This is a genomic window from Arthrobacter sp. SAFR-044 (assembly GCF_051965175.1).
GTDB lineage: Bacteria > Actinomycetota > Actinomycetes > Actinomycetales > Micrococcaceae > Arthrobacter.
The window spans coordinates 1-57,671 of sequence record NZ_JBQCMK010000016.1; the positions used below are offsets into that span (position 1 = coordinate 1).

The 57,671-nt window shown below is 66.3% G+C and carries 44 protein-coding genes, 2 tRNA genes and 1 pseudogene (1 of these 47 running past the window's edge); 17 read left to right on the forward strand and 30 right to left on the reverse strand.

Annotated elements, in window-relative coordinates:
• Positions 1-289 precede the first annotated feature (289 nt).
• From ACTHQS_RS18915 to ACTHQS_RS18925, 3 genes are read right to left on the reverse strand one after another with little or no spacing between them, the layout of a single operon-like run.
• Positions 290-3,988 (reverse strand): 1,4-alpha-glucan branching enzyme, encoded by a 3,699-nt coding sequence (locus tag ACTHQS_RS18915; RefSeq protein WP_440171954.1) that lies wholly within the window; start codon positions 3,986-3,988, stop codon positions 290-292.
• Between the two features lies 1 nt (position 3,989).
• Entirely contained in the window at positions 3,990-5,783 is a 1,794-nt protein-coding gene (treS, locus tag ACTHQS_RS18920) for a maltose alpha-D-glucosyltransferase (protein ID WP_440171956.1), read from the reverse strand.
• Positions 5,780-7,822, reverse strand: coding sequence for an alpha-1,4-glucan--maltose-1-phosphate maltosyltransferase (locus ACTHQS_RS18925; RefSeq protein ID WP_440172084.1), 2,043 nt, complete (start codon positions 7,820-7,822; stop codon positions 5,780-5,782). The genes treS and ACTHQS_RS18925 overlap by 4 nt, the downstream gene beginning before the upstream one ends.
• Positions 7,823-8,013: 191 nt before the next feature.
• On the opposite strand from ACTHQS_RS18925, the gene glgP reads away from it, so the two are divergent.
• Complete coding sequence (glgP, locus tag ACTHQS_RS18930; protein WP_440171958.1) at positions 8,014-10,632, forward strand: alpha-glucan family phosphorylase; 2,619 nt, start codon at positions 8,014-8,016, stop codon at positions 10,630-10,632.
• A 58-nt stretch (positions 10,633-10,690) separates the two neighbouring features.
• Entirely contained in the window at positions 10,691-12,490 is a 1,800-nt protein-coding gene (locus tag ACTHQS_RS18935) for a thiamine pyrophosphate-requiring protein (RefSeq protein ID WP_440171960.1), read from the forward strand.
• Between the two features lie 47 nt (positions 12,491-12,537).
• Here ACTHQS_RS18935 and ACTHQS_RS18940 read toward each other — a convergent pair whose 3' ends face one another.
• From ACTHQS_RS18940 to ACTHQS_RS18975, 8 genes are all read right to left on the reverse strand, one after another.
• Positions 12,538-12,894: a barstar family protein gene (locus ACTHQS_RS18940; protein ID WP_440171962.1), complete on the reverse strand. Its 357-nt coding sequence runs from the start codon at positions 12,892-12,894 to the stop codon at positions 12,538-12,540.
• Between the two features lie 7 nt (positions 12,895-12,901).
• Positions 12,902-13,390, reverse strand: a complete 489-nt coding sequence (locus ACTHQS_RS18945; RefSeq protein ID WP_440171964.1) for a ribonuclease domain-containing protein — start codon at positions 13,388-13,390, stop codon at positions 12,902-12,904.
• 47 nt (positions 13,391-13,437) lie between these two features.
• Positions 13,438-15,537, reverse strand: coding sequence for a glycogen debranching protein GlgX (gene glgX, locus ACTHQS_RS18950; RefSeq protein WP_440171966.1), 2,100 nt, complete (start codon positions 15,535-15,537; stop codon positions 13,438-13,440).
• 88 nt (positions 15,538-15,625) lie between these two features.
• On the reverse strand, positions 15,626-16,615 hold the full coding sequence (rlmB, locus tag ACTHQS_RS18955) for a 23S rRNA (guanosine(2251)-2'-O)-methyltransferase RlmB (RefSeq protein ID WP_440171968.1): 990 nt from the start codon (positions 16,613-16,615) through the stop codon (positions 15,626-15,628).
• A 79-nt stretch (positions 16,616-16,694) separates the two neighbouring features.
• A complete protein-coding gene (gene cysS, locus ACTHQS_RS18960) occupies positions 16,695-18,161 on the reverse strand; it encodes a cysteine--tRNA ligase (protein ID WP_440171970.1) in 1,467 nt (488 codons plus the stop codon).
• Between the two features lie 26 nt (positions 18,162-18,187).
• Positions 18,188-18,688 carry a 2-C-methyl-D-erythritol 2,4-cyclodiphosphate synthase gene (gene ispF / locus ACTHQS_RS18965; RefSeq protein WP_440171972.1) on the reverse strand — a complete coding sequence of 167 codons (501 nt, stop codon included), beginning with the start codon at positions 18,686-18,688 and terminating at the stop codon, positions 18,188-18,190.
• Positions 18,689-18,696: 8 nt separating this feature from the next.
• Complete coding sequence (gene ispD / locus ACTHQS_RS18970; protein ID WP_440171974.1) at positions 18,697-19,479, reverse strand: 2-C-methyl-D-erythritol 4-phosphate cytidylyltransferase; 783 nt, start codon at positions 19,477-19,479, stop codon at positions 18,697-18,699.
• Positions 19,480-19,584: 105 nt separating this feature from the next.
• On the reverse strand, positions 19,585-20,067 hold the full coding sequence (locus tag ACTHQS_RS18975; RefSeq protein ID WP_011690592.1) for a CarD family transcriptional regulator: 483 nt from the start codon (positions 20,065-20,067) through the stop codon (positions 19,585-19,587).
• A gap of 271 nt (positions 20,068-20,338) precedes the next feature.
• Here ACTHQS_RS18975 and ACTHQS_RS18980 point away from each other — a divergent pair, with 271 nt between their 5' ends.
• On the forward strand, positions 20,339-20,956 hold the full coding sequence (locus ACTHQS_RS18980) for a hypothetical protein (RefSeq protein ID WP_440172086.1): 618 nt from the start codon (positions 20,339-20,341) through the stop codon (positions 20,954-20,956).
• Positions 20,957-21,040: 84 nt separating this feature from the next.
• On the opposite strand, the gene ACTHQS_RS18985 is transcribed toward ACTHQS_RS18980, so the two are convergent.
• Positions 21,041-21,721 (reverse strand): response regulator transcription factor, encoded by a 681-nt coding sequence (locus tag ACTHQS_RS18985; RefSeq protein WP_043452089.1) that lies wholly within the window; start codon positions 21,719-21,721, stop codon positions 21,041-21,043.
• Entirely contained in the window at positions 21,718-22,965 is a 1,248-nt protein-coding gene (locus tag ACTHQS_RS18990) for a sensor histidine kinase (RefSeq protein WP_440172088.1), read from the reverse strand. The genes ACTHQS_RS18985 and ACTHQS_RS18990 overlap by 4 nt, the downstream gene beginning before the upstream one ends.
• 205 nt (positions 22,966-23,170) lie before the next feature.
• On the opposite strand from ACTHQS_RS18990, the gene phoU reads away from it, so the two are divergent.
• Positions 23,171-23,833 carry a phosphate signaling complex protein PhoU gene (gene phoU, locus ACTHQS_RS18995; RefSeq protein WP_440171976.1) on the forward strand — a complete coding sequence of 221 codons (663 nt, stop codon included), beginning with the start codon at positions 23,171-23,173 and terminating at the stop codon, positions 23,831-23,833.
• Positions 23,834-23,906: 73 nt separating this feature from the next.
• Here the strand turns inward: phoU and ACTHQS_RS19000 are convergent, their stop codons facing one another.
• Positions 23,907-24,653 carry a phosphoglyceromutase gene (locus ACTHQS_RS19000; RefSeq protein WP_440171978.1) on the reverse strand — a complete coding sequence of 249 codons (747 nt, stop codon included), beginning with the start codon at positions 24,651-24,653 and terminating at the stop codon, positions 23,907-23,909.
• A 111-nt stretch (positions 24,654-24,764) separates the two neighbouring features.
• Between ACTHQS_RS19000 and ACTHQS_RS19005 the strand changes: the two genes are divergently transcribed.
• Positions 24,765-25,610 (forward strand): class I SAM-dependent methyltransferase, encoded by an 846-nt coding sequence (locus ACTHQS_RS19005; protein ID WP_440171979.1) that lies wholly within the window; start codon positions 24,765-24,767, stop codon positions 25,608-25,610.
• 16 nt (positions 25,611-25,626) lie between these two features.
• Here ACTHQS_RS19005 and ACTHQS_RS19010 read toward each other — a convergent pair whose 3' ends face one another.
• Together ACTHQS_RS19010 and ACTHQS_RS19015 are read right to left on the reverse strand one after the other, a co-directional pair.
• The gene (locus ACTHQS_RS19010) at positions 25,627-25,980 is read right to left on the reverse strand and encodes a DUF2516 family protein (protein ID WP_440171981.1); all 354 of its coding nucleotides are present in this window, start codon (positions 25,978-25,980) and stop codon (positions 25,627-25,629) included.
• Positions 25,981-25,989: 9 nt separating this feature from the next.
• Positions 25,990-27,180, reverse strand: a complete 1,191-nt coding sequence (locus ACTHQS_RS19015) for a trans-sulfuration enzyme family protein (protein ID WP_440171983.1) — start codon at positions 27,178-27,180, stop codon at positions 25,990-25,992.
• Positions 27,181-27,313: 133 nt separating this feature from the next.
• Here ACTHQS_RS19015 and tmk point away from each other — a divergent pair, with 133 nt between their 5' ends.
• The 4 genes from tmk (at position 27,314) to ACTHQS_RS19035 (ending at position 30,927) form a co-directional block, all read left to right on the forward strand.
• Positions 27,314-28,024, forward strand: coding sequence for a dTMP kinase (tmk, locus tag ACTHQS_RS19020; protein WP_440171985.1), 711 nt, complete (start codon positions 27,314-27,316; stop codon positions 28,022-28,024).
• Positions 28,021-29,184: a DNA polymerase III subunit delta' gene (locus tag ACTHQS_RS19025; protein ID WP_440171987.1), complete on the forward strand. Its 1,164-nt coding sequence runs from the start codon at positions 28,021-28,023 to the stop codon at positions 29,182-29,184. Before tmk ends, ACTHQS_RS19025 begins: the two co-directional genes overlap by 4 nt.
• On the forward strand, positions 29,181-30,749 hold the full coding sequence (locus ACTHQS_RS19030) for an alpha/beta hydrolase (protein WP_440171989.1): 1,569 nt from the start codon (positions 29,181-29,183) through the stop codon (positions 30,747-30,749). Before ACTHQS_RS19025 ends, ACTHQS_RS19030 begins: the two co-directional genes overlap by 4 nt.
• A 105-nt stretch (positions 30,750-30,854) precedes the next feature.
• Positions 30,855-30,927 (forward strand) — tRNA-Thr (locus ACTHQS_RS19035).
• Positions 30,928-31,024: 97 nt separating this feature from the next.
• Here the strand turns inward: ACTHQS_RS19035 and ACTHQS_RS19040 are convergent.
• From ACTHQS_RS19040 to ACTHQS_RS19055, 4 genes are all read right to left on the reverse strand, one after another.
• Entirely contained in the window at positions 31,025-31,804 is a 780-nt protein-coding gene (locus ACTHQS_RS19040; RefSeq protein ID WP_440171991.1) for a maleylpyruvate isomerase family mycothiol-dependent enzyme, read from the reverse strand.
• Positions 31,805-31,820: 16 nt separating this feature from the next.
• On the reverse strand, positions 31,821-32,228 hold the full coding sequence (locus ACTHQS_RS19045; RefSeq protein WP_440171993.1) for a hypothetical protein: 408 nt from the start codon (positions 32,226-32,228) through the stop codon (positions 31,821-31,823).
• Positions 32,229-32,307: 79 nt separating this feature from the next.
• Entirely contained in the window at positions 32,308-32,787 is a 480-nt protein-coding gene (locus ACTHQS_RS19050; protein ID WP_440171995.1) for an HAD domain-containing protein, read from the reverse strand.
• 205 nt (positions 32,788-32,992) lie between these two features.
• Positions 32,993-33,208 carry a hypothetical protein gene (locus ACTHQS_RS19055; RefSeq protein ID WP_440171997.1) on the reverse strand — a complete coding sequence of 72 codons (216 nt, stop codon included), beginning with the start codon at positions 33,206-33,208 and terminating at the stop codon, positions 32,993-32,995.
• Between the two features lie 354 nt (positions 33,209-33,562).
• Here ACTHQS_RS19055 and ACTHQS_RS19060 point away from each other — a divergent pair, with 354 nt between their 5' ends.
• Both ACTHQS_RS19060 and ACTHQS_RS19065 read left to right on the forward strand, forming a co-directional pair.
• The gene (locus ACTHQS_RS19060; RefSeq protein WP_440171998.1) at positions 33,563-34,501 is read left to right on the forward strand and encodes a polysaccharide deacetylase family protein; all 939 of its coding nucleotides are present in this window, start codon (positions 33,563-33,565) and stop codon (positions 34,499-34,501) included.
• Positions 34,502-34,654: 153 nt separating this feature from the next.
• Positions 34,655-35,299, forward strand: a complete 645-nt coding sequence (locus ACTHQS_RS19065; RefSeq protein WP_440172000.1) for a hypothetical protein — start codon at positions 34,655-34,657, stop codon at positions 35,297-35,299.
• Between the two features lie 32 nt (positions 35,300-35,331).
• On the opposite strand, the gene ACTHQS_RS19070 is transcribed toward ACTHQS_RS19065, so the two are convergent.
• Complete coding sequence (locus ACTHQS_RS19070; protein ID WP_440172002.1) at positions 35,332-36,573, reverse strand: NAD(P)/FAD-dependent oxidoreductase; 1,242 nt, start codon at positions 36,571-36,573, stop codon at positions 35,332-35,334.
• A gap of 130 nt (positions 36,574-36,703) precedes the next feature.
• Here ACTHQS_RS19070 and ACTHQS_RS19075 point away from each other — a divergent pair, with 130 nt between their 5' ends.
• Both ACTHQS_RS19075 and ACTHQS_RS19080 read left to right on the forward strand, forming a co-directional pair.
• Positions 36,704-37,708: a hypothetical protein gene (locus ACTHQS_RS19075; protein ID WP_440172004.1), complete on the forward strand. Its 1,005-nt coding sequence runs from the start codon at positions 36,704-36,706 to the stop codon at positions 37,706-37,708.
• Positions 37,709-37,781: 73 nt separating this feature from the next.
• Complete coding sequence (locus ACTHQS_RS19080) at positions 37,782-38,858, forward strand: hypothetical protein (protein ID WP_440172006.1); 1,077 nt, start codon at positions 37,782-37,784, stop codon at positions 38,856-38,858.
• A gap of 64 nt (positions 38,859-38,922) precedes the next feature.
• On the opposite strand, the gene ACTHQS_RS19085 is transcribed toward ACTHQS_RS19080, so the two are convergent.
• Positions 38,923-40,602 carry a GAF domain-containing sensor histidine kinase gene (locus ACTHQS_RS19085; RefSeq protein WP_440172008.1) on the reverse strand — a complete coding sequence of 560 codons (1,680 nt, stop codon included), beginning with the start codon at positions 40,600-40,602 and terminating at the stop codon, positions 38,923-38,925.
• Positions 40,603-41,301: 699 nt separating this feature from the next.
• On the opposite strand from ACTHQS_RS19085, the gene ACTHQS_RS19090 reads away from it, so the two are divergent.
• Positions 41,302-41,487, forward strand: a complete 186-nt coding sequence (locus ACTHQS_RS19090; RefSeq protein ID WP_440172010.1) for a hypothetical protein — start codon at positions 41,302-41,304, stop codon at positions 41,485-41,487.
• A 137-nt stretch (positions 41,488-41,624) separates the two neighbouring features.
• Here ACTHQS_RS19090 and ACTHQS_RS19095 read toward each other — a convergent pair whose 3' ends face one another.
• From ACTHQS_RS19095 to ACTHQS_RS19125, 7 genes are all read right to left on the reverse strand, one after another.
• Positions 41,625-42,470 (reverse strand): aldo/keto reductase, encoded by an 846-nt coding sequence (locus ACTHQS_RS19095; protein ID WP_440172012.1) that lies wholly within the window; start codon positions 42,468-42,470, stop codon positions 41,625-41,627.
• Positions 42,471-42,586: 116 nt separating this feature from the next.
• The gene (locus ACTHQS_RS19100; protein WP_440172014.1) at positions 42,587-43,030 is read right to left on the reverse strand and encodes a hypothetical protein; all 444 of its coding nucleotides are present in this window, start codon (positions 43,028-43,030) and stop codon (positions 42,587-42,589) included.
• A gap of 7 nt (positions 43,031-43,037) precedes the next feature.
• Positions 43,038-43,664 (reverse strand): bacterial proteasome activator family protein, encoded by a 627-nt coding sequence (locus tag ACTHQS_RS19105; protein ID WP_440172016.1) that lies wholly within the window; start codon positions 43,662-43,664, stop codon positions 43,038-43,040.
• 78 nt (positions 43,665-43,742) lie between these two features.
• Entirely contained in the window at positions 43,743-43,946 is a 204-nt protein-coding gene (locus ACTHQS_RS19110; protein ID WP_440172018.1) for a YbdD/YjiX family protein, read from the reverse strand.
• On the reverse strand, positions 43,946-46,243 hold the full coding sequence (locus tag ACTHQS_RS19115; RefSeq protein ID WP_440172020.1) for a carbon starvation CstA family protein: 2,298 nt from the start codon (positions 46,241-46,243) through the stop codon (positions 43,946-43,948). Before ACTHQS_RS19115 ends, ACTHQS_RS19110 begins: the two co-directional genes overlap by 1 nt.
• A gap of 188 nt (positions 46,244-46,431) precedes the next feature.
• Positions 46,432-47,037, reverse strand: coding sequence for a PadR family transcriptional regulator (locus tag ACTHQS_RS19120; protein ID WP_440172022.1), 606 nt, complete (start codon positions 47,035-47,037; stop codon positions 46,432-46,434).
• Positions 47,038-47,162: 125 nt separating this feature from the next.
• Entirely contained in the window at positions 47,163-48,146 is a 984-nt protein-coding gene (locus ACTHQS_RS19125; protein WP_440172024.1) for an NAD(P)H-quinone oxidoreductase, read from the reverse strand.
• Between the two features lie 108 nt (positions 48,147-48,254).
• On the opposite strand from ACTHQS_RS19125, the gene ACTHQS_RS19130 reads away from it, so the two are divergent.
• Together ACTHQS_RS19130 and ACTHQS_RS19135 are read left to right on the forward strand one after the other, a co-directional pair.
• Positions 48,255-48,342: transfer RNA gene (locus ACTHQS_RS19130), tRNA-Ser, on the forward strand.
• A gap of 420 nt (positions 48,343-48,762) precedes the next feature.
• Positions 48,763-53,302 (forward strand): annotated as a pseudogene (locus ACTHQS_RS19135) (ExeM/NucH family extracellular endonuclease).
• Positions 53,303-53,411: 109 nt separating this feature from the next.
• Here the strand turns inward: ACTHQS_RS19135 and ACTHQS_RS19140 are convergent.
• Positions 53,412-55,343, reverse strand: a complete 1,932-nt coding sequence (locus ACTHQS_RS19140) for an FAD/NAD(P)-binding protein (RefSeq protein ID WP_440172026.1) — start codon at positions 55,341-55,343, stop codon at positions 53,412-53,414.
• Positions 55,344-55,428: 85 nt separating this feature from the next.
• On the opposite strand from ACTHQS_RS19140, the gene ACTHQS_RS19145 reads away from it, so the two are divergent.
• Positions 55,429-57,671, forward strand: the 5' portion of a protein-coding gene (locus ACTHQS_RS19145; protein WP_440172028.1) for a prolyl oligopeptidase family serine peptidase. The gene runs 28 nt beyond the window's last position; only the first 2,243 of its 2,271 coding nucleotides appear in the window; the start codon lies at positions 55,429-55,431; the stop codon falls past the right edge of the window.

Below are 57,671 nucleotides of genomic sequence, written 5' to 3' on the forward strand. Positions count from 1 at the left end.
CTCAAACAACAGACACACCCGGCACCACCCAAACCCTCGTTCAGGATCGCTCCGGAGCAACTTTTCAAACTTACCCGCTGGCTTCGTGCGTGTCAAACCGGCATCCGCGACCATCCTCAGCGTAAGCTTGGGGGATCGGTTTTCCGTCTGACTCCGTGGAGCAGCGCGGAAATAAACTGTACCACCACTCTTCCGGGATCGCCAGTCCACCCCAAAGTAACCCGCCGCCGGCAGCCGAAAGGCCCGGAATCCCGCGGATTCCGCGCCTTCGTGGACACGGGCGGTGAGATCAGCCGGCCGTTGATGCTCCCGGCTTGAAGTAGGCCGCGCCGAGCGGAGGCAGCGTGACAGTCAGCGTCGCCGGCTGGCCGTCCTGTCCTTCGTCTGTTGCCTTCAATGCGCCGTCGTTCAGCACACCGGATCCCCCGTACGTGGTGTGGTCGGTGTTCAGGACCTCGGTCCAGGCCCCGGCCGTGGGGACTCCCAGGGTGTAGCCCACATGCGGGGCACCGGAGAAGTTGATGGCGCAGACAATCGGATTGCCGTCGGCGTCCCACCTGATGAAGGACAGGACGTTTCGGTCCGCGTCTCCTCCATTGATCCACTGGAAGCCGGCAGGGACGTTGTCCTGCGAATACAGGGCCGGAGTAGCTGCGTACAGCTCGTTGAGGTCCTTGGTCAGCAGCTGGAGTCCCTTGTGGGCAGGGATGTCCGCGAGCCACCAGTCCAGGCCGTGCTGTTCGGACCACTCGGCTTCCTGGCCAAACTCGGTGCCCATGAAGATGAGCTGCTTGCCCGGATGCGCCCACTGGTAGGCAAAGAAGGCGCGAAGGTTGGCCAGCTGCTGCCAGCGGTCACCGGGCATCTTGCGGAGCATCGAGCCCTTGCCGTGGACAACTTCATCGTGGCTGATGGGCAGCAGGAAGTTCTCCGTGAAGGCATAGACCAGGGAGAACGTCACCGTGCCGTGGTGCCACCTGCGGTTGTAGGGGTCCTCGGAGATGTACTTGAGGGAATCATGCATCCAGCCCATGTTCCACTTCAGGCCGAAGCCCAGGCCGCCGTGGCTCGTGGGAGCGGTAACGCCCGGGAACGCCGTGGATTCTTCCGCGATCATGACGGCACCGGGGTGGGTCTTGTAGACGGTGGCGTTCACTTCCTGCAGGAAGGAGATGGCTTCGAGGTTCTCCCTGCCGCCAAAGCGGTTGGGCCGCCACTGGCCTTCCTGGCGTGAGTAGTCGAGGTAGAGCATGGAGGCGACCGCGTCCACGCGCAGGCCATCGATGTGGAATTCCTCCAGCCAATACAGTGCGTTGGCCACAAGGAAGTTCCGGACCTCGGTGCGGCCGAAGTCGAAGATCAGGGTGCCCCAGTCGGGATGTTCCCCAAGGGCCGGGTCGGAGTGTTCGTAGAGGGGCTCGCCGTCGAACCTGGCCAGCGCCCAGGAATCCTTCGGGAAGTGCGCGGGTACCCAGTCCAGCAGGACCCCGATCCCGGCCTGGTGCAGGGAGTCCACCAAGTAGCGGAACTCGTCAGGGTGCCCGAAACGGGAGGTGGGTGCGAAGTAGGACGTGACCTGGTAGCCCCAGGAACCGCCGAACGGGTGCTCCGCTACGGGCATGAATTCCACGTGCGTGAACCCGAGCCATTTGACGTACTCCACCAGTTCCTGGGCGAGTTCGCGGTAGCCCAGGCCCAGGCGCCACGACCCGAGGTGCACTTCGTAGACGCTCATGGCCGAGTTGTGGGGGTCGCGCTTGGCACGCGTTTCCATCCATTCATCGTCCTTGAAGGCGTAGGACGGCTCCACCACCCTGGAGGCAGTCAGCGGGGGCACCTCGGTGCCGAATGCCAGCGGGTCGGCCTTTTCAACCCAGTAGCCGCCGCGGGTCAGGATCTCGAACTTGTAGCAGGCCCCTGCGGCCACGCCGGGAATGAAGACTTCCCAAACACCGGAGGATCCCAGTGAACGCATGGAGTTTTCCCGTCCGTCCCAGGCGTTGAAGTCGCCCTTGATGCGGACGGCTTGGGCGTTGGGGGCCCACACGGCGAAGGAGACACCGTTGACGTCCCCCAGCGTTGACTTGTAATGCCTGACGTGCGCGCCGAGCACCTGCCACAGTTTCTCGTGCCGGCCTTCACCGATGAGGTGGAGGTCCACTTCGCCCACTGTGGGCAGGTAGCGGTAGGGCTCGTCAATGGTCACCGGGTCCTTGCCGGGGTAGGTAACCGCGAGCCGGTAGTCGGGAACGTGTCCCTGCTCCAGCGGTTCCAGGACGGCAACCCATACGCCGTGGGCCTCGTGTTCCATGGGAACTTCACCGGCCTGCGTGACCACGGTGACTGCTTCGGCGAGGTGCTTCACGGTGCGGATGGTGACATGCCCGTAGTCGTCCAGGTGGGCGCCCAGGACGGAGTGGGGGGCGTGGTGTTCACCGTTGGCGATCCTGCCCAGGGTGCCTTCATCCACGTGCAGGGGCACCCCCGGGCGGTCAGTTCGTGCTGAGCCTGTCATTTCGTTACCTTCCGATGCTGCACCGGCGGAGTCGCCGGCACCGTTGCTGCCCAGGAGCCGCCTGGAGGCGTTTACTGGAATCGCCACCCAGTCGGGCCTGTTTCGCATTTCATAAACAACTTCGTACAGTGCCTTGTCCAGCCACAATGCCACAAACAGCGGTGAGGTTCGGTCCACCGTTCCGGGAATGACCCCGGCATACCCTGCCAGGAAGGCATCGGCACAGTCGTCAACCCAGCTGTCCGGGACCTGCGCACCCTCCTGCTCGCGCTGGGCTGCTCCAGCGGCGTAGTCGAAGGACCGCAGCATCCCGACGACGTCGCGCAGGGGCACGTCCGGGACGTTACGTTCGGCGATGGGCCTCAGGGGCTCGCCCTCGAAGTCCAGGATGGCCCAGCGCGACTCGTCGCCGGACTGGCCTGTGACCTGGAGGATCTGGCCCAGGTGGAGGTCGCCATGAATCCGCTGCAGCGGCCCGGCGGGGGCCTTGTCCAGGTTCGCGAGCAGGGCGTCCAGGGCGTCGTCGTAAGGTCCGACGGCGGCACGCGCTTCTGCCCAGGCGGTCCGGACACGTTGGGCAACAGCAGGTCCTGGTCCCTTGCCGGGTCCAGGGCCGGCCGACTGCCCCAGAGCCTCCGCCAGGCGCTTGTGCACCGTGGCGGTCGCGGCGCCAAGGGCCCTGGCCTCTGCTGTGAAGTCAGTGCCCGAGCGGGCGGCGTCCACCGCCAGCCGCCAGGCATCACGGCCACCGGCGAGGAATTCATGGGCCACCGCAAGCTCGCCCTGGACGTACCGGGTACCGTGGCCGGAGCCGGAGGAGGCATGGTTGCCGTGCCCCAGCCACTCACCCCTGACCCAGCCAAGGGTGGCAGGGACTTCCGAAGTTCCTGCCTTGGTTAGGGCAGCCCCCACTTCAATTTCCGGGTTGGTCCCGTCCGAAAGGACGCGGAAGAATTTCACCATGGCCGCCGACTCGCCGTCGTCCACAATGACGGAACTGTTGGACTGCTCACCGGAGAGCACCTTCACAACGCCCTTCGCGGTGGGCAGGCGGTACAGCCCCTCCACGCGGAAGCCCGTCGCGGTGCCGCTGTCCGCTTTCCCCTCCTGCCGGATGAGCTCCAGCCAGGCGCCCACGAAGTCGGGGTCGTGAACGGCGTCGTAAACCCAAGGGCGGGTGGGATCCATTCCGGCCGCCTCGCCCACCAGGGCACGCTCCATGCCCCCGGCCGGCGCCGGCCGGAAGCTCAAGGGAACCTGGACGACGGCGGTGCGCTGACCGCCGTCGGGCCGCTGGGTGGCGACGTTGAGGAGGAACACGGCCAGCGCCGCGTGTCCGCTGGGGTCCGCCAGCCCCAGGCTGCCGGCCTGGGAGATGGCGAAGTCGGGGGTTTTGACCGGGAACCAACGCTGCTGCGGCAGCCATTCCTTGAGCAGCGCGGTAAGGGCGGGAGTGAGGATTGGCTGGTTCATCTCAGTTCTCTATCGACAGGATTGGCATGGCCTGGGTGTAGGGCGACGATGGGTTGGACCCCGCCGAGCGCATCCGAAGCCAGAAGAAATCGTGGCTTCCGAGGGTCAGGGTGAGGGTCCCGTCGTCGCCGATGCCGGGGAAGACCTGTCCGCCAAACACGTCGCGGAGTCCCCTTCCGGCATATTCGGGGATCCGCAGGGTGGCTGCGACCGGGTGCTGGGAGAGGTTGAAGGCGCACAGGATGATTTCCCCGTTGGCGCCGGCCGGATTGCTGTCCGGCAGCTCACGCAGGTACGCCAGGACGGCGTCGTGGTCTGCTTCCACATGCTTGAAGCCGCCGAGCCCGAACGCCGGGTGGTTCTTGCGGACACTGAGGATCTGCCGGGTCCAGCGCAGCAGGGACCCGGAATGGGCAGCTTCAGCCTCCACGTTGGCCATGGCGTAGTTGTACACCAGGGACTGGATGGGCGGCAGGTACAGCTTGCCGGGATCGGCGTGGGAGAAACCTGCGTTCCGGTCCGGGTTCCACTGCATGGGGGTGCGGACGGCGTCGCGGTCCTCGAGCCAGATGTTGTCGCCCATGCCGATCTCATCCCCGTAATAGAGGAACGGGCTGCCCGGAAGCGAGAGCAGGAGCGCGTTGATCAGTTCGATTTCGGCCCGTGAGTTATCGAGCAGGGGTGCCAGCCGGCGGCGGATGCCGATGTTGGCGCGCATGCGCGGGTCCGGGGCGTACCAGCCCAGCATGGCCGCACGCTCATCGGCGGTGACCATTTCCAGGGTCAGCTCGTCGTGGTTGCGGAGGAACGTGCCCCACTGTGCGCCCTCGGGGATGTCCGGGGTGTCGCGCATGGTTTCGATGATGGGCGCAGCCTTTTGGTCGCGCAGCGCGTAGTACAGGCGGGGCATGATGGGGAAGTGGAACGCCATGTGGCACTCGGGTTCATCAACGGTGCCGAAGTATTCCACCACCTCGTTGGGCGGCTGGTTTGCTTCGGCGATGATCACGCGGCCGGGGTAGCTTTCATCCACCATTTCCCGCAGCCTGCGGAGGAACTCGTGGGTGGCCGGAAGGTTTTCGCAGTTGGTGCCCTCCTCCTCGTAGAGGTAGGGAATGGCATCCGCCCGGAAACCGTCAATCCCCTGGTCCAGCCAGAACCGGACCACGTCGAAGACGGCGTCGATCACCTTGGGGTTTTCGAAATTCAGGTCCGGCTGGTGGCTGAAGAACCGGTGCCAGAAGAACTGCCGGCGGATGGGATCGAAGGTCCAGTTCGATTCCTCGGTGTCAACGAAGATGATGCGGGCGTCCTGGTACTTTTCGTCGGTGTCACTCCAGACGTAGAAGTCACCGAAGGGCCCGTCAGGTTCCTTCCGCGATTCCTGGAACCACGGGTGCTGGTCAGAGGTGTGGTTCAGGGGGAGGTCGATGATCACCCGGACGCCGCGGGCATGGGCTTCTGCTACGAGCCGCTTGAAGTCGCTGATGGTGCCGAACTCGTCCAGGACCGAGTTGTAGTCGGAGATGTCGTAGCCGCCGTCCCGCAGCGGCGACTGGAAGAACGGTGGCAGCCAGAGGCAATCCACGCCCAGCCACTGCAGGTAGTCCAACCGGTCGATGAGTCCGGAGAAATCCCCGGACCCATCGCCGTTGGCATCCGCAAAAGCCCTGACAAGTACTTCGTAGAACACTGCCTTCCGGTACCACAAAGGGTCATGCTGAAGGCCAGGCGCATTTAGCTCGAACGTGCTCTTGGGAGTGAAGTGGCCGGAACTTTGCGGGTTAAAACTCACTGATGCATTCTCCTCACGCTCAGGATGTGCGCGGGCTCCACATGCGGATCAAGCCGCACGTAGTTGTATTCGCCCCACTCCCAGCTTTGGCCGGTGATGAGGTCGTCCACATAGAAGCCGCCGCCCGGCGTGATGTCCTGCGGGTCCAGCTCCAGGGCCGCCAGGTCCAGGGCCACGCTGCATTCCTTGGTGACGTGCGGGTCCACGTTGACCACCACAATGATGGTGTCCTTGGACCCGTCAGGGAGGGTCTTGTGCTTCGAGTAGACCACGGTGGAGGCGTCAGTGCTTTGGTGGACCGTCAGGTTCTGCAGGTCCAGCAGCGCAGGGTGGTCGCGCCGGATGTGGTTCAGCCGGGTGATGTACGGGGCCAGCGAACGCCCTGACTCGGCTGCGGCGTCCCAGTCACGGTGCTTGTACTCGAACTTCTCGTTGTCGATGTACTCCTCGGCGCCGGGCCGGGCCACGTGCTCGTACAGTTCGTAGCCGGCATAGACGCCCCACAGCGGGCTTCCGGTGGAGGCCAGGACGGCCCTGATCCGGAACGCCGCCGGTCCGCCGTACTGCAGGTACTCCGTGAGGATGTCCGGAGTATTCACGAAGAAGTTGGGGCGGAAGAACGCCGGGGATTCGTGGCTGACTTCCTCGAAATAGGTCTCGATTTCCTTCTTGGTGTTGCGCCACGTGAAGTAGGTGTAGGACTGCTGGAAGCCTGCCCGGCCCAGCGCGTGCATCATGGCGGGGCGGGTAAAGGCTTCGGCCAGGAAAACTACGCCAGGTGCTGCTTTTTCGACTTCCGCGATAAGCCATTCCCAGAACCACACTGGTTTGGTATGCGGGTTATCCACCCGGAAAATCTTTACGCCGTGGCTGACCCACAGCAGCACAATTCGCAGGATTTCCCGGGAAAGCCCTTCCGGGTCGTTATCGAAATTGAGCGGATAGATGTCCTGGTACTTCTTTGGCGGGTTTTCCGCGTACGCAATACTGCCGTCCACCCGCGTGGTGAACCATTCCGGATGGGACTGCACCCACGGGTGGTCCGGGGCCGCCTGGAGCGCGAGGTCCAGGGCTACTTCCAGGCCCAGTTCGTTGGCGCGGGCCACGAAGGCGTCGAAGTCCTCGAACGATCCGAGGTCGGGGTGGATGGCGTCGTGGCCGCCTTCCTTCGCTCCGATGGCCCAGGGTGAGCCGGGATCGTTGGGACCGGCCACCAGGGTGTTGTTGGGTCCCTTGCGGAACTGCACGCCGATGGGGTGGATGGGCGGCATGTAGAGGACATCGAAGCCCATTGCTGCCACGGCGTCCAACCGCTTTGCCGCGGTCCGGAAGTTGCCCGACGTCCACTCGCCGGTGTCGTGGTTCTTGACTGCACCCTCGGACCGCGGGAAGAACTCGTACCAGGCGCCCCGACCGGCCCGGTCGCGCTCCACCAGGAGGGGGTACTTCTCGGATACGGTGACAAGTTCCCGGATGGGCTGGTGTGCCACAACGCCGGCGACGTCGTGCCCGAATCCGGCGGCCAGCCGCTCCTCCGTGCTGAGGGATTGGTCAGCCAGTTTGTCGGCCGCGCCCCGGAGGACGCCTTTGTCCCAGTCGCTGCGGAAGTCCTCCCCGGATGCTTCGCGCAGCAGTTTGGCACCTTCGGCAAGCATGAGTTCGACGTCGACGCCGGCATCGATCTTTACCTCGGCATTGTGGTGCCAGGTGCCGTAGCGGTCGTGCCAGGCTTCGATGACAAAGGACCAGTTCCCCGTCTCCGACGGCGTGAGCACGCCTTCCCAGCGGTCCGTGCCCATGCCCCGTTCCCCGCGGGGCGGCGCAAGCCGCACGCGCTGGCGCTCGGCACCGGAGGGGTCGAGGAGCACGGCGCTGACGCCGAGCTGGTCATGCCCTTCCCGGAAGGCAGTGGCGCCCACCACGATGGCTTCACCGGGCAGGGCCTTGGCCGGAAACTTGCCGCCCTCGACGACGGGCTGCACGGCGGTAATCGGAAAACGCCCGAACCGCAGGTCCTCGGTGATACTGCGCTGGGGCATTTTGGTGGATGCGGCACTGGTTCCTGAGTTAGTCGTCACAGGCTCGACGTTAGCGAGAAATGACCCGGATTGCTAAGCCTGCTCACTAAAAACGCCGTGCCGCGGCCTAATTTCTTCATGCCCCTGTCATTTACCCAAAAGAAACCGAAAGCTGGTTCCGGCAGCGCATGTTGTCGGTTAGTGTGACGCAGGTGAAGGCAATCCGCAGGTTTACGGTCCGTACAGTCCTCCCCGAACCCATTCGGCCTTTGGCCAGGCTGGCCAGCAATTTGCGGTGGTCCTGGCACCGCCCCACCCGCGAGCTTTTCGCCGGGCTGAACCCGCGCCTGTGGGAGGAAAGCGGGCAGGACCCCATCGGGTTCCTGGGCATGGTCAGCCGGGAGGAATTCCAGCAGCTCGCCGCCGACCAGTCGGTAGTGGAACGGGTGCGCGCCGCGGAGCAGGACCTTGACCGGTACCTCCAGGAGCCGCGCTGGTACCAGGGCCTGGGCCCGGATGCGCCCGCCTCCATTGCGTACTTCTCGCCCGAGTTCGGCATTACCGAGGTCCTCCCCCAGTATTCCGGCGGCCTGGGCATCCTTGCCGGCGACCACCTGAAGGCTGCCTCGGACCTGGGCGTGCCCCTGATCGGCGTGGGCCTGCTGTACCAGGCGGGCTATTTCAAGCAATCACTGTCCCGTGACGCGTGGCAGCAGGAGACCTACCCAGTCCTGGACCCTGACGGCCTGCCGCTGACCCTGCTCCGGGAGCCGTCCCCCGACGGCAACGGCAAGGCCGTGCAAATCTCCCTCCCCCTGCCCAACGGCAGGCGGCTGCTGGCACACATCTGGCGTGCCGACGTCGGACGCGTCCCCCTGCTCCTTTTGGACTCCAACGTGCCGGGCAATGACGACGCCGCCCGCAGCATCACGGACCGGCTGTACGGCGGCGGCGGCGACCACCGGCTGCAGCAGGAACTCCTGCTCGGGATGGGCGGGGTCAAGGCCCTGCGCGCCTTCCAGAAGCTGACAGGCTGCGCCGCGCCCGAGGTCTTCCACACCAACGAAGGCCACGCGGGGTTCCTTGGGATCGAACGCATCCAGGAACTGATGTCCGGGGAACAGGCCCTGACCTTCGATGAAGCACTGGCCGCCGGGCGCGCCTCCACTGTGTTCACCACGCACACGCCGGTGCCGGCCGGCATCGACAGGTTCGAAATCAACCAGATCAGCCACTTCTTCCAGGCGGGACTGGCTCCCGAGGTGCCGGTGGACAGGATCCTGGAACTGGGCAGGGAAAATTACGCGGACGGAAACCCGGCCGTCTTCAACATGGCGGTCATGGGCCTGCGCCTCGCCCAGCGCGCCAACGGCGTGGCCAAACTCCACGGTGAAGTGTCACGCGGCATGTTCTCCGCCCTCTGGCCAGGCTTCGACCACTCCGAGGTGCCCATCACCTCCGTCACCAACGGCGTGCACGTGCCCACTTGGGTGGACAGCCGCATTTCCAAGCTGGCCCGCGACCAGTTCGGCAGCGAGGCCGAAGCGCTGGGCAAATGGGACCTGGCCTACAACGTCAGCGACGCCGATGTCTGGGCTCTGCGCCGCGAGATGCGCGCTGCCCTCGTGGAGGACGTCCGCCGCAGGCTGCGCGCAGCCTGGAAGAAGCGCGGCGCGGCTGACGCCGAGCTCGGCTGGACCGACAACGTCCTGGACCCGGATGTCCTCACCATCGGCTTTGCCCGCCGCGTGCCCACCTATAAGCGGCTCACGCTGATGCTGCGCGAACCGGCGCGGCTGAAGGCACTGCTCCTGCACAAGGAGCACCCCATCCAGCTGGTCATCGCCGGGAAGTCCCACCCCGCGGATGACGCCGGGAAGAAGATGATCCAGGACCTGGTGCGCTTCACCGACGATCCGGAAGTACGGCACCGGATCGCGTTCCTGCCGAACTATGACATCGCCATGGCCCGGACCCTGTTCCCGGGCTGCGACGTGTGGCTGAACAACCCGCTGCGTCCGCTTGAGGCCTGCGGCACGTCCGGCATGAAGGCGGCCCTGAACGGATCGCTGAACCTGTCCGTCCTGGACGGATGGTGGGATGAGATGTACGACGGCGAGAACGGCTGGGCGATTCCCACGGCCAACAACGACGCTTCCCCCGAGGAACGGGACGACATCGAGGCCGCAGCGCTGTACGAGCTCCTGGAAACGCAGGTGGCCCCGCGCTTCTACGGCAGCACGGTGTCCGAAGGTGCAGGCGCTGCCGGCCCCTCGACCACGCGGAGCGAGAAGGTGCCCACCCACTGGGTGTCGATGATCAAGCACACCCTCTCGCACCTCGGGCCGGCCGTCTCCGCGGAGCGGATGCTCCGCGACTACGTGAACATCCTGTACCGCCCGGCAGCGGAAGCGGGCCGCAGCGCCACCGCCAACTCCTACGCCCAGGCCCGCGCGCTGGCGTCCTGGACGGCCAGGGTGCGCGGCGCCTGGCCCCAGGTCCACGTGGAGCACGTGGATTCGGTGGGCGTATCCGAGGATCCGCAGATCGGCGACACGCTGCAGGTCAACGCCTACGTGGCGCTGAACGCGCTCACTCCGGAGGATGTCTGCGTTGAGGTGGCCTACGGCAGGGCCGAGGAGAACGACGCCCTGGCCGACATCACCATGATGGAGCTCCAGGTAAAGGAGGACCTGGGTAACGGGCGCCACCTGTTCAGCGGTTCCCTGGTCATCGACCGCTCCGGACCGTTCGGCTACACAGTCCGCGTCCTGCCCCGGCATGACGCCCTGGCCTCCAAGGCTGAGCTCGGACTGATCGTCAACGCTTAGCCACCGGCCTCATGGGTACGGCTCCTGGCAGGCAGCAGTACCCGACCAGGAGGGTTCAATGACCGAACGTACGGTGGCCGATGTGATTGTGGAGCGCCTCACCACGTGGGGTGTGAACCGGGTCTTCGGCTACAGCGGGGATGGCATCAACGGCTTCATGGGCGCCCTCCGCCGGACTGAGGGCCGCGCGGAGGGGCAGGTTGAGTTCGTCCAGGCCCGGCATGAGGAATCGGCGGCGTTCATGGCCGTGGGCCATGCGAAATACACCGGCGGGGTGGGGGTGGTGACGTCCACCCAGGGCCCCGGCGCCGTCCACCTGCTCAACGGGTTGTACGACGCAAAGTTGGACGGCGTGCCGGTAGTGGCCATCGTGGGGCAGCAGAGCCGCACCGTGCTGGGGTCCGCCTACATGCAGGAAATCGACCTGCCTGCGTTGTTCAAGGACGTCGCAGCAGAGTTCGTGCAGCTCATCAGCGCGCCGGAGCAGGTGCCGATGGTGCTGGACCGTGCCTTCCGGACGGCGAAGGCCACTTCCTCCCCCTGCGTGGTCATCATCCCGCACGATGTCCAGTCCGCGCCCGCACCTGAGCTGGAGCAGCAGCATGGCATCGTGGTCACCGCTCCGTCCTGGAGCGCCGCGGCCAAGAGCCCGCGCGAGGAGGACCTGGCCGCTGCCGCCGCCCTCCTTAACTCCGCGGAACGCGTGGCGCTGCTGGTGGGCCAGGGAGCCAGGCACGCCGCCAAGGAAGTGGTTGCCGTGGCGGAGAAGCTTGGGGCCGGCATCGCCACCAGTCTCCTGGGCAAGCCGTATGTGGACGAGAACCTGCCCTTTGCCGTGGGAACCATGGGACATCTGGGCACCACCGCCAGTGCGCACCTGCTGGGCAACTGCGACGCCCTCCTCATCGTGGGCTCCAATGATCCCTGGACGGAGTTCTATCCGCCGCCCGGGGCCGCCCGTGCCGTGCAAATCGATATCGATGAAAAGAAGATCGGCAACCGCTACCCGGTGGAGGTAGGCCTGGCCGGCGACGCGGCATCAGCCCTGGACGCCTTGAACCAGAGGCTGGAGCCCCGGCCGCGCACCCAGTGGCGCTCGGATGTTGAAGGGGAGGTCAGCAACTGGCGTATCCTCGCGGCCGACCGGGCGGCCGTGCCCGCTGCCCCCGTCAACCCGGAGCGGGTGGTCCGGGAGCTCAACGGCCGCCTGCCCGGCAACGCCCAGGTGAGTGTCGACGTCGGAAGCTGTGTCTACTGGTACGCCCGCCAGCTGGTGCTGCCCACGGGAGTCCCCGCGCATCTGTCCGGAACGCTGGCAAGCATGGGCTGCTCCATTCCCTACGGAATTGCCGCCAAGCTGGCACACCCGGACCGGCCACTGGTGGCCCTCGCCGGGGACGGCGCCATGCAGATGGCGGGCATCGCGGAGCTGGTAACCGTGGCGCACCGCTGGCGGCAGTGGCAGGACCCACGGTTCGTGGTGTGCGTCTTCAACAACCGGGAGCTGACCGAGGTCACATGGGAGCAGCGTGAATCGGAGGCCGAGCCGCGGTTTGCCGCCAGCCAGGAACTGCCCGATTTTCCCTTCGCCGGCTACGCGGACCTGCTGGGGCTTAAGGGAATCCGCGTGGAGGACCCGGAACTGGTGGGCGACGCCTGGGACCAGGCCTTCGCCGCCGACTGCCCGGTGGTGATTGAGGTCCTGACCGACCCTGAGATCCCGCTGCTTCCGCCGTTCCCGGCCGGGCGGCAAAAGGCGGAGAGCATGCGGAAGGGCCTTGCGGCGGAGGACGACGGCGGCAGGGCCTCCGCGTTGTTGGACACCTACGTGTCACACGAGGAACGCCCGAAAACCTAGCTGTGCCACTGCCTTCCAGGGGAGGCTGCCCTCCGAGGGAGGCTGGTTTAGAGCAACACAGCGGTGACGGCCAGGTCCTTGCCTGCATACCGTTCTGCGTCCTGCAGGATTTCGCAGATGATCCCGAACGACCGGTCGCTGCGGAAGGGCGCGGCCACCTGCCACAGGACCGTCACCGGCGGGTTCCCGTTCTCGGTGACGCTGTCCGCGAAGTCGTGGAGCGAGTCGTTCAGTGCGTCGAGGTTCACGCCGTAGTGCTCGGGGAAGTCCAGGACCTCACCAAAGGTTTCCAGGACGGCGCGCTTGCTGTCCGCCGGCGGGACCACCACGCTGCGGCGCCCGGCATCGGCCACCTGTTCCTGCAGTTCTTCGAGGGTCCAGGTGTCGCCGGAGAAGATTCTCATGCTTGTGCTAGCTGCCTTCCACTATGTACTTGAACGTTCCGTAATGGTCCCCGGTGTAATACTTCTCGCCGCCGTTTCCTGCCACGATGCGCCGCGCACCCCGGTCCAATTCCCCAGGGGTGGGGACCGTGTATTCGCGGTAGTAGCCGCGGTCCCGGACCGGCAGGACGCGCTCGAAGTTGCCGAACACCTGGTCATCCTGGCCGTACTGGAAGGGGCCGCCCTCGCGGATCAGCGCCAGCACCCGGCGGCCCTCCACCGGGAGCGCGGATTCCCTGATCTCCGCCAGGCTGGACGGGTTGGCCGCCCGGTGCGGCGCAGGCTGCTTCGCCGGCCCGGACGCAGCCGCGCCGCCCGGAGTGGACGTTTGGCTGGAAGCCGTTCCCGGCGTCGCACTTTCCGTCTGCTGGCCCAGTATCCCGGCCCCGCCGAACGCCACCATGGCCAGCACCACCAATGTGGTGATGAGCAAGGGAATGATGGAGCGGTTGCGCATTTGGGGTACCTGCCGGCTGGTTGTGCTGATCGTTGATGGTGCTTGTTTCAGGTGCGGTAGATGCTGATCGAGTTGGCTTCCGCAAGGTCGGTTTCGCCCGAGGCCACCTGGATGCCCTGCCGTTCTTTGTGGCGCGGCGAGGTGGTCAGCCGGAGCTCGAACAGGCTGGGGGCCTGCCTTCCGGCGTCCGGCAGGATGACCTGCGCGTCCGTGGCGCCCCCGTTTACCACCACGAGGCCTGCCAGGTCACCGCCGTCGTCACCCAGCAGGAGCTGCATGACGCGGTGGCGCGGATCGTTCCAGCGGTCGGCAGACATGGGCTGGCCGTCCTGGTCGAACCAGTAGAGATAGGATTGCTCGTCCCGGACCGGGAAGTCGTGCGGCTGGGCGGCCAGGAACTCCTTGCGCAGCCGGATGTACCGTTTGGTGCTGCGCAGCATCTCGTGCGCCGCCGGCGTCAGTGTCCAGTCCAGCCAGGTAACGGCGTTGTCCTGGCAGTAGGCGTTGTTGTTCCCGTGCTGGGTCCTTGCCATCTCATCGCCCGCCGTGATCATGGGAACTCCGAGCGAAACCATCAGCGACGCCATCAGGTTGCGCCGCGACTGCGCGCGCTGTGCCAGGATCACGCTGTTCTCGGTAGGACCCTCCACGCCGTGGTTGTAGCTCCGGTTGTCCCCGTGCCCGTCCCTGTTCTCTTCGCCGTTGTCCTCGTTGTGCTTGCGGTCATAGGACACGAGGTCGTTCATGGTGAAGCCGTCATGGGCGGTGACAAAATTGACCGACGCCAGGCGCGAGCGGCCGGACGCCTGGAAGAGGCCCGCAGAGCCGGAGAGGGCATCGGCGAGTTTGGCCATGGGCCCGCCGTGCCCGCCGGAATCAATGGCCGCCCTGTCCGCCACCCAGAAGGTCCGGACCGCGTCGCGGAAGTGGTCGTTCCAGTCCACCCATCCCCGGGGGAACCGGCCCGTCTGCCAGCCGCCGTAGCCAATGTCCCATGGTTCGGCGATCAGTTTTGCCGCGGACAGGACAGGATCGGCGGCGACGGCAGTGAGGAATGGGTGCCGGGGGTCGAATTCGTTCGCCGCGTTCCGGCACATCGAGACGGCCAGGTCGAAGCGGAAGCCGTCGATGTGGAATTCATCCACCCAGTACCGCATCGAGTCAGTCACCAGCTGGACTACCCGCGGCTCAGCGAAGTTCAGCGTGTTGCCGCAGCCGGTGGTGTCGACGTACTTGCCGTAGCCGTCCACCCGGTAGTACGTGTCCTCCCCCAGGCCCTTGAAGCTTAGGAGGGGTCCATCCACTCCGCCCTCGGCCGTGTGGTTGTACACCACATCGAGGATGACCTCCAGCCCGGCGGCGTGCAGCGCCTTGACCATCGCCTTGAATTCGTCCTGGACCGCCTGCGCGCCCGCTTCCTGGGCCGCCCGGGTGGCGTACCCGGGGTGCGGGGCAAAGAATGCGGCCGTGTTGTACCCCCAGTAGTTGCTGAGCCCCAGGTCTTGCAGATGCGGCTCATCAATGTGGAAGTGGACGGGCAGGAGCTGGACGGAAGTGATGCCCAGGCCTGTGAGGTGTTCCACAACGGCGGGGTGTGCCAGGCCGGCGTAGGTGCCCCTCAATTCTTCCGGCACGTCGGGGTGGAGCATGCTCTGGCCGCGGACATGCGCTTCATAGATGATGGTGTTCCGCCAGGGAAGATGCAGCGGTTCGTCAGCTTCCCAGGCGAAGTCGACGGCGGTCCGGACGCTGGTGAGGAAGCCGTCGCGCTGGTCCACTCCCCTGCCGTACGGGTCCAGCAGCAGGGGCTGGCCGGCGGAGCCGTTGCCTGCCGGAAGGACCGGGGGCAGTGGCTTGGCGTCCGACGTCGGGCGGAAGCCGTAGCGCGACCCGTACGGCAGGTCCTCCACGATGCCGTGGTGGACCCCCTTGCTGACGTTGGGCAGGCTCTGGACCCGCCATTGGCCCCCGGGAGGGCAGTAGACGATGTCCAGGCTGGCCACGGCAGGGGCAAAGCAGGCAACATTGGCGCGTCCACCGGCATGGTGGCGGGTACCGCCCGAATCAGCGCGCGGGACGCTGACACCGAGGGGAACGGCAGAGGAGGCGTCCATGGTGGATTCGGTGTCGAAAAGCGGCATGACCATCACCTAAATAGTAGCGGCCAACGGCACTTGACAAGCCAATACGCCCGTTGTGGCGCCAGGAACCCCCGCAGGTTACGGGTTGGCGGAGCTATCGCGCCGCTCGCTGGCGGGAAACCTCGTACAGCGAGATGCCCACGGCCATCGAGGCGTTCAGGGACTCCATGGCGGAGTCGATGGGGATGGAGACGGTCTGGTCGCAGTTTTCCCGGACGAGGCGGCTCAGGCCCTTCCCTTCCGAGCCCACCACGATGCACACCGGTTCGGTGGCCAGGGTGAGGTCAGGCAGCGAAACGTCGCCGTCGCCGTCGAGCCCCAGGACGTAGATGCCCATGTTCTTGAACTGCTTCAGCGCGTTGTTCAGGTTGGAGGCTCGGGCCACGGGCACGCGGACGGCGGCACCGGCGCTGGTTTTCCAGGCCGAGGCGGTAACGCCGACGGAACGGCGTTCGGGCACGATGACGCCGTGGCCGCTGAAGGCGGAGACGGAGCGGATGATCGCACCCAGGTTCCGGGGGTCCGTGATGCCGTCCAAGGCCACGAAGAGCGGCGCGTTGGCAATGTGCCCCTTCTTCCACTTGTCCACGGTTTCCTCGGCCAGTTCGTAGGCGTCCTGGTACTCGTAGGGCGGGATCTGCAGCACCAGGCCCTGGTGGACGGCGTCATCCGTCATCCGGTCCAGCTCAGGTTTGCCCGTTTCCAGCAGCGGAATACCCCGTTCGGCGGCGAGCTTCAGGGATTCCTTGACCCGGTCATCCATTTCGATGCGGATGGCGACGTGGAGGGCCTTCGCCGGGATGCCGGCGCGGAGTGCCTCGACCACGGAGTTGCGCCCCGTGACTACTTCCTCGGTGGCGCGGCCCTTGGGACCGGACTTGGCGGCGCCGGCACTGCGGGCACCGGTCCCGCGCTTTGCTGCGGACCGTTCGGAAAGTTGCCTGGCCTTGTGCGCCTTGTGGTACACACGGTCCTCGGCCTTGGGCGTGGGACCCTTGCCCTCGAGGGCCTTGCGGCCATGGCCACCGGTTCCGACGGTTGGGCCCTTCTTCGCTTTAACCGATCGGCGACCATTGTTGGCCATGATGTTCCACCCTTGATTGTGCTGACTGAATCTGCATACCAGTCTACTGACCCGAAAAAAATCGGGCGCAGCGGCCCGCTCAGTCCCGTTTGAGGCTCCAGGTGGCGCCGTCCGGGCCGTCCTCCACTACGACACCTGCCTGGTTAAGCGTGTCCCGGATGGCGTCGGACCTCGCCCAGTCCTTGTCGGCACGGGCAGTTGCGCGGGCCGCCAGCTGTGCTTCCACCAGGACGCCCAGCGCCTCGGCTTCACGCGTGCTCACCGCCGCGGAGCCTGCCACGGCGTTCAGGCCCAGGACCTCGGTCATGAGGAGGACTGCGTGCATCGCGTTCCGTGCGGCGTCGTCGTCTCCCTCGGCGAGGGCTGTGTTGCCCGCCCTGACAGTTTCGTGCAGGGCGGCCAGGGCGCGGGGGACGTTGAGGTCGTCGTCCATTGCTTCGCAGAATGCGTCGACACCAGCGAAAGAGGAACCGGGGGCGCCGTCCACGATGCCCGCGGCGCCGTCGAGGCGTGCCGCAGCCTTGGCCAGGAATCCGTCAATGCGTTCGACGGCGGCGGCGGCCTCCTGCAGGGACGTGGGACGGTAGTCCAGGACGGACCGGTAGTGGGCCTGGCCCAGGTAGTAGCGGACCACGCGCGGTGGGGCGAGTTCCAGCATTTCGGCGGGGCTGATGGTGTTGCCGATGGACTTGGACATCTTTTCGCCCTGGTAGGTCACCATGCCGTTATGCATCCAGAAGTTGGCGAACGGGTGTCCCGCTGCCTGCGACTGCGCCATCTCGTTTTCGTGGTGCGGGAACCGCAGGTCAAGGCCGCCGCCATGGATGTCGAAGGCGGTGCCGAGGTACTTGGTGACCATGGCGGAGCACTCGAGGTGCCAGCCGGGCCGCCCGGCACCCCAGGGCGAGGACCAGCTGGCCGTGTCGGGCTCTCCTTCTTTGGAACCCTTCCACAGCGCAAAGTCGCGGGGGTCCTTCTTGCCGCGGGGATCGGCGTCGGGCGCTGCCTGCATGTCATCGATGTTCTGGCGGGTCAACGCGCCGTACTTGTCCCAGGAGCGGACGTCGAAGTACACGTCGCCCGAGTCGTCCAGCGCCGGGTAGGCGTGGCCGCGGTCGATCAGCTGCTGGATCAGGGCGTGCATCTCCGGAATGTGCCCGGTGGCCCGGGGTTCGTAGGTGGGGCGGGAGACGCCGAGGGTGTCGTAGGCCTTCAGGAACTCCCGCTCGTAGCGGTATGCCAGCGCCCACCACTCCTCGCGGGCCACCTCCCCCGTTTCCGGGGTGAAGTCCGGCGCAAAGGAAGCCTCGGATTTGGCGAGGATCTTGTCGTCGATGTCCGTCACGTTGCGGACCACAGTGACGCGCAGGCCCCGGTACTGCAGCCAGCGGGTGAGCTGGTCGAAGGCGATGGCTGACCGGATGTGGCCCACGTGCGGCATCCCCTGGACCGTGGCGCCGCAGTAGTAGAGGCTGACCTTGCCCTCGACGAGGGGGACGAAGTTCCGGACTTCGGCGGAGGCAGTGTCATAGAAGCGCAGGGTCACCGCTCCAGACTAACTGATGGGCCAGGCTACCTGACGGGCCCGGCGGACTGCGGATACACCAGGGCGGTGGCTACCGCGGAGATACCCTCCCCGCGTCCAGTGAATCCCAAGCCGTCACTGGTAGTTGCCGTAACGCCGACATGGGCGCCTGCTGCCTCGCTCAGGACCCTTTGCGATTCCTCCCGCCGGGGCCCGAACTTGGGCCGGTTGGCCACGAACTGCACGGCCACGTTGCCGATCTCGAACCCGGCTGCCCTGACGATCCGTGCGGCCTCGGCGAGCAGAGTGGCACCGGACGCCCCGGCGAATTCCGGGCGGTCCGTACCGAAGTGGGTGCCAAGGTCGCCGATGCCGGCGGCCGAGAACAGGGCATCAGCGGCGGCGTGGGCGACGGCGTCCCCGTCCGAGTGCCCCGCGAGGCCGCGTTCGCCCGGCCACAGGAGTCCGCCGAGCCACAGCGGGCGGGGCGAGTCCTCGGGCGCGTAGGCATGGACGTCAATTCCCACTCCTGTGCGGGGAAGGACCATGTCCGCGCTCATCCTTCCACCCAGCGGGCGCCGAGCGGGCCCTCAAGGAGCCCTTCGGCGAAGATCAGGTCCAGGGGCGTGGTGATTTTGAGGGACTGGGTGGACCCTCGGACTGCGTGCACTGCCGTTCCAAGCATCTCCACGAGCATGGCATCGTCCGTGACGGCTGCCGCCTGCTGCTCGTCCAGGCCCTGCGCCGCCTCATGTGCCTGCAGCAAGGTGCCGATGGCGAAGCCCTGCGGGGTCTGCACGGACCGCAGTTCCTCGCGGCGGGCCGTGCCCGTAACAACCTCGGGTGCAAACGCAGTGTCGTCGCCGGTTGTGCGCGCCACGGTCTTGACCGTGTCCACAACGGGGAGCACGGGAATGACGGCGGCCGCGCCGGCAACAAGGGAGTCGGCGACGCGGTGGAAAACGGACTCGGGCGTCAGGGCCCGTGCGGCGTCATGGACCAGGACGGCCTCGATGCCTTCCATGAGGGCGGCGATTCCGGCGCGCACGGACGCGGCCCTGGTGGATCCGCCGTCGACCACCGTCAGGAGGGGACCGCCGTCGGCAAGTTCCTCCCGGAACCCGTCGCAAAGCTGCCGCAAGCCCTGGTCACCGGCGGGCAGCGCCACGCATACCTGGCTTGCCACGCCGGACGCGACAATGCCCCGCAGGGCATGCATCAGGATCGGTTCTCCGCCCAGCGGCACGGCCGCCTTGGGCATGCCGTAGCCAAGGCGCTGCCCGGAACCTGCGGCAACCACGATGACTGCTGTGACCAGGCGCGTGGGTGATTCACTCATGCGGACTAGCCTACGACGCCGCCACTTGCGTTGGGCGCTTTGGACACCGCCCGGGTGGGCACAAAAAAGCCCCGGCCGCACTTGCGTGCAGCCGGGGCTAAATTCTTAGGAAGCCAGGACCTCGTCGAGAACGCTTGCAGCCTTCTCCTCGTCGGTCTTCTCAGCCAGCGCCAGTTCTGAAATCAGAATCTGGCGGGCCTTGGCCAGCATTCGCTTTTCGCCTGCGGAAAGGCCCCGGTCGTGATCCCGGCGCCACAGGTCGCGAACAACCTCTGCCACCTTGATGACGTCACCGGAAGCAAGCTTCTCCAGATTTGCCTTGTACCTGCGTGACCAGTTGGTGGGCTCCTCGGTGAACTCGGCACGGAGCACATCGAACACGTGCTCCAGGCCTTCCTTGCCCACTACGTCCCGGACCCCAACAAGGTCAACGTTCTCTGCTGGAACTTCAATGGTCAGATCACCCTGAGCCACCTTGAGCTTGAGATACATCTTCTCTTCGCCCTTGATGGTGCGCATCTTGATTTCTTCAATCTTCGCAGCACCGTGGTGAGGGTAAACTACTGTCTCGCCGACCTCAAATACCATGTGGACATTTCCCCTTTCCCGCAGACCAGTTTATCACGATTCAGGCATATGACCGGCCGGAGAAAGAGGCCCGAACCGCGAAAATACGCGGAAAAACGGCCCAATCGACCCCCTCTACCCTCTTGACGGATGCGCGGATTAGTGCATCACGTAAGCGCTCGCAGGCCGGACATGACGCCGCCGAATCCTCGTTTGCCCGTCTTTGCGGATAGGCTATGGCTGAAAAAGACTTCAAATTTCTTGAGGAGTACGTGACGTGCGTTCCACTGCGATGAACCGGGCCCAGCGCGGCAAACTGGCACTGACGGCTGCTGCCCTTGGCGCCAGCCTGCTGACCGCGGGCTGCGGTTACATCACGCCCCAGCAGACCAGCCATCAGTACTCCGCCTCGGACGGCATCCGCGCAGACCTCGGTCCCCTGCAGCTGCGGAACATCCTCATCGTTTCCACCGGCGAAAACGAGCCCGGCCGCCTGATCGGTGCTGTCTACAACTCCTCCTCCAAGGACGTGAAGCTCACCGTCAAGGGCGCCAAGGGCTCCCAGACCCAGGTTCCGGTGAAGGCCAACTCCTACACGCTGCTGAACGAAAAGTCGGATGAGGCCATCCTGAGCACCACCGGCGGCAAGCCGGGCTCCCTCGTGGACGTCACGATCAGCGAGGACGGCACCAACGTCAGCAACACGGTCAAGGTTCCCGTCCTGGACGCCACCCTGCAGGAGTACAAGGACTACGTACCCACCCCGAGCCCCTCGGCGACGCCCTCCTCGTCGGCAAGCGCCAGCTCATCAGCCAGCGCGGGTTCTTCAACCAGTGCCGGCTCCTCGGCAGGAGCAAGCTCTTCCGCCAGCGCCACACCCAGCGCCACGGCAACTGCCACCAGCCGCTAAGCGGTCACCGGCGACGGCCGGCAGCTACAGCAAAAGGGAGGGGCCCATGGCTCCTCCCTTTTGTCATGGCACCAAGCGCTTCCCTTAGGGCTCGAACTTGTATCCCAGGCCGCGGACGGTCACCAGGTAACGCGGGGCCGAGGGATCCGGTTCGATCTTTCCGCGGAGCCGCTTCACATGGACGTCCAGGGTCTTGGTGTCGCCAACGTAATCGGAGCCCCAAACCCGGTCGATCAGCTGCCCGCGCGTGAGCACCCGGCCCGAGTTGCGCAGGAGCATCTCGAGCAGCTCGAACTCCTTGAGGGGAAGCAGGACCTGCTCGCCGTCCACGCTCACCACGTGCCGTTCGATGTCCATCCGGACGGGGCCGGCCTGGACCGTGGCTGAGACCAGTTCCTCCGGCTCGCCCTGGCGACGCAGGACTGCCCGGACACGGGCCACCAGTTCGCGGGAGGAGTAGGGTTTGGTGACGTAGTCGTCGGCACCGAGTTCCAGGCCCACCACTTTGTCGATTTCCGAGTCCTTGGCGGTCAGCATGATCACGGGAACGCTTGACCGCTGGCGGAGCTGGCGGCACACCTCCGTGCCGGATAGCCCGGGCAGTTGCAGGTCCAGCAACACCAGATCGGCGCCGTTGCGGTCGAACTCGGTGATGGCGTCCAGGCCGTTGTCCACCACCTCAACCTCGAACCCTTCCTTGCCCAGCAAATAGGACAACGGGTCGCTGAACGACTCTTCGTCCTCGACAATCAAAATCCTGCTCAAGCGCTAGCTCCTCGTTCTGTTGCGCCGGCGGCGCGGGGTACTTGGGTAAGACTGGACTGTTCCGGCGCCGCCTGCACCGGCGCGAGTGCCGGGGCGCCGGACCGGGAGGGCCCGTCGTCGCCATCCGGCCCTTCCATCTCCGGCAGCCGGAGGGTGAAGGTTGATCCCTGCCCGGGCTGGGACCACAGCGTCACCTCGCCGCCATGGTTCGATGCCACATGCTTGACGATGCTCAGGCCAAGGCCGGTGCCGCCGGTCTGTCGGGACCTGGCGGCATCCACCCGGTAGAACCGCTCGAAGACGCGCTCCTGGTCCTCCGGGGACAGCCCCTCCCCCTGGTCGGTCACCGAAATGGAGACCAGGCCGTCCCTGGACCGTACCCCGATGCCAACGCGGGTGTTCGCCGGTGAATAGCGGATGGCATTGTCGATCAGGTTCCGCAGCGCCGTGACCAGGAGGTCCTGGTCCCCAAACACTTTGCCTTCGGTCCGGCCACCCACCACGATGCTGATGTTCTTGCTTTCGGCAGGAAGCTGGGACCGGTCCACAGCCTCGGCGATGACCGCATTGACGTCGACGGGTGTGCCCTGCTGCGTGACGCTGGCGCCCTGCAGGCGGGAAAGTTCGATGATGTCCTGGACCAGGGCGGCCAGCCGTGCGGATTCCTTGTGCATGCGCTTGGCGAAGCGGCGGACGGCCTCTTCGTCATCGGCGGAGGATTCCAGCGCCTCCGCCAGCAGGGAGATGGCGCCCACCGGGGTTTTCAGTTCGTGCGAGACGTTGGCCACGAAGTCGTTGCGGATCTCTTCGGTCCGGGTGATCTCCGTCCGGTCATCGGCGAGGAGCAGGATGTATTCCTCACCGAGCATGGCCGCGCGCACCTGGACGATGATGGTCCCCTGCCCCAGCGGTCCCCGCGGAAGCTCAAGCTGTTTTTCCAGGATGACGCCGTCCCGCCGGACTCCTGCGGTCATGTCCAGTAGTTCCTTGTGCACCACGGTGTGTCCCCGGACCAGTCCGTACGCGTAGGCAGCGGGGCTGGCACGGACCACGCCGTCAACATCGTCCAGCACCACGAAAGCACGTCCGACGACGGCGAGCACCTCGGCGGCGCCCGCCGGCAGCGAAAGGTCCCCGGCGTCCACGTCCAGCAGTTCGCGCTGCTTCTCGCTGACCCGGTAGGCAAGCACGCCGAACGTGCCAAGCGCCAGGCCGATGAGGCCGGCAACCAGACCAATGAGCATAGGATCCACAGCTCCACTTTATGCTCTTGCCTGGCGCCTCCCGGCGGCTCCGGGCGCTTAGGGGGAACGGTTCAACTAACGTTCACCTGTGTGGGCATAATCGTTTACCGGGCGATGACAAAGTTAGAGGTCAGAGCGCCCAACGGCGACACGATTCCTGCTGCCCCGGAGCGGCCGGCGGGAGTTCCAAGGAAAGGACGCCCACGTGCGTAAGGTTTTTCAGGAAGAACTCACCCAGGTTGGTGACCAGCTGGTGGAGATCTCCCGGCTGGTCAGCGAAGCGATGGACAAGGCCACTACCTCATTCCAGGTAGCGGACGTGGACCTCGCCCAGGACGTCATCGCTGCGGATGCACGCATCGACTTCCTGCAGAACAGCCTGGATGAACGGGCCATCGACATTCTGGCGCTGCAAGGTCCTGTCGCCAGCGACCTGCGCATGATCGTAGGGTCCCTGCGGATGAGCGCATCCCTGGAGCGCATGGGTGACCTGGCACGCCACATCGCGCAGCTGGCCCGGCTCCGGTACCCCTCCACCGTGATTCCCGGGTCCATGACGGAGACCTTCAACCGCATGGCCGAACTCGACCAGGAGATCGCCGACAAGCTGACGGTCCTGCTGGAGAGCCGCGACCTTGAAGTGGCCAGGGACATCCTCAAGGCGAACACCGCCATCAACGACCTGCACTTGAGCGTCTTCAAGGCCATTGCGGCCCCCGAGTGGTCTGAGTCCCCCGCCACCACGGTGGACGTTGCCCTCGCCAGCCGCTACTTCGAGCGCTTCGCAGACCACGGCGTTTCCGTCGCCCAGAAGGTGACGTACCTGGTCACCGGCGCGTGGCAGCCCAACGCCACCGAGCACAGCTAACCCGCTTCGCCGGGATAAACCGACGGCGGCTGGTCACCTAAGGTGACCAGCCGCCGTCGTATGCGTTAACGCCTTATTTCTTGCCCTGGTTGGCTACTGCCAGGATGGCCTGTTCGGCGGCCTCGGGATCGAGGTAGGTGCCGCCGGGCTTGATCGGCTGGAAGTCTTCATCGAGGTCGTACACCAGCGGGATGCCCGTGGGGATGTTCAGGCCCGCGATAGCCTCATCGCTGATGCCGTCCAGGTGCTTGACCAGCGCGCGGAGCGAGTTGCCGTGCGCCGTGACCAGGACCGTCTTGCCAGCCTTGAGGTCTTCCTTGATGTCCGATTCCCAGTACGGCAGCAGCCGGACCAGGACGTCCTTCAGGCACTCGGTCCGCGGAAGGGCGTCACCAAGATCCGCGTAACGGGGGTCGTGGGCCTGGCTGAATTCGCTGTCGTCGTCCAGGGACGGCGGCGGGGTGTCGTAGGAGCGGCGCCATTCCATGAACTGTTCTTCGCCGTATTCGGCCAGCGTCTGGGCCTTGTCCTTGCCCTGCAGCGCACCGTAGTGGCGTTCGTTAAGGCGCCAGTCGCGCTTGACCGGGATCCAGCCGCGGTCCGCCTTGTCCAGGGCGATGTTGGCGGTGTTGATGGCCCGCTTCAGCAGGGAGGTGTAAAGAACATCCGGGAGGACGTTGTTTTCCACCAGCAGCTCGCCGCCACGCGCTGCTTCCGCGCGGCCCTGGTCGTTCAGGTCAACGTCCACCCAGCCGGTGAACAGGTTCTTGGCGTTCCATTCGCTGTGGCCGTGGCGCAGCAGAATCAGCTTGTAAGTCATGATTTTCATCCTAGCCGAGCAGTGTTGCCGCCCGCCCAGCGTTACACGGCTCCCCTCGGCGGTCGGGGCCGGGGCAGGACACCGGCGCTGAGGCAGCGATAGGGTTGGCCGGTGGTTCAAAAGGCTGAACGGGTGAACGCCCCGCAACTTTCCGGGAGGACGTCCACCGCCAGGCAGGGCCGGCCGGTGGGCAACGTGACCCGCGGCACCACCAACCCCAACCGGATGCGCCGGGTGGACCGGTGGCTGACGGGACCGCAGGCCTGGCGCCTCCGGTCGGCGACTGACCCGCTGGTGGTTGACCTGGGCTACGGCGCAACGCCCGCCACCGCCGTCGAACTCTACGAAAGGCTCGCTGCCGTCCGGCCGGACGTGCGGGTCTGCGGAATAGAAATTGAGCCAGCGCGCGTCCGGGCGGCGCTTCCCCTGCAACGTCCCGGCCTGGCGTTCCAGGTGGGCGGCTTTGAACTGCCCGTTCCCGGGCGGCCCGTCCTGGTCCGTGCCTTCAATGTCCTGCGCCAGTATGAGGAAGCCGATGTACAAGGCATCTGGCGGCTGGTGCAGGAGCGGTTGTCCCCCGATGGCTTGTTCGTGGACGGCACCTGCGACGAAATTGGACGACGCGTCACTTGGGTGGCGCTGGACCGGCACAGGCCTCTGTCCCTGGGCATCTCGATGCGTTTCGGCAGTTTCGACCTGCCATCTGATGTGGCCGAACGGCTTCCCAAGGCACTGATCCACCGGAATGTCCCCGGTGAACCGGTTCACGCCTTTATGCAGGCGATGGACAGGGCATGGATTGAGAGCGCGCCGCTTGCGTCTTTTGGCAACAGGCAGCGCTGGGTGGGTATGTGCCGGAGCCTGCGCGGCGCCGGGTGGCCGGTCCAGGACGGGCCCGCCCGATGGCGGCTGGGCGAACTGAATGTGGACTGGGACGCCGTGGCGCCCCTGGATTAGCCTCTGCTGGTGTGAATCACCAGGGGCCGTAAGGGCCCATGTTGCGGCTGCCGCCGCGGCCTGCGTCCTTTACTGCGGGACGGACATCGGCCAGGTACACGGATGCGGCGACAACCGCGGCCAGGCCGAACAGGCCAAGGGTGCCAAAGAGGCCGCCACTGGCGCCCAGCAGCGAGATGATGCCGACGGCTGCCGCACCGCCGGTGAGGGCAAGCCAGAACGTCTTGGTCCGCTTGCCGGTGGCTTCGAAGGCGTTGGGCCGGTGGCGGAGGCAGTCTACGAACGCCCACAGCTCAAGCCCCAGGGCCACCAGGCCGAGGATGAAGAACACTGCCTGCTCTATGTAACCGATAATTATTCGACCGTCCACAAGCCCAGCCTAGCCGTCCAGCGTGTCCAGCGCCTGCTTCAGGTCGGCCCAGAGGTCTTCGACGCTCTCCACCCCGACGCTCAGCCGTACCAGGTTCTCGGGGACACTGGCGGGTTCTGCTGTATGGCGGCGCCGCCGTTCAATCAGGGACTCGACACCGCCCAGGGACGTGGCCGGCAGCCAGAGATCCAGTGCCTGCACCAGTTTGTCAGCCGCGTCGGCACCGCTAAGGCCCGCCGCGGGCGCCACCTGGATGCAGATGATGGAGCCAAAGCCCTTCATTTGCGCCTTGGCACGGGTATGGCCCGGATCGTTATCGAGCCCCGGGAACCGGATGGATTCGATGGCAGGGTGCCCGGCAAGGCGTTCCGCCAGGACCATGGCCGATTCCTGGGACCGCTCCACCCGCAGCGCGAGGGTCCGCAGCCCGCGCAGTGCCAACCACGCCTCAAACGGACCGGCGATGGCGCCGTGGATGATGCGGTGGTGCAGCAGTTCGGCACGGATGTCCGGGTTGGAGGTAACCAGCGCACCGAGGACGACGTCGGAGTGCCCGGCAAGGTACTTGGTCACCGAGTGCAGGACGACGTCGGATCCCAGCAGCAGGGGCTGCTGCACCAGGGGCGTGGAGAAGGTGTTGTCCGTGACGACGATAGCTCCCACTGCGTGCGCGGCGTCCGCGACGGCGGCCATGTCCGCGATGCCCAGCATGGGGTTGGTAGGGCTCTCCAGCCACAACATGGCGGCCGCCTTCTGCGACGGGCCTTTGGGCGCAAGTGCGTCCTTGACCGCATCGGTATCGGCGATGTCCACGGTCCGGAGTTCGATGAAGCCTTTCTGCGCGAGTTCGGTGGCCATTACCAGGGAGCCGGAGTAGCTGTGGTTGGGCATGACCAGCACGCCGCCGGCGGGGATCAGGGACAGGGCCGAACTGACCGCCGCCAGTCCCGACGCGTAGAGCAGGCCAGGCAGCGCGGACCCCTCAAGCTGGCCCAGCGCTTCTTCGAACGGGTCCCAGGTGGGGTTGGAGTAGCGGCCGTAGCCCCGGTCGCCGTCACCGAGCGGGCCCGTCCCGAAGTAGGTGGAGGAAAGGATAATGGGAGGGTTGACCGGCTGGTCCCTTTCCCGTGGCGGACGCCCCGCCGCGACCACCACTGTCTCAGGTGAAAGGGATGCGGCCTGGTACTCGGAAAGACTCATGGTCAAAAGCGTACTGTTCCTGCCATTTGGGCCGAAAAGTAATGTCGCTTTGTGGACGCTGGTCCTTCCACCCGTCCTGCACAGGGGGTATTCCGAGGCCCGGAATGTCGCCCCGCCTCGGTAGGCTTGAGAAGTGAACAAACTGAAGGCCGGCGTATTCATCGCATTCGAAGGTGGCGATGGTGCCGGTAAGTCCACCCAGGCGGCCCGGCTTGCGGCGGCGCTGGAATCGCGTGGCTACACCGTGCTGCGGACCCGTGAACCCGGGGGCACTCCCGTCGGCGAAAAACTTCGCTCCCTTGTGCTGGACCACGGCAACGGGGAAATCGACGCCCACACGGAAGCCCTGATCTTTGCGGCTTCCCGCGCTGCCCACGCCACCCAGGTCATCCGCCCCGCGCTTGGCCGTGGCGACATTGTGCTGACGGACCGGTATATCGACTCCTCGGTGGCTTATCAAGGGGCCGGCCGCAACCTGGGCCAGGACGCCGTGCGTTCCGTCAACGAGTGGGCCACATCCGGCCTGCAGCCGCACCTGACCGTCCTGCTGGACGTAGATCCGGAGCTGGGGCGACGCCGCCGGACGGCGGGGCAGGCAGCAGAAGACCGCTTGGAATCCGAAGCGGACGAGTTCCATACCCGCATCCGGCACGCTTTCCTTGACCTGGCGGCACGCCGCCCCGCCTCGTACCTGGTCCTCCCGGCCCATTTGCCGGTCGATGACCTGGCCGTGCGGATCCTCGCCCGGGTCGACACCCTGCTTGATGCTCCCCTCGCAACCGTGCAGGATGCTGTGCCGCAGCCTGCAGTGCCGGGAGCTGCACCTGACGGTGGTGGCTCGTGACCGTCTGGGATGACCTCCAGGGCCAGCCCGCCGTCGTCGAACAACTGCGGCAGGCCGCCAGCGGTGAGGGCCTGACTCATGCCTGGCTTTTCACCGGGCCGCCGGGCTCCGGCCGGTCCAATGCGGCCAAGGCATTCGCGGCCGCGTTGAACTGCGACCAGGAGGACGTAGGCCTGCGTGGCTGCGGCCAGTGCCAGGCATGCCACACGATTTTGGGCGAAACCCATTCGGACGTGACGTTCGTGCGCACCGAAAAGGTCACCATCACCATCGATGAGGCGCGTGAACTCGTTGCGACGGCGGGAAACCGGCCTTCGTCGGGGCGGTGGCGCATCATCGTCGTGGAGGACGCCGACCGCATGGCCGAACGGACCACCAACGTGCTGCTCAAGGCCATCGAGGAACCGACGCCGCGCACGGTATGGATGCTGTGTGCGCCATCGCCCGCCGATGTCCTGGTCACTATCCGCTCGCGCTGCCGCAGCGTTGCCTTGCGGTTGCCGCCAGCTTCGGATGTTGCCGCCCTGCTGGTCAGGCGCGACGGCGTGGACCCTGCCCTCGCTGAGCAGGCAGCCCGTACAGCGCAAAGCCACGTGGGCATTGCCCGCCGGCTGGCGAGTGATCCCGCGGCAAGGGAACGCCGCCTGGAGACGGTCCGTTTTCCGCTTGGGCTGCGCGGCGTAACGGCCGCGGTCATGATGGCGGACAAACTGGTCAAGATCGCCACTGCAGAAGCCAACAGCTCCAATGAGGAGCGGGACGCCGCGGAGAAGGCCGCCCTCCTGGCCACGCTGGGGGCGCCCGAATCCGGAACCCTGCCCCCGGCGATGCGCAGCCAGTTGAAACAGCTCGAAGACGACCAGAAACGGCGTGCGAAGAGATCCATCACGGACTCGCTGGACCGGACACTCACCGATTTGCTGTCGTTTTACCGGGATGTCCTGGTCATCCAGTTGGGGAACGCCGTGGAACTGGTCAACGTTGAGTTGAGGAGTGAGCTGGAGGAGTTCGCCGCCCGCAGCACTCCGGAAGCCACCCTGGCCCGAATGGACGCCATCAACAAAGCCCGCGACCGCATCACCACCACCAATGTTGCCCCGCTGCTGACCATCGAGTCCATGGCGGCCAGCCTGATCCAGCCCTCCAAGGAGACCCGATGACTGCCCGCCCACTGCCCGCACGCCACAGGTCCCTGGCGGTCGCCGTCCGTGCCGCGGGGGCCATGGCCCTGGCCATGGTCCTGGCCTCGTGCAGCCTCCTGAACGGCGGCGGCAAGAACGCGCCGGAGGCTGCCACCGCCAAGGCTGATCCTTCAATTGTGGCGTCCGCTCCTGCCGGTCTGGAAAAGTTCTATTCGCAGGAAGTCGTCTGGCAGCCCTGCGAAGGGGAGTTCCAGTGCGCCAAAGTGACTGTCCCCATGGACTACGCCAATCCGGGCGGCGAGACCATCGAGCTGGCTGCGCTGCGGGCGCCAAGCACGGGCAAGAAGACCGGCAGCCTCCTGGTCAACCCCGGCGGTCCGGGCGCCTCCGGCTACGACTTCGTCAAGGACGCCGCCGGAACCCATTTTTCAGCTGCTGTCCGCGATGCCTACGACCTTGTCGGTTTCGATCCGCGCGGCGTGAAGCGCTCCGCCCCCGTCAGCTGCATGACTGATGCGGAACGGGACGCCTCCCGGGCCAAGATCTACGCTCTCGAGACCGATGCCGGGCTGCAGGCGGCACTGGCGGACAACAAGGCCATCGCCGCCCAGTGCGCGGCACAAACAGGTCCGGTCCTGGCCCATATCGACACCGTCAGCGCTGCCAAGGACCTGGACGTGCTCCGTGCCGTGGTGAACGACACCAAGCTGAACTACCTGGGGTACTCCTACGGGACGTTCCTGGGCTCCACCTACGCCTCGCTGTTCCCCGACAACGTGGGCCGCATGGTGCTTGATGGCGCCCTCGATCCGTCCATCACCAACGAAGAGCTGACCAGCGGCCAGGCCCGGGCCTTCGAAAAAGCGCTCCACACCTATGTTGCCAGCTGCCAAAAGCAGGGCAAGTGTCCGCTGAGCGGCGATGCCGACTCCGGCGTACAGCAGATCCGGGACCTGATCGATTCCATCCAGGAGACGCCCCGCACCGCCAAGGACGGCCGGCTGGTCAACGCCACCACGTTTGTCAGCGGCCTGATCACCCCGCTTTATAACGACCAAAGCTGGCCAGCCCTCACCCAGGCGCTTGAGGCCGCGATGTCCGGAGACGTAAGCCTCATGCTCCGCCTCGCCGACCTCGGCGCCGACCGCGCGTCGGACGGTTCGTACACCTCCAACTCGACCTTCGCCTTCAACGCAATCAACTGCCTTGACTACCCCATGGTTTCGGACGCCGCGGGCATGCGTGCTGAAGAGAAGCGGCTGGAACAGGATTCCCCCACCCTTGGGTACTTTTTTGCCTACGGCGGGACGACGTGCGCGGACTGGCCGTACAAGAACGTGCGTACTCCCGCGCCGGTGGAATACAGCGGGGACTCCCCCATCGTGGTCATCGGCACCACCGGCGATCCTGCCACCCCTGTTGACTGGGCCGCATCGCTGCGCAAGCAGCTGGGGAACGCCGCACTGCTGACCTGGAAGGGAGAGGGGCACACCGCCTACGGCCGGGCCAACAGCTGCCTTGAGGACTCCGTGGACAAGTACCTGGTGAGTGGAAAGCTTCCGGCCGACAACACGGTCTGCTGACGGCCTCGGCGGCGTCCGTGGAGCTCATTTTGACCGGGGCGCGGGGACTCTATTACAGTTGACTCTTGCATGAAGCGCCCGGTTCCACCGGGGATTTCATGCGGTGCTTCCTTAGCTCAGTCGGTAGAGCGTTTCACTCGTAATGAAAAGGTCATCAGTTCGATTCTGATAGGAAGCTCGGGATAAACCCCCTAGAAATCAAGGTTTCTGGGGGGTTTTTCGCTGGTTAACCGACCCTGTTGGGTTTTTGGTGCGTCACCTCACAGCTCACTTACTCAGAGTGGCAACAGGTGCTGAAGCACTCCCGTGGGCTGCCCCCGCCCCGAAAGGATCCGGCAGCATTCGATGGCATCAATTTGCAGGCTGTCATCAAAGCCGGCCGGACGGCTGAACCTGCCTCCGGCGGGGCCCGTGAGGATGAGGCAGAACGGGTCCTGATGCCGGGTTGCCCATTCCGCGATAAGGTCCTCGACGATCCGGCCGTCATGATCCCGCGTCTGGTTGAGTGGCTGGCCCGTGGCGCGGCAGATGTCTATGCGATGCATCCAGACGTCACGGGTGAATCCGACGTCGAACAAATAGCTCAGTGGCTGCCACCCGAAGTCAACGTCGGCCATCCGGCCGAGCGGCAGCACCGGAAGGGCCCTCACGGCGCCCGGCAGCCGGCGCCGCGCCCTGAGCGCAGCAGCAGACGCGTTGCGCCATCTTGCTGCGATGCCTTCAGGCTCCAGCTCTGTCCGGGCCCGGAGCTGGGCTTCGTTCAGGCCGTCAACCCAGTGATGGCCGTTGATTTGCCTGGTGAGCTTGCGTCCCTGCCAGACCTGGCGGAGGAACTCCCGGGGTGACGCTTGCGCCTCGGCCGAGGCTATGACGTGGACGGCAATGTCCCTTACCGTCCAGCGTGTGCAGTCGGTGGGTGCGCTCCAATGCTCGCGGCGGAGTTGCTCAAGGAGTATCAGGAACTGACGATTTTCTTCCGCGGCCAGCTTCATGGCTTCACTGTGGTGGATTCTGGTGATGGCCGCGGCGTCCTTCTCAGGGGGCTGTGGGCTCATCGTGGTTTCTGCTTTCTCATCGGACCGGCCCCCGCTGCCGGCGGCCGCGGGCCCAGATGACCTCAGCCACTGCGCTCAAGGCCATCGGAAAGGAAACGACGGCAGCGAGATGGCGCAGCAGACTGTCGGGGTCCACCAGCGCCGCCCAGCCCACGAGGACGCCTGGCAGCCCGACGCAGACGGTCACCCAGACAGGGTTACCCCGCGCATGTGACCATGCCGAGGCCGCGAGGGAAACGGCGGAGCCGGCGTAGACGTAAAGGCTGCCGGTCCAGGACTGCTCCATTTGCGCTGGCGTCGGCAGCCACAGGGACCAGCCCCCACGGACGATCCCGTAGCCGACCAGGACCAGCGAGGCGAGGACGAGCAGGATCCAGAGAGTGGCGCCGGTCCACCGCCGCCTTGCTTCGGAACCTGTCTCCACCAGCTGTTCTCCTCTACTGAAAACCACATTGCTTGGAAAGCGCGGCCCCGCCCCTTGTAGCCGCGGTCCCATCGGCGCGTCATCCGCCCGCGATGAACGCCTCGATCCGCGCCACGTGCGCTTCCGCCAGGCCACGGTCAGGATCAGGTTGTTCCAGGTGCACCGGCTGGCCGTGCTCGTCGGCCCATTTCCTGGCGTCCGGTCCAAGTACATCGTCGACCCAAACCACTGAGTCCCAGTCGGCGTCGTCTGCGGCGTCCATCCTGAACAGCCATCGGGCAACTGACGTCAATTTTGGTGTCGGCATGTCTGCGTCGGCCTGCCGGAACACCATGGTGACCCGCAGCGGTTCGACGTCGAGCTCCAGCTGGGCTTCCAGCCCTGCGACGCTGTCTGCCGGCCACGTGGACACCCATGCGATGCGTCCGCTGCGGGCAAGGCGCCGCACCAGGGCGCGCTTTTCGTTGGAGAGCCGGAGCAGCGGCCTGTCCCCTCCGATGCCCGGGCACACGGCAGGATTCAGGACACCATCGATGTCCAGAAGAATGATGGGCTTCACGGTCTGGTGAGAGGCGCTGCGGTCAGGGCCGGGCAGGCTGCCGAGACCGCCATCCTCTTGAACCCGGCCGCCTCCGCTAAGGCTGCTGCTGTCATGTCCCCCACTCCCCCAAGTGCCTGCGTTGCGCTGAGTCTACTGCCCGCAAGCCTGGACGCCGTGCACCCGCAGTCTTGTTACCGTGGGTCAGGACATGGTTCCGGCCCGGTCAGCCCTTTGGAAGCTCATTGAGTTTGGATCGGATGAAGTCCTGGTCCTCGCGGGAAACGGCTGCCTCGCCGTGAAGTCCCGTGGGAAGGCTCTCCCCGGTTTCCTTGGAGATCACCGCAGTGATGGTTCGCGGAAGTATCTGGCATCCCGGGTTATCGATCAGCCACTTCTGGGTTGCCGGGTCCAGGCGGCCCCAACGGTCTTTGAGGTTCATTGCTGGATGTTGCCTCCGTGCTCAGGTGATGGAACTGGGTCTGCAGCGGGCCCTTGGCCCACCCCAAACCACAAGTAAACGCGAGCCTGGACGGAAGGCACAGGGGCGAAAGTCCCTGCCGCAGCCCTTTATTACGGCCGCCACCCCGGCCCCGGGCAAGGTTCAGGAAACGGCAAGGGAGCCTTGGTATTCTCCCGGTATGACCCCCCGCTCCCAGGTTGCTGTTGCGCGCGCCGAGGCCTTCGACGCTGCATTTCCCGCAGATTGCAGCCTCCCCGCGCCTGCCACGTCCGCGTACCGGGGCAGGGTAAGCCGGATACGGGCCGCAGAACAGTCCCGGAAGAGGAACTAGCGGTGGAACCACATGTCCCCCGGCACTTGAGCCGGGACGGGAATGGCCCCGGCCGCAGGGTAGTCCTGCTGGCGGCAGTGCTGACAATGTCCGCTGCCGTGCCCGACCTGCAGCCGCGCCTGAAGCACACATCCAAGGCGCCGGAGACGCCGGCCCCAGACGATGCTGCGGCGGGTGTCAGCTCAACTGTCCTGCACTCCGGCCCTGACGGCGACGCGCCCGCCCCCAGCACGCCGGCAGCGCCCGTACCGTCACGCGCCCAGATTGTCGACACCTACGGGAAGCACCAGGCCCGGTACTGGGGCCTGGAGGCTCCCGGAGTCCTGACGCGGCTGCCCCGAGCACAAGAGGGAATCGCGCTCACTCTTGATTTCTGCGGCGGCCCCGGCGGTAGCGGCTACGATCAGGCATTGCTCGAGACGCTGCGCCAACGCCACATCCCGGCCACGCTCTTCCTGAACTCCCGGTGGATCACTGCCAACCCCGCTGCCACCCGGCAACTTGCGGCAGACCCCCTCTTCGAGGTGGCCAACCACGGGACTTCCCATAAGCCGCTGTCCACCAACGGCAACACGGCGTACGGCATTCCAGGCACCAGGAATGCAGGGGAAGTCTATGACGAGGTCATGCCGAACGACGACGCCTTGGCAAGCATCACGGGCAAGCGCCCCAAGTACTTCCGCCCGGGCACCGCCTACATGGACGACGTCGCCACGGACATCCTGGGCGCGTTGGGCGTGAAGCCGGTGGGCTTCAGCATCAATGGTGACGGCGGTGCAACCTATCCTGCCGCCGTCGTCGCCAATGAGGTGGGCAAGGCCCGGGCAGGGGACGTGGTCATCTGCCACGGCAACCACCCCAACGGTGGAACGGCCGAAGGCGTGAAACTGGCGGTGGACAAACTGCTGGCAGCGGGAATGAGCTTCGCCCGCCTGCCCTGAAACATTTGCCCTGGGGTACCTGCCCCGGCGCCACCGGTGCCGCTCCGCTGGCGGCCCGCGAACCCATCCGATACGTTGACAGGGAACCTGCCCGGTCGCATCGGGTGGACCGGGTGGACCGTCTCCTGCCGATGCTGGACGTTAGGAAACCCCATGGAACAACACGACAACCCCGCAACCGGCTGGGTTCCCGCCTGGACGGACCTACAGGAACGCAGCGTGGGCCCCATGGACGGGGGCTTCATCATCGAGGGCGGGATGGGGCAGGATACGGAAGGCAGGGAGTACCTGGCAGGCTGGCCGGGACCTGACGCTGAACAGCTTGCCGCCAAGGCGTCAGGCGAGCCCGGCGCGCGCCTCACCCTGCTTTGCTCTGACGCCGACGCCGACGCTGCCAAGGGCCTTGCACCCGGTGGCCTCGTCCCTGTGGCGGAGCGGGTACTGCTCATGGCACCGACAGGCGAGCTGAACACTGCTGTGGAGCTGCCGGAAAACGCGCAGGTGGCCCTGGCACCCATGGAAACCTTTGACGCCGTCGAAATCACTGTCTTCGACCACCCCGTCGCCAAGGGACGCATCCAGGTGCGGGACGATTTCGCCGCGGTGGCCATCACCGAACTCCCCGAGGGGCCGGAGAAGGAGACCTTCGAACGGGGTCTGTTCGCGGCAATGGCGGAAGAGGCGTTCCTCCACGGCGCCGAGTACCTACACATGGTGGTTGAGATGGAGGCCGCGGCCCCCTACGAGGCATCCGGTTGGGCCGCGGCGGGCCGTCTCGTGAGTTTCGAAAGGAGCTGACGACGGCGGCCCAGCCCACCACGGGTGGGTTGCTAATCCGGCCGACCGACTACCACCTGGGACGGACTGTGGGTGACATAGCCGTTAGCCCAGGAAAACAGCGCCCTGACTTTCTGCTGGAATCCGGGCAGCAGGGCCAGGTGGACCGCCAGCCATGACACGAAGGCCAGGGGGCCCTGCAGTTGCAGGCGCTTCCGGCCCAGTTCCGCGACCGCTGCGCCCCGTCCCACCATGGCCATGTACCCCTTGTCCCAGTACCGGAAGGGCTCGCGCACACCGCCGGTAAGGTCGGCGTAGATGTTGCGGGCCGCCCACTTACCCGACTGCTGGGCTACCGACCCAAGCTGCGGCAGCTTGTTCCCGGCGGCGTCGGTGATGTTGGCGGAGTCGCCCAGCACGTAGACCCCTTCAAAGTCGGGCGCTGTCAGATCGGGCTGGACGTCCACGCGGCCGCCCTTGCCCTGCTTCAGGCCGGACTCGGTGATGATCCGCCCTGCCTGCAGGCCGCCGGCCCACACGACAACCCGGCCGGAGATGACCGTCCCGTCTTTGAGGGTCACCCCGTCCGGCCGGACTTCGGCCACGGCCTGGCCCATGTGCAGCTGCACCCCCAGTTTTGTCAGGCGGTCCCGCGCGTACGCCTGCGACTTTTCCGAAAAAGCGGCAAGTACGTTTGGAACCATATCCACCAGGTGCACGTGGCACCGGGCGGCCAGCTCCGGCGTGAAGTACTTGGGCACGAGGTACTTGACGTTTTCGGCCAGCGCGCCGGCAGTCTCGACGCCGGTGGGACCACCGCCAACCACTATCACGTCGGCGTCTGCGCCGGGCTCCCGGTCAGCCTCGTCCAGGATGGCAGTGATGGCCGCGCTGAGCCGCGTTGCATCCGCCACGGAGTACAGCGGGTAGGCATGCTCATCTGCGCCGGGGGTGTTGAAGAAGTTCGGCACCGCCCCCGTGGCGATGACCAGGGCCTGCGCGCGGTAGGCGGACCCGTCCGCGGTGGTAACGGTGCGGTTGGCCGCATCGATCGCGGTCACCTCCGCCGTCAGGACCCGGACGCTGTTGATCCCGCGGAACTCCGATCTGAGCGGCCGCGTGACCGTGGAGACGCCGATCTGGGATGCAGCCACCTGGTAAAGGAGCGGCTGGAACTGTTGATAGTTGTTGGCGTCAAGCAGCAGAACCCGGACACCCTTCCGGCCCAACTCCTCAGCCGCCGTTTTCCCGGCAAAACCGCCGCCCACCACGATGACTTGGTATGAATCCTCCATTCGTGCAACTTACCCCTCCGGGCCGATGAGTAACAGGGTGCCTTTGCCGGTTCCGCCACCGCACTCCGTGGCCCGGCTCCTGGACCGCAAATCCGCAGGGCAGACCTGCCACGGCACCTAAGATTGCGGCATGGAAGACGAAACCCTCGCGGACATTGCCAACAGGCTGTACGCGGGGCCGTTGGAGGCCTTCGTTGCCGCCCGGGCCGCCGCGGCCAAGGAGAGTGCCGGCCGGGACAAGGACCTGGCGGCAGCGGTCCGGGGCCTGCCAAAGCCTTCCGTCGCAGCGTGGGCGCTCAACATGCTTGCCCGGCACCGGCCGGACGTGTTGGCCCGGTTGGGAGAACTTGGGGCACGGATGCGGGCAGCCCAGGACTCGCTGGACGCGAGCGCCCTGCGGGAGCTGGGCCGCGAGCGGCGGACCATGCTCGCAGACGCCGTCGAGGCTGCCCGCTCTGTTGCCCGGGAGCAGGGCCGCGCCATCAGCGACGCCATGGCATCCGACGTCGAGGAAACCCTCCGGGCGCTGACGGCTGACCAGGGCGCGGCCAGCGCCGTTGCCAGTGGCCGGCTCCTGAAAGTCCTGTCCGCAGACGGCGTCAACGACGTCGACCTGGACGGCGCGGTGGCACTTCCCGGGTTGCTCCCGGCTGCGCCCTCCGAGCCCCCCGCCGGGCCTCGCCCGGCCGCGCGGCGGGTGACAGCACCGAAGGCAGCGGCGCCCAAGGCCGCCGTGCCGGAGACACGGACGACGCCGGCGGAGCGCCCCCAGCCAACGCCTGCCAGACCCCGGCTCGAGGCAGTCCGGCAGGCTCCCCGGCGGGCCTCGCCGCCTGCGTTGGAACGGGCCAAGGCCGTCCTCGCGGAGGCCCGGGAGGCTGAAGAGACAGCCTCGCAACTGGCCCGCGAGATGCAGGAGCAGGAAGATCAGGCGCGCGTGGAAATCGCGGAACTGCAACAGGAAACCGCTGAACTTAGGAGCCGGCTCAAAACCGCAGAAGAGAACCTGGATCGCTCCCGGAAGCGGCTTGCCGCCACCACGGCAGAAGCGAAACAGGCCGCGCGGGCGGCAGGCAAGGCCAGCCGCACGGCCATGCTGGCACAGGAACGCGTCCTCCGGCTGGGCAGCACCTGACGGGAAGCGGCATACGTCCACGGGCGAAGCAGCGCCTCTCGCCCCGGGCGCAGGCGGGACCTACTCTGGAGCTATGGATGCCGCAGCAGCTCATGCCTTTGCGATTCCGCCGGTGTCAGTCCACCGCCCCACCACGGCCGGGGAAGACACCATCACCCTGGCCGCCGGCGTGTGGCTCCTCATAGGGACCTACGTGGACGGTTGGGCCCACAACAACCTCCGCGGCCTCGAGACGTTCTTCACTCCGTGGCATGCGGTCCTCTATTCAGGCTTCGCTGCCTGTGCCGTCTGGATCGCTGCCCTGACCTGGCGCCGGCACGCGCCCGGCGTGCTGTGGCGGGACGCCGTCCCCGCAGGCTATGGGGCCGCTGCGTCCGGCGTCGTGCTGTTCCTCGCTTCCGGGGCCGGAGACTTAGCCTGGCATTCCGTGTTCGGGATCGAGCAGAACATCAACGCGCTGTTCAGCCCGACCCATCTGGGCCTGGCCACCGGCGGCTTCCTCATCCTGGGCGCGCCGCTCTCCGCCGCGTGGCAGGCACCGGTGCGGCCGTGGACGCGGCTGGTACCGGCGGTCGCCAGTGCGATGCTCGCCGGCATGGTTGCAGCGTTCATCCTGCAGGAGTTCGCGGTCTTCGCCCGGCATGGGCTCATCCAGACGTACACAACCGCTGCCGGTGCGCAGCCTGCCGTGACTGTTCCAACGTCCTCAAGCGTCATGGTGTCCCTGGCATCGTTTCTCGTCTCGACGGTGGTGGTCTTTGTTCCTGTCTTCTTGCTGGCGCTGCGATGGCGCCTGCACCCTGCGGTTCCCGCGGCCATGGCACTGGTCCCGTCCGCGGGCCTGCAGGTCATGGTGGCCCTGCGGGATGCCTGGCTGCTGCCGGCGGCCCTGGCTGGTTCCATCCTCGTCGGCGCGGTGTGGGCAGTGGTCCGGCCACAGCCTGGCCATCCCGCACGGCTCATGACCGCGGCAGGCCTCGTCCCCGTCGTGTTTTGGGGTCCTTATTTCGCAGGCGTGGCGATCCACGACGGCGCGCTTAGTTTCTCCCCTGAAGTCTGGAGCGGAATCCTTGTATGGACCGGGCTTGGGATGCTCGCGCTCGCCTCGCTCACGGTGAAGGTGCGGGAAGCGGCCACCGCCACGGGTTGACAGGGCACGTGACTGGTTGGACACACCCGGGAATCCGGCTTCCTTCCTGGTCACGGCGCAGCGTTTACTCACTAAGGGGTGCTGCCCACCTCACGCTGGTGCCCTGCCCGGGCGTGCTGTCGACGTTGCAGGACCCGCCAAGGCGGGCCGCACGGTTCTTCATGTTCTCCAGGCCGCTTACCCGTTGTGGATCTTTGAAACCGCACCCGTGGTCGCGGACCGTGAGGACCACCTCGCCGTCCTGCGCGGTAAGTACAACCTGGATATCCTCCGAACCCGAATGCCTGACAGCGTTGCTGACGCTTTCCGACAGCACCGGCAACAGCTGTTCGGCCACCTCGTCGCCCACAACGTCGTCAACGGGACCCGAAAGCTGGATCCGGGGTTGGAATCCGGCTGCGTTGGCCGCTTCCTGGACAGCGCGCAAGACTCGGCCGCTTAGGATCTCCTGGTCGAGTTGCCGGGCTTGCAGGGAGTAAATGGTGTCGCGGAGCTGGTGGATACAACCGTCCAGCTCGCCGGTGATTTTGACGATGCGGCGTTCATGGGCGACAGGATCGGACGTGTAGCGCCGCAAGCCCTGGATGCTGAGTCCTGCCGCGAAAAGCCGCTGGATCACCAGGTCGTGCAAGTCCCTGGCAATGCGTTCCCTGTCAATGAACAGCGCGTGCTCTTCCCTCAGTTGGTTGGCCCTCAGCAAATCAAGCGTCAAGCCAACCCGCGAAGCAAACACCGCACTCTGCTCGACGTCCACGTCCATATAGGGCGTTGCACCGGTCGGCCGTGCCAGGATCAGCACGCTCTCGCGCTGGCCATCACAGTCGCTTCCCAAAGCGGCCACCAGGACAGGCCCGAGCTTCCCGGCCGACGACGCGTCGAACACCTGGAGCGGGTCCGACGACGCTGCTGACCCGCCACTCGCACGTACTTGGGCCAATACAGGGCCAGCGGGCAGTTCCTGCCCTGCGGGCATCGCTTGAACCCCCAGCGACGCCCGGCACCGTACATTTCCATCCACGGATACCGATGCGATCAGTGACAAGGCCGAGGCGGAGGCATGCAATGCCCGTTCCGCGATCATGTCGAGGTTTTCAATATCGGATCCCGGCCTGGCCTTCAGCCGGTCGCTGACTTCCATTCCCGCTTCCAGCCACCGCTGGCGGCTGTTGCTGTTCTCATACAGCCTTGCGTTCTGGATGGCTACGCCGGCGGCAGCGGCCAGGGCAACGGCAAGGTCCTCGTCCTCGGCCGTGAAATCCTGGCCGTCGATCCTTTCTGTCAGGTACAGGTTTCCGAGCACCTCGTCCCGTACCCGGACCGGAACGCCCAGGAAAGTCCTCGTCGGCGGACGGTTGGCCGGGAAGCCGGCGGCGAAAGGATGCTCTCCCGGATCCTGCAGTCGCACCGGTTTGGGTTCTCGAGTCAGATCCCCCAGTACACCGTGGCCAGTGGGAAGATCACCGATGACACGCGCACCATCCTCATCGATGCCGACCGTGATGAAATGGCTGAGCTCCTGATCATTTCCGATGACGCCCAGGGCGCCGTAACGCGCACCCACCAACTCGCAGGCGGCCTGCACTACCCGGTCAAGCACAGCCTCAAGGCTCAAGTCCTCTGTGAGGGACACCACCGCTCCAAGCAGGCCTTCCACCTGCTCCTGGGTCCGGACCAGCTCGTCCGCCCCGTCCACAAATTCACGCAGCAGATCGCGGGTCCGCTGCCTAATTGGTTCACGCCACATGAGATAACACTCCAGTCATTGACCAGCATCATCCACGGCGGCCTGCCTCACCCCGGATCCTACGCATGCCTGACAGCCCCCAGCGTCTCCCACCAACCATGCTATCCATCCAACGCTTGGATAAAACAGCCCTCAACGCCGAAGTACGTCACAGTTGTTCCCAAAGACACCGGACTGAAACCCTTGGCGTCGTCCGGCTGCAGCGGGTAGTTTGATGACGCGGCTATGCAGCCAGCCCGCCGGACACCACGAGAAGGCACCAGTTCCTTGGAAACGACCCACAGACTGCGCCCCCACCCTCCCACCGCCGGACCCCAGCGCACCTTCCACGCCTTCAACAGTTGGGCCGGCGTGCCGTCGTCGGACCTTCTTTGCCTCAAGAGCACCCTGCTACAGCACGAGGCGGAAGCGGACCCGGCACCGGCAAGGGCGCTGCTGGCCCAGGTCGACCGGGAACTCGCCCGCCGCATGGCAAACGCTCGCCCGGATCCCCTACTCGGCCAACGGCCAGAGCCGCGGCGAGGCGAAAGTCTCTCTGAACCAGCCGCGTGAAACCTCGGCTGTATGCCCCCAAACAGCTTCATCCGGTACCAATCCCGCGGCGGAGGCGGTGGATCCTCGACTTGGGCTTACATCCCACAACAACAACACGCGGAGCCGGTTCCAAAGAATGTCAGACCCCGGTTGCAGACTGGATCCATGGAAAACCAAGCAGTACAGGAATTTCACGTTACCTACTTCGACGCCGACTGTGGCCGGGCACGGTCCGAGGTCTTTGACACGCTCGAAGAAGCCGAGCGCTTCGCCTGCCGCCACTGCCATGGCGAGGACAGCTGGGCCATGGTGGACGCCGTCACCGTGAAGCACGTCCAGATCGCTGCCTGACCGGCCCACGTCCGGCGGGCACGGCATGGGCGACATTAAATGCCTCAGCCCGTGCTGCCTGGCAATTGCCTGCAACACGGGCTGAGGTTGGCTTGGCAGTGTGCACCGGCCGCTTGGACCGATGCCGCTCCCGGGGATTAGGCGAAGTCGGACACCGCCGGGTCGGCTCCGATGCGGCCTTCGCCGCCGGCGGTCCGGTCCAGGTCGTTGATGGCTTCGACATCCTCTGCATCCAGGGAGACCTCCAGTGCTGCGAAGTTCTCCTTGATCCGTGACTCAGTCACCGACTTGGGGATGACCACGTTGCCGATCGCCAGGTGCCAGGCGATAACCACCTGGGCCGGGGTGGCCTGGTGCTTGGCAGCGATGGAGGCGACCGCCGGGTCCTGCAGCAGTTCCCCGCCCTGGCCCAGCGGGGACCATGCCTGGGTCAGGATGCCTTTGGAGGTGCCGAACTCACGCAATTGGCGCTGGCTGAAGTATGGGTGCAGTTCGATCTGGTGGATGGCCGGAACCACACCCGTTTCGTCAATGAGCCGCTGCAGGCCCTCAACGGTGAAGTTGGAGACGCCGATGGACTTCACCCGGCCGCGCTTCTGGAGTTCAATCAGGGCCTTCCAGGTGTCAACGTACTTGTCCTGCTTGGGCTGCATCCAGTGGATCAGGTACAGGTCGAGGGTTTCCAGGCCGAGCCGGTCCATGGACTCCTCGAAGGCGGCGAGGGTGGACTCGTAGCCTTGGTCCGCGTTCCACAGCTTGGTGGTGATGAAGATTTCTTCCGGAGACAGGCCGGAGCTGGCAATGGCACGGCCCACGCCGGCCTCGTTGCCGTAGATCTTTGCCGTGTCGATGTGCCGGAAGCCGGCCTCGAACGCCTGGCGCACGACCTTTTCAGCCACGTCGTCCTCAACCTGCCACACACCGTAGCCGAGCTGGGGGATCGTGTTTCCGTCGTTGAAAGTCAAGGTAGGTGAAAGAGTCATGGTTTCATCCTGCCAAAGCTGCCCGCCCCGGCGCTCCGGATTCCGGCCCTGTCAGCCACACGCTTAACTGAAAAGTAGGCTTCCAATTCGGGAATATTCCAGCGGCGCCCGCGCAGCTATTCCGCGTGAAGCTGCCTCTCGGCGTCGTCCACCTGCTGGAAGACGGCTTCAGCGCGGCGGTGCACGGACGCTGCACCCACCGGCACCGGACCTACGGCGAGCCGCAGCATTGCTGCGGCTTCGGCCGTGGTTGCCAGTGAATTTCCGGCCTTGGACAGGGATCTGTGGACGTCCGCCAGGGCCGCCGGTATGTCCAGCCCGTCGCTGGGAACGCGCCGCTGCGCCTCCATGCATACCGCACGGACGCGCGGCAGCAGGGCAGCAAGCTGGTTGGCGATGTCCACCAGCTCGCCGTACAGCTGGTCATCCTCCACGCCCTCGAGCACTTGGTGGAAGCGGTCAAGTCCCCGGTGGAAGCGGTCGTGCGCTCGGCGCCACAACCCTTTACCCAATTCCACGTCGTCCTTGCGCCCCTGCCTGGCGGCGCTGAAAAATCCCAAGCGGAGCCTACAGGTACTGGCCCGGGCCGTGGTCCGGGTCCTCACGCTGGCCGGGCCGGGCCGGCTGACCCTGCCGGGCGCCGGCCGGGGCACGCTGGGGCTCGCCGTTTTCACCGATGACGACGCCGGGCGCAATCATGGTGCCCGGCGGCAGCTGGCGCAACTGAAGCTGTGCCGCTGCATGTTCCCGGGCTGCGTTCTGGGCGGCGATGGCCGTCTGGATCCCGTGGAACAGGCCCTCAAGCCACCCCACCAGCTGGGCCTGGGCGATCCGAAGCTCGGCGTCGGAGGGAGTTGCCTCGTCGGAGAAAGGCAGGCTGATCCTGTCCAGCTCCGCCACCAGCTCCGGCGCCAGCCCGTCCTCGAGCTCCTTGATGGAGCGTTCGTGGATGGCCGCGAGCCGCCCCCTCGCGGCGTCGTCCAGCGGCGCGGACTTCACCTCTTCGAGGAGCTGCCGGATCATGGTGCCGATCCGCATCACCTTGGCAGGCTCGTCCACCAGGTCCTGAAGGCTGCTGCCCCGGGGCCTGCCGTCCCCGTCGGACGGAGCCGGGACGGGCGCCTCGCTGTCATCAACGGGAGTGCCTTCTACCGGGAGATCCTCAGCTGCCTGAGTGTCGTTGGGATCGCTCATGCGTTCATACTCTCATGGCCCATCCGCCCAGGGCCCACCGGGGGAACCCTGTGGCAGGCTTGTCCGCTGCGAGCTCAATCAGCAGCACCGGCCCTGCGGGTTGGTGTCCTGGCGGTCCGTCCGGTCCCGCCAGAACTCACGCTCCGTCAGGGGTGCTTCCTGGTGTCCTGCCGCCCGGTGATGTTCCAGGTACTTGGCGTAGGCGTCGGCGCCCATGACGCCGCCCAGGTAGCGGGCGAACCCGCGGAACCCGTTGGCGACCAGGGCGATACCGGTGCTCATCAGTGCCCTGCCCGTTCAAGGCGGGCCTCGGCGGGCACTTTCTCCCACTCGGCAGCCAGCTCCCGTTCGGCGGTTGTCTGGACGAGCCCGGCGGGGGCAAAGACGCGCGACGGGACTGCCGGGTCCTCGTTGTCGGTGGTGGCCACTCCTTCGGAGCGGTCACGGAACGCCTTGACCGTGGCGAGCACCGCCGTCGCAATCACGATGATGCTGAGCACCACGAAGATCACGGACAGCCAGCCTTGGATGGCGGTGTTGCGGACCACGGCTTCCATCGCAGCGACCGATTTCGCGGTGCCGAACTCCTTCTTGCCGTCGGCCAGGGCCTTGCTGAAGGCAGCGTTGTTGGCGAAGTAGCCCACGGCAGGAGTGGAGGAGAAGATCTTCTGGTAGCTCGCCGTGATGGTGACCACCGCAGCGAACGCCAGCGGCAGGGCGACGATCCAGAGGTACTTGAAGGTGCCGCGCTTGGCGACGATGGCCAGGACCACGGCCAGCGCGATGGCGGCGAGCAGCTGGTTGGCGATGCCGAACAGCGGGAACAGGGTGTTGATGCCGCCCAGCGGATCGGTGACGCCCATCAGCAGCACCGCGCCCCAGGCTGCCACCATGATGGCGGTGCAGAGCCAGGCACCGGGCCGCCAGGAGGCTTCCTTGAACTTGGGAACGAAGTTGCCGATGGAGTCCTGCAGCATGAAGCGGGCAACGCGCGTGCCGGCGTCCACAGCGGTGAGGATGAAGAGCGCCTCGAACATGATGGCGAAGTGGTACCAGAAGCCCATGAGGGCGGTGCCGCCGACGAACTGGTGCATGATGTGCGCCAGGCCCACGGCCAGCGTGGGGGCGCCGCCGGTCCGGGACACGATGCTTTGCTCGCCCACGTTCCGGGCCGTCTCGGACAGCAGGTCCGGGCTGATGTTCACCCCGGCCAGGCCCAGGCTGTTGACCCAGGTGGCTGCCGTTTCCACGGTTCCGCCGGTGAGGGCTGCGGGGGCGTTCATGGCGAAGTACAAGCCGCGGTCGATCGAGATGGCTGCCACCAGGGCCATGATGGCCACGAAGGATTCCATCAGCATGCCGCCGTAGCCGATGTAGCGGGTCTGCCGTTCCTTCTCCACCAGTTTGGGGGTGGTGCCGGACGAGATGAGGGCGTGGAAACCGGACAGGGCGCCGCAGGCGATGGTGACGAACAGGAAGGGGAACAGGGCCCCGGAGAACACGGGTCCGTTTTCCCGGCTGGCGAATTCGCTGAACGCGGGAACGGTGACTTCGGGACGGACCACGATGATGGCCAGCGCGAGCATCACGATCACGCCGATCTTCATGAAGGTGGAGAGGTAGTCGCGCGGGGCCAGGAGCAGCCACACCGGCAGGATCGCCGCGATGAAGCCGTAAATGATGAGGCCCCAGGCGATGGTCACCTTGTCCAGGTGGAACACGGTTGCACCCCACTGGGTCTGCGCCACCAGGCCGCCGCCGATGATGGCTGCCATCAGCAGGACGAAGCCGATGATGGAGACTTCCATGACCTTGCCGGGCCGGAGGTAGCGGAGGTAGACGCCCATGAAGAGGGCGATGGGGATGGTCATGCCCACGGAAAACACACCCCATGGGCTTTCACCCAGGGCGTTGACGACGACGAGCGCCAGGATGGCCACGATGATCACCATGATGAGCAGGGTGGCAACCAGGGCGGCGGTGCCGCCGATGACGCCGAGTTCCTCGCGGGCCATCTGGCCAAGGGAGCGGCCGCCGCGGCGCATGGAGAAGAACATCACCAGGTAGTCCTGGACGGCGCCGGCGAGGACCACGCCGACGATGATCCAGATGGTGCCGGGAAGGTAGCCCATCTGGGCCGCGATGACCGGGCCCACCAGCGGGCCGGCGCCGGCAATAGCGGCGAAGTGGTGGCCGAACAGCACGTTGCGGTCCGTGCGGACGTAGTCCTTGCCGTCCGCCTTGTATTCGGCGGGGGTGGCACGGCGGTCGTCAGGCTTGGTGATGTAGCGTTCGATCACCTTGGAGTAGAAGCGGTAACCGATAAGGTACGTGCACACGGAGGCGAAAACAAACCAGATGGCGTTGACGGTCTCACCCCGCACGATGGCCAGCATGAACCAGGCGACGCCGCCCAGCAGCGCAATCGCCGCCCAGAGCGCGATCTTCGCCGGGGTCCATTTCCGGTCTTCGGCTTCGAGCCGGGCCTCGTCCACGGCGGGCGGGGGAAGACTCGGGTCCGTGGCCAGTCCGCCCTCCGCCCGGGATCCGTTCTTCCGTTGGTCAGGCACTCCGGCCATGTCTCCTCCTTGAGAGATTTCCCACTTTTCCTACTGGGCACCCTACCAACGCCCGTCGCCGCTTCAGCGGCCGACGGCGGCGCGGCGCCGGGCCGTGCGGTGAGCGGCAGCGACGCGGCGACGAATGAGGGGGGAACGGATAGTGGACCCGCTGCGGACCCTATACGCTCACCGGCGGCCGTGCCCGCTCACCGGTGGCTGTCCGCGTTGAGCGAGGCGTCTTCCGTGGCCCCGTTGGACGCCTTCCGGGCAGGACCTGTGGCGGAGGCCTGTGCTTGCTGGACCATCCTGGCCTCGCAGAGGTCCAGCCAGCGGACTTCGGCTTCGGTCTGGAAGATCAAGGAGTCGAGCACCAACAGCCAGGCGGTATCCGTGGCCCGCTGGTTCGCGGCCGTGTCGCGCCGGGCCTTGGTGTAGTCCTGCAGGGCCCTGATGGACGCGACGCGCTGGGCCTGGATGATGGCCTGGACATCCACCCCCGGCAGGGTGACGGCGAGCGCGAGCTTGATGGCGAGCTCGTTGCGGGGCGGGTTGTTTCGCTCCACCGGGGCAGCGAACCAGCTCCGCACCTCCGCCTTGCCGGCAGGAGTGATGCTGTACACCACGTGGCCCTCGCCGTCGTCGCCTTCCTTGGCCACCAAATCATCGCGTTCCAGCCGGTCCAGCGTGGTGTAAACCTGCCCGATGTTCAGGGGCCAAGTGGCTCCGGTGCGGTTCTCGAACTCGACCCGCAGCTGGTACCCATAGCGGGGTTGGTCCTGCAGCAGGGCGAGGAGGCTGTGACGAATCGACATATGGCTCCCCCGGGCTTAGTCATTTACCGGTATGCACAGGCCCCCAAGACCCGTGCATACCGCGTATACGAAGCCTAAACCGGAAGCATCCCGAAGCGCAATACCGGGTATGTATGGTGGGGCTCCTACATCACCAGGAGGACCTTGCCGACGTGATCGCCGCTGTCGAAATACCGGTGGGCGTCACCCACCTGGTCAAGGGGGAACGTCTTGGCAACGAGCGGTCGTATCCTGCCGTCAGCCACCAGCGGCCACACGGCGTCCCGGACGGCGGTCATGATGGCACCTTTTTCCGCCACCGGCCTGGGCCGCAGGGCGGTGGCCACCACGGCCGCCCGCTTCTTTAGCAGCAGCCCCAGGTCCAGTTCACCCTTGGTTCCGCCCTGCAGGCCGATCACCACCAGGCGCCCGTAGTCGGCCAGGGCGTCCACGTTCTGGGGGAGGTACTTGGCCCCCACCACGTCGAGGATGACGTCCGCCCCCTTGCCGCCATTCTGCCGCCGAAGGCTCTCCGGAAAGTCTTCCTCTTTGTAATTGATGGCGATATCCGCCCCGAGGAAGGCTTTGGCGGTGCTGACCTTTTCCTCAGTCCCGGCCGTGGTGGCAACTTTGGCGCCGAACGCCTTGGCCAATTGGATGGCCATGGTGCCGATCCCGCCGGTGGCGCCGTGAATGAGGACCGTTTCGCCCGGCTGCAGCTGCGCCGTCATGATGAGGTTGGAGTAGACCGTTGCGGCCACCTCCGGCAGCGACGCGGCGGTGACCAGGTCAACGCCGTCGGGGACGCGCAGCACCTGCTCAGCCGGGACCGCCACCTGCTGGGCATAGCCGCCGCCTGCGAGCAGGGCCACTACCTTGTCCCCCAACGAGAACGGCTTGCTCACGCCGGGCCCGAAGCCGGCAATCCGGCCTGACACTTCCAGTCCCGGAACCTCGGAGGCGCCGGGCGGCGGCGGGTAGAACCCCCGGCGCTGCTGGACATCGGCCCGGTTCAGCCCCGCAGCCACCACATCGATCAGCACTTCGCCCTGGCCGGGCACCGGGGCGTCCACGTCCCGCACTTCCAGCACTTCCGGGCCGCCCGGTTCCGATATATAGACGGCTTTCATGGACCTCTCCCGTTCCTGACTTAAATCCTGACTGCATCCAGTGTGCACCGGGCGCTTCCCCGGGCCTGTTTTGTTGCAGGCAAGTGCCTATGAAACACTACTAGCTGAGGAAGGTTGTCCGAGCGGCCGAAGGAGCTGGTCTTGAAAACCAGTGTGCGGTAACCCCGTACCAAGAGTTCGAATCTCTTACCTTCCGCAAGGGAACCCCTGGCAGCCGGCACCGGCCGCCAGGGGTTTTTTGTTTTAACGCCCCCACGCCCTGCCGTGTTGCGCGGACGTAAATTCTTTGGAGTAACCCCTCGCCAAACCCTGGCCCCAAAGCTACCCGCGGGTAATGTTTGTGACTGCCGGCACATTTGCGTTTTAGCCGGCAGCATCACTCCCGCCAACAGCACTTCCGGCCCGGGCTAGGGAAGCCTGGGCCGCAGTGCGGGCCGCTCCGCTGGGGAACGTCCCGCCGAATGCACGCTCCAGCAACTTTGCGTTCATTCAGTGCTGTTGTCATATGCCTGACACCCACTTGACCAGGAGCAGGATCCGGGCTGGGTCCGGATCCTGCTCCTGGCGCACTCCACCGGGCCACCCACCCGGGACACCTCGATGAAAGTAAGAGCGGATGCATCTGAATAAATGGAAGTCGACGCTGGGCACAGCGTTGTCCGCGGGGCTCATCGCAGCTCCGCTGGCAGCTGTGCCCGCGGTAGCGGACAGCACAGCCGCGGAGGTCTCAACCGCGGCAGGCACCTCCCCCGTTGTAATCAACGAGGCCTACCTGAGCGGCGGCAGCAGCGGCGCCGCCTACAAGAACAAATTCGTGGAGCTGTACAACACTTCGGATGCCCCGGTATCCCTGGACGGCTGGTCCGTTCAGTACCGCTCAGCCACCGGCACGGGTGCGCCCTCCGGCGTCGCGCCGCTGTCCGGTTCCATCCCGGCCAAGGGCTACTACCTGGTGCAGGGCAGCAGCAACGGAACCAATGGCGCCGACCTCCCCAAGCCTGACCTTGCCACCACCCTGAACCCGAGCGGCACAACGGGAACCATCGTGCTCGCCAAGCAGCCCACCGCCGTCGCGCTTTCCACCGGTTCCGTAGTGGAAACCGCCGGCGTGGCGGACCTCCTGGGTTACGGCACGTCCAACACCTTTGAAACCCAGGCTGCCGCGGCACCTGCCGGAAACACCGATGTGAAGAGCCTCAACCGGGCCGCCGGGACGGACAGCAACAACAACGCCGCAGACTTCACGCTCCTTGGCGCCATCACGCCAACCCCGTCAGGCGGCACAGCTCCGGCTCCCGACCCCACACCATCGCCGGATCCCGTTGCCCGGACCATCGCGGAGATCCAGGGCACCGGGACGGCAAGCCCGCTGGCCGGAGCCACCGTCACCACCAAGGGCAAAGTCACCGCAGCCTTCCCCACGGGTGGACTCAACGGCTACTACCTCCAGACCGCGGGCTCCGGCGGCGACCTGACGGCCACCAACCACGCCGCATCCGACGGCCTCTTCGTCTACTCCCCCGCCACCGTTGCTTCGGTGCAGGCCGGCGACTACGTGCAGGTCACCGGCACCGTGGCCGAGTACTACGGCATGACACAACTCAACGTCACGGCGGCGGAGGGCCTCACCAAGCCCACCGAGGCCGCCCCCGAGGTCAAGCCCACCATCTTCACCCTCCCCGCCACGGAAACCTTCCGCGAATCGCTGGAAGGCATGCTGCTGGCACCCCAGGGCCCCATGACGGTGAGCGACAACTACAGCCTGAACCAGTTTGGGGAGATTGGCCTTGCCGGCGGGACCACTCCCCTGGTCCAGCCCACCGCTGTGGCACCGTTCGGCTCCGCCGAATACACCGCCGCCGTGGCTGACAACGCTGCCCGCGGCATCAAGCTCGACGACGGGTCCAGCACCAACTTCCTGAAGGACGCCGCCACCAAGGCCGAGATCCTGCCGTACCTCACCACAACGGACCACGTCCGCGTCGGCTCGCCCGCTACGTTCACCACCAACGTGGTGCTCGGCTATGCCAACAACTCCTGGAAGCTGCAGCCGCTGACCCACCTGACCGACGCCAACAAGGCCACGGTGCAGCCGGCCAGTTTCGGCGCCACCCGCACGGAGGCTCCGTCCGGCACCCGTGGGCGGCAACGTCAAGATCGCCTCCTTCAACGTCCTGAACTACTTCCCCACCACCGGGGACACCCTGTCGGGCTGCACGTTCTACGAGGACCGGGACGGCAACCCGATCACGGTCCGCGGCGGCTGTGACGCCCGCGGGGCTGCCAACGCCGAGAACTTCCAGCGCCAGCAGGACAAGATCGTCTCCGCCATCACCAGGTCCGGCGCCGACGTCGTGACCCTGATGGAAGTCGAGAACTCCGCGCAGTTCGGCAAGAACCGGGACGCTGCCCTGGCCAGGCTGGTGGAAGCCCTCAACATCCCCAGCCCTGGTATCTGGGACTACGTCCGCTCCCCCGCCAACGCTCCGCCGCTGGCTGACGAGGACATGATCCGCACCGCGTTCATTTTCAAGAAGGCCGTGGCCGAACCCGTAGGTGAATCCGTCATCCACAACGACACCGTTGCCTTTGCGAGCGCCCGCAAGCCGTTGGCCCAGGTCTTCAAGCCTGTGGGCGGCGGAGCCGGCACGGAATTCATCGCCATCGCCAACCACTTCAAGTCCAAGGGCTCGGCTGCTACCCCGGACGACACCGACAAGGGCCAGGGCGCCTCGAACCTTGCCCGCACTGCGCAGGCGCAGTCCCTGCTTGCCTTCTCCGACGAACTGCAGAAGTCCAAGGGCACCGACAAGGTGTTCCTGGCCGGCGACTTCAACTCCTACGGCAAAGAAGACCCGATCAACGTCCTGACCGCCGCGGGCTATGTCAACCAGGACGACAAGGCCCGCAACGCCGACGGCTCAGCCAAGCACTCCTACCTGTTCGGCGGCCTGGTGGGGTCCCTGGACCACATTCTTGCCTCTCCGGCAGCCAATGCCGTGGTCACCGGGGCCGACATCTGGAACATCAACTCCGTGGAATCCGTGGCGCTGGAATACAGCCGCTACAACAGCAACATCACCAACTACTACGCCCCGGACCAGTTCCGTGCCAGCGACCACGACCCCGTGGTGGTCGGCCTGGACCTGGCGTCCACACCTGCGACCGTTGACCTCAACCTCCTGAACATCAACGACTTCCACGGCAGGATCGACACCAACACGGTCCAGTTCGCCGGCACCATCGAGAAGTTGCGGGCCGCGGCCGCCCCCGGCGCCACCGCGTTCCTGTCCGCCGGTGACAACATCGGCGCTTCCCTGTTCGCCTCGGCAGTTGCCAAGGACCAGCCCACCATCGATGTACTCAATGCACTGGAACTGAAGGCGTCTGCCGTGGGCAACCACGAGTTCGACGGCGGCTGGGCGGACCTGCGGGACCGCGTCGTCGCGGGTGGCACCAACGCCAAGTTCCCCTACCTGGGTGCGAACGTCTACAGGAAGGGCACCACCGAACCGGTGCTGCCCGAGTACACGGTGCTGGACCTGAACGGCGTCAAGGTCGCCGTGATCGGCACCGTCACCCAGGAGGTCCCGTCCCTGGTGACACCGGCCGGCATCGCCGACCTCGACTTTGGGGACCCGGTGGACGCCATCAACCGGGTGGCCGCAAAGATCACGGCGGACAAGCTGGCCGACGTGATCATCGTGGAAGATCACGACGGCGCCGGCTCAGGTGTGGTGGAAGGCGCCACACTGGAGCAGGAAGTGGCAGCCGGCGGCCCGTTCGCGAAGCTGGTCACCGAAACGTCTCCCGAGGTGGATGCGATCTTCACCGGCCACACGCACAAGGAATACGCCTGGGAGGCACCCGTTCCCGGCGCAGCGGGCAAGACCCGTCCCATCGTGCAGACCGGAAACTACGGCGAGAATGTGGGCCAGATCCAGCTGACCGTGGACAGCGCCAGCAAGGAGGTGACGGCGTACAAGGCCGGTAACGTCAAACGCACCACGGACGCCGCCGCTGGCCTGGTCGCCGCGTACCCGCGCGTGGCCGCCGTCGATGCCATCGTCAAGAAGGCCCTGGCGGACGCGGCCGTGGTTGGCAACCAGCCCATCGGATCGGTCACCAAGGACATCACCACGGCCTTCACCACCGATGCCACCGGCACCCCAAAGCGCGATGACCGCGGCAGCGAATCCACCCTGGGCAACCTGGTGGCCGACTCCCTGCTCTCTTCCCTGCAGCCGGCTGAGCTCGGCGGCGCGGAAATCGGCGTCGTCAATCCCGGCGGCCTGCGCAACGAGCTGTACTACGCTCCGGACGGCACCATCACCTACGCCGAGGCCAATGCGGTGCTGCCGTTTGTGAACAACCTGTGGACCACGTCCCTGACCGGTGCGCAGTTCAAGACCCTGCTGGAGCAGCAGTGGCAGACCAACCCGGACGGCACGGTTCCCAGCCGCGCGTACCTGCAGCTGGGCCTGTCGAAGAACGTGAACTACACCTACGACGGCACCCGGGCCGCCGGGGACCGCATCACCTCGGTTCGGGTGAACGGTGAACTGCTGGACCCGGCCAGGTCCTACCGGGTAGGCACGTTCAGCTTCCTGGCAACCGGCGGCGACAACTTCCGGATCTTCACGGAGGGTACCAACACCCGGGATTCCGGACTGGTGGACCGGGACGCGTGGATCGGCTACCTCCAGAAGAGCGGCCCTGTGTCTCCGGACTTCGCACGGCGTTCGGTGGCGGTCACCAACACCACGCCAGACGGGGTGAAGCCCGGCGAAGCAATCACGCTGGCCGTCTCCAAACTTGACCTGACCTCCCTCGGCAGCCCGGTGAACACGGCCTTGGAGGCTTCGTTCACCGACGCCGCGGGCAAGGTCACCCCGCTGGGCACAGTACCGGTGGCCGCCGGTACAGCCTCGGTGAACCTGGCCGTCCCGGCCGGGGCGGCGGAGGGTACGGCAACCCTGGTGCTCACCGCCGTCGAGTCCGGCACCGTGGTGAAGGTGGCCGTACTGGTGGGGGCCGTTACGCCGGCGCAGCCGATCTGTGTTCCGCCGGTCAAGCCCACCCGTCCCGCTGACGTCAGGGGCCAGGCGAACTACGGCCAGGCCATGGCCGCCTACCGCGCCTGCCTGCGCGGCTAATCAACGGCACGCGGTGGCACTGCCACCCTGGCGCCGCATCAGCAACGCCCGTTCGCCAAAGGTGAGCGGGCGTTGCTGTTCTACCTGTCAAAGGTGAGCGGGCGTCTGGTCAGCGCTGCAGGATCGCGGCCGCGATCTCGTCCGCGTCGCGGAGGGTGCGCTGGCCGCTGCGGTACGCGGGCCCGCCGGGTTGGACAGCCTCGGCGGCGATGGCGGTACCCCACTGGGCCGACGACAACTGCAGCCCCAGCGCGAAGAGGCCCTCGGTCACCGACCCGTTGGCAGCAACCGGGCGGTACGGGTGCGGTTCCACGTCCAGGCCGGTGGACTCGACCGGGGCACCTTCGGCGGTCATCATGAGCTTGGGCCGCACCAGCCCATCGGACAGCAGCTGCTCCAATACCGGTGAATCGTTGGCCGAGACCCGGTTGCCGGGGGCCAGCGCCTCCACCATGGTCCGCGCAGTGGCCGGCGGGCCCGCCACCCACGGCGAGGAAGCCGTGAACAGCGCGGACTTGCGGTCCACCCGGAATTTAGGGTCCGGCCCCACAAAGCTGACCACCCCGGCCCTTGCCAGGGCCGCGAGCTGCTCGGACCGCAGCGCCGGGGGTCCGCTGGCCAGGCCTTCCACGAACGACTCAAACCAGCCACGCAGGCCGGCGACCCATGACTCGTCGGTGATGCCGCCGTCGGCCACTGCCGTCTTCAGGACGGCGCGCCCGTGGTGCAGTGCGCCGATGGCCATCTTGACCGGGTCGTCCTCGCCCAGTGCCGAGCGGCGCGCATCATCAAGCAGGAACTCCACGACGGCGGCATCATGCACCCTGCGGGACTCAAAGGAACGCCCTGCCAGTGGAGCCGCGAGCCCTGGCAGGTCCAGGCGGTGCCGGGGCCCTACGTGGACGGCCAGGACGCTCTCGACGCTGTCCTCCCAGTTCGCGGCGCTGTGCGCGTGCGGCCGCAGGGCCTCCTCCAGCGCTGCGAGGAACGCGGGCGCATCGGGCACCGCGCCGGGCTGCGAGCGCACCAGTGTTGTGTAGTAGGCCCACAGGGCGTCGCGGTGCAGCAGCGGCCACAGGTCGTGGTCGAAGGAAGGGCGGATCCCGGCCTTCGCCAGCCGTTCGATGGCGGCCTCGGTGAGGTAGCGGAGCGTGATGGAGGAAGCGTAGTAGCCGTCCAGTGCAGCCTTTGCCCGGTACGGGGTTCCGCGCCGGGAGGCTGCGATGATCAGGGGTTCCTGGCCGGAGGCTTCGTACTCCAGGCCTTTGCCGTTGGACACGAACTTGCCGCCGCGGCCTTCGGTGAGCTGGCCCATGGTGTCGAAGAAGTTCAGGCCCATGCCGCGGACCAGGACCGGCTCGCCGGCAGGGATCCGGGACCAGTCCACGTCCGCCGGGATGGCGGGGGGAAAGTACTGCAGGTCCAGTTGTCCGGCGGCGGCCTGCAGCTCCCGCTGTTCAGGATTCAGCCGGGAGGGGATGTGCCCCAGGGCCAGCACCACGGACCTGGCGCGGATGGTCGCCCCGGTGGCCAGGCCGACGTCGAACATTCCGTCCCCCACGGGACGCACCGACAGTGCGGACGTTTCGTGGAATTCGATCGTGACGCCGTCGGGGGCCGTGCCCAGCAATTCCTCCAGTGTGCAGCGCAGGTAGCGGCCGTAGAGGGCGCGGCTGGGAAAATCATTCGATCCCAGTACCGCCAGCTCCGCCCGTTCCCCGGCTGTGAGGGCCGGCAGCGGGTCCCGCTGCTGCCTGGCCCGCCACTGGTCAAACGTGGTGCCGGCAATCGGCGGGGGAAGGGACGGATCCTCGGGAACCAGGGTGGGGTAGAAAGACTGGGTGTTCATGAGTAACAGCCGGGACTGACCCGGTTGCCACACGTGGCCGGGGCCTGCCGGGTAGGGGTCCACGACGTCGATGTGCAGCCGTGCATTCTGGTTGCCGGGGACGGCAGTGTGGGCGAGCAGCCGCTCCAGCACGCTGGTGCCACGGGGGCCGGCACCGATGATGACAGCCCGGTTGCTCTGCGATAATTCCACGCCATACAGCGTACGGGCTGGAAGCGGAGTGCGCGCCCGGCCGCTTGACTTGCCAGCCATGGGGGATGTTGTTTGGATGGGGCGCATGACCACCACAGCAGCTGATCAAGCGTCCGTTCCCGGTCCCGGCCGGGACACCTCCGGCACCAATGCCCGGGAAACAGCGCCGGAACCCGTCGACGAGAATGTGTGGCTGGAGGACATCTACGGCGAGGAACAGCTGGCCTGGGTCAAGGAGCAGAACTCCCGCACCGAGGACCTGCTGGGAGACGACGGCTACGCGGAGCTGGAGGCCGGCATCCTGGAAGTCCTGGACTCCACTGACCGGATCGCCATGGTGGGCAAGCGCGGCGACTGGTACTACAACTTCTGGCGCGACCAGCAGAACCCTAAGGGCCTGTGGCGCCGGACCACCTGGGAAAGCTACTGCACGGACTCCCCGGAATGGGACGTCCTGCTGGATGTCGACGAGCTGTCCCGCACCGAAGGCGAGGAGTGGGTGTTCCACGGCGCCACGTTCCTGCGCCCCGCATCCGGCGAGCCCTACCGCCTCGCGCTGCTTGCCCTCTCCCCCGACGGCGGTGACGCCAACCGCTACCGCGAGTTCGACGTCGAGGCGCGCGGCTTTGTTGATCCGGCGCGCGGCGGCTTTGACCTCCCCACCGCCAAAGGCAACGTGTCCTGGCTGGATGCCGAGACCCTGCTGGTTGCCTCCACCGCGGACGGGCTGCCCAAGACCGCGTCCTCCTACGCGCGGACGGCAGTGACGCTCAAGCGCGGAGAGTCCCTGGCTGCGGCGCCACGCCTGTTCGAGGTGGCGGAAGACCACATGATGGCGGTGGCAGCGCACGACTCCACGCCCGGCTTTGAGCGGACCTTCGCCGTGGACTACATCGATTTCTTCAACCGCACCAACTTTGTGCTGCGGGACGGATCCTGGGTACAGATCGACGTTCCCACCGACGTCAACGTCAGCGCCCACCGGGAATGGGTGCTCTTCCGTCCGCAGCAGGACTGGGTCCTGGACGGCACCACGTATCCTTCCGGGTCCCTGCTTGCCGCCAACTTCGAGGACTACCTCGCCGGCAGCCGCGACCTCACGGTCCTGTTCACCCCCGATGCGCACACCTCCCTGCAGTCCTGGAGCTGGACCCGGGATTTCCTCGTGCTCAACCTCCTCAAGGACGTCTCCTCCGAGATCCGGGTGCTGGACCCGTCCCGGCCTTCCGGCGCGGATGGCGGTTGGGCGGCTAGCGTCCTGGACGCCTGCCCGCCGCTGCATGATGTGAACGCCTACGCCGTGGATGACGAGGATGAGGGGCCGGCCGACGGCGGCGCGGGCGATGATTTCTGGCTCATCGCCACGGGCTTCACCACCCCCACCACGCTGATGCGCGGAACGCTGGAACGCGGCACGTTTGAGCCAAGCACCGGGGAGGACGGCAGTGCCGGGACGTCCGGCGTGGTGAGCCGGCACGCGGTGGTCAAGACCTCGCCGTCGTTCTTTGCCGACCGTGACTATGAAGTGGAGCAGCACTTCGCCGTGTCCGACGACGGCACCCGGGTCCCGTACTTCCAGGTGGCGCCGCGCGGGCTGGCTTTGGACGGGCAGAACCCCACCCAGCTGTCCGGCTATGGCGGGTTCGAGGTGTCGCGGACGCCCGCCTACAGCGGCACCGTGGGCCGGGCCTGGCTGGAGCGGCGGACCACGCTCTCGGACGGCAGCGACGGGAAGGCCCCCCACTCACGCGGCGGGGTGTACGTGGTGGCGAACATCCGGGGCGGCGGCGAATACGGCCCGGCCTGGCATCGGGCCGCGTTGAAGGAAAACCGGCACCGCGCCTACGAGGACTTCGCAGCAGTGGCGCGGGACCTCATCTCCCGCGGTGTCACCTCGCCGCGGCGGCTGGGCTGCGTAGGCGGCTCCAATGGCGGACTCCTGGTGGGAAACATGCTCACCCGCTACCCGGAACTGTTCCGGGCCGTCTCCTGCGGGGTTCCGCTGCTGGACATGCGCCGCTACACCAGGCTCTCCGCCGGGCACTCGTGGATTGCCGAGTACGGAGACCCTGATGTTCCCGAACAGTGGGAGTACATCAGGACCTTCTCGCCGTACCACCTGCTCAAGGACGCCGTGGAGTACCCGGAGACCTTCATCTGGACTGCGACCTCCGACGACCGGGTAGGCCCTGTACAGGCGCGGAAGATGGCCGCCCGGATGCTGGCCATGGGCATCCCGAACGTGTGGTTCCACGAGGCCCTGGAGGGTGGCCACGCCGGCGCCTCCGACAACCGGCAGGCCGCTGCGCTGCAGGCCCGCAGCCAGCA

What these genes read in the sequence shown, in the direction of transcription:
- ACTHQS_RS19040 (WP_440171991.1), bottom strand. Translation starts at nt 31,804, where the DNA reads ATGAGCCCACAGCCCCCTGAGAAGGACGCCGCGGCCATCACCAGAATC.
- ACTHQS_RS19110 (WP_440172018.1), bottom strand. Translation starts at nt 43,946, where the DNA reads ATGAGCACCGGTATCGCCCTGGTCGCCAACGGGTTCCGCGGGTTCGCC.
- ACTHQS_RS18915 (WP_440171954.1), bottom strand. Translation starts at nt 3,988, where the DNA reads ATGAACCAGCCAATCCTCACTCCCGCCCTTACCGCGCTGCTCAAGGAA.
- ispD (WP_440171974.1), bottom strand. Translation starts at nt 19,479, where the DNA reads ATGAGTGAATCACCCACGCGCCTGGTCACAGCAGTCATCGTGGTTGCC.
- ACTHQS_RS19070 (WP_440172002.1), bottom strand. Translation starts at nt 36,573, where the DNA reads ATGGAGGATTCATACCAAGTCATCGTGGTGGGCGGCGGTTTTGCCGGG.
- ACTHQS_RS19125 (WP_440172024.1), bottom strand. Translation starts at nt 48,146, where the DNA reads ATGAAAGCCGTCTATATATCGGAACCGGGCGGCCCGGAAGTGCTGGAA.
- ACTHQS_RS19075 (WP_440172004.1), top strand. Translation starts at nt 36,704, where the DNA reads ATGGAAGACGAAACCCTCGCGGACATTGCCAACAGGCTGTACGCGGGG.
- ACTHQS_RS18990 (WP_440172088.1), bottom strand. Translation starts at nt 22,965, where the DNA reads ATGCTCATTGGTCTGGTTGCCGGCCTCATCGGCCTGGCGCTTGGCACG.
- ACTHQS_RS19115 (WP_440172020.1), bottom strand. Translation starts at nt 46,243, where the DNA reads ATGGCCGGAGTGCCTGACCAACGGAAGAACGGATCCCGGGCGGAGGGC.
- ACTHQS_RS19095 (WP_440172012.1), bottom strand. Translation starts at nt 42,470, where the DNA reads ATGACTCTTTCACCTACCTTGACTTTCAACGACGGAAACACGATCCCC.
- ACTHQS_RS18940 (WP_440171962.1), bottom strand. Translation starts at nt 12,894, where the DNA reads ATGAGAATCTTCTCCGGCGACACCTGGACCCTCGAAGAACTGCAGGAA.
- ACTHQS_RS19030 (WP_440171989.1), top strand. Translation starts at nt 29,181, where the DNA reads ATGACTGCCCGCCCACTGCCCGCACGCCACAGGTCCCTGGCGGTCGCC.
- ACTHQS_RS18945 (WP_440171964.1), bottom strand. Translation starts at nt 13,390, where the DNA reads ATGCGCAACCGCTCCATCATTCCCTTGCTCATCACCACATTGGTGGTG.
- ACTHQS_RS19080 (WP_440172006.1), top strand. Translation starts at nt 37,782, where the DNA reads ATGGATGCCGCAGCAGCTCATGCCTTTGCGATTCCGCCGGTGTCAGTC.
- ACTHQS_RS19015 (WP_440171983.1), bottom strand. Translation starts at nt 27,180, where the DNA reads ATGAGTCTTTCCGAGTACCAGGCCGCATCCCTTTCACCTGAGACAGTG.
- glgX (WP_440171966.1), bottom strand. Translation starts at nt 15,537, where the DNA reads ATGGTCATGCCGCTTTTCGACACCGAATCCACCATGGACGCCTCCTCT.
- ACTHQS_RS19085 (WP_440172008.1), bottom strand. Translation starts at nt 40,602, where the DNA reads ATGTGGCGTGAACCAATTAGGCAGCGGACCCGCGATCTGCTGCGTGAA.
- ACTHQS_RS18935 (WP_440171960.1), top strand. Translation starts at nt 10,691, where the DNA reads ATGACCGAACGTACGGTGGCCGATGTGATTGTGGAGCGCCTCACCACG.
- ACTHQS_RS18980 (WP_440172086.1), top strand. Translation starts at nt 20,339, where the DNA reads ATGAACCGGGCCCAGCGCGGCAAACTGGCACTGACGGCTGCTGCCCTT.
- ACTHQS_RS19065 (WP_440172000.1), top strand. Translation starts at nt 34,655, where the DNA reads ATGGAACAACACGACAACCCCGCAACCGGCTGGGTTCCCGCCTGGACG.
- rlmB (WP_440171968.1), bottom strand. Translation starts at nt 16,615, where the DNA reads ATGGCCAACAATGGTCGCCGATCGGTTAAAGCGAAGAAGGGCCCAACC.
- ACTHQS_RS19000 (WP_440171978.1), bottom strand. Translation starts at nt 24,653, where the DNA reads ATGACTTACAAGCTGATTCTGCTGCGCCACGGCCACAGCGAATGGAAC.
- ACTHQS_RS19055 (WP_440171997.1), bottom strand. Translation starts at nt 33,208, where the DNA reads ATGAACCTCAAAGACCGTTGGGGCCGCCTGGACCCGGCAACCCAGAAG.
- ispF (WP_440171972.1), bottom strand. Translation starts at nt 18,688, where the DNA reads ATGGTCCTTCCCCGCACAGGAGTGGGAATTGACGTCCATGCCTACGCG.
- ACTHQS_RS18925 (WP_440172084.1), bottom strand. Translation starts at nt 7,822, where the DNA reads ATGCCCCAGCGCAGTATCACCGAGGACCTGCGGTTCGGGCGTTTTCCG.
- ACTHQS_RS19105 (WP_440172016.1), bottom strand. Translation starts at nt 43,664, where the DNA reads ATGAGCGATCCCAACGACACTCAGGCAGCTGAGGATCTCCCGGTAGAA.
- ACTHQS_RS19120 (WP_440172022.1), bottom strand. Translation starts at nt 47,037, where the DNA reads ATGTCGATTCGTCACAGCCTCCTCGCCCTGCTGCAGGACCAACCCCGC.
- ACTHQS_RS18975 (WP_011690592.1), bottom strand. Translation starts at nt 20,067, where the DNA reads ATGGTATTTGAGGTCGGCGAGACAGTAGTTTACCCTCACCACGGTGCT.
- ACTHQS_RS19090 (WP_440172010.1), top strand. Translation starts at nt 41,302, where the DNA reads ATGGAAAACCAAGCAGTACAGGAATTTCACGTTACCTACTTCGACGCC.